This is a genomic window from Chitinophaga sp. 05T412 (assembly GCF_056396465.1).
Map to the genome: position 1 here is coordinate 342,870 of NZ_JBFTLN010000004.1, position 57,671 is coordinate 400,540.

30 protein-coding genes (2 of these 30 cut by a window edge) are annotated in these 57,671 nt (G+C 45.4%); 24 read left to right on the plus strand and 6 right to left on the minus strand.

The features are described from left to right. The 14 genes from AC1DFM_RS11855 to AC1DFM_RS11920 form a co-directional block, all read left to right on the plus strand. A protein-coding gene (locus tag AC1DFM_RS11855) for a SusC/RagA family TonB-linked outer membrane protein (protein ID WP_477076940.1) crosses the window boundary here: on the plus strand, positions 1–1,817 show its 3' portion. It extends 1,303 nt beyond the left edge of the window; 1,817 of the gene's 3,120 nt are visible here — the last part of the coding sequence; the start codon falls outside the window, past its left edge; the stop codon is at positions 1,815–1,817. A 17-nt stretch (positions 1,818–1,834) separates the two neighbouring features. After that, positions 1,835–3,427 (plus strand): RagB/SusD family nutrient uptake outer membrane protein, encoded by a 1,593-nt coding sequence (locus AC1DFM_RS11860; RefSeq protein ID WP_477076941.1) that lies wholly within the window; start codon positions 1,835–1,837, stop codon positions 3,425–3,427. A 286-nt stretch (positions 3,428–3,713) separates the two neighbouring features. After that, positions 3,714–3,917 (plus strand): hypothetical protein, encoded by a 204-nt coding sequence (locus tag AC1DFM_RS11865; protein WP_477076942.1) that lies wholly within the window; start codon positions 3,714–3,716, stop codon positions 3,915–3,917. Between the two features lie 90 nt (positions 3,918–4,007). Further along, the gene (locus AC1DFM_RS11870; RefSeq protein WP_477076943.1) at positions 4,008–7,166 is read left to right on the plus strand and encodes a SusC/RagA family TonB-linked outer membrane protein; all 3,159 of its coding nucleotides are present in this window, start codon (positions 4,008–4,010) and stop codon (positions 7,164–7,166) included. Between the two features lie 25 nt (positions 7,167–7,191). Further along, positions 7,192–8,766 carry a RagB/SusD family nutrient uptake outer membrane protein gene (locus AC1DFM_RS11875; protein ID WP_477076944.1) on the plus strand — a complete coding sequence of 525 codons (1,575 nt, stop codon included), beginning with the start codon at positions 7,192–7,194 and terminating at the stop codon, positions 8,764–8,766. 19 nt (positions 8,767–8,785) lie between these two features. Then, positions 8,786–9,997: a glycan-binding surface protein gene (locus tag AC1DFM_RS11880; RefSeq protein WP_477076945.1), complete on the plus strand. Its 1,212-nt coding sequence runs from the start codon at positions 8,786–8,788 to the stop codon at positions 9,995–9,997. Between the two features lie 29 nt (positions 9,998–10,026). Then, positions 10,027–11,481, plus strand: coding sequence for a cellulase family glycosylhydrolase (locus tag AC1DFM_RS11885; protein WP_477076946.1), 1,455 nt, complete (start codon positions 10,027–10,029; stop codon positions 11,479–11,481). Positions 11,482–11,505: 24 nt separating this feature from the next. Further along, entirely contained in the window at positions 11,506–13,434 is a 1,929-nt protein-coding gene (locus AC1DFM_RS11890) for a glycoside hydrolase family 97 protein (RefSeq protein WP_477076947.1), read from the plus strand. A gap of 67 nt (positions 13,435–13,501) precedes the next feature. After that, a complete protein-coding gene (locus AC1DFM_RS11895) occupies positions 13,502–15,589 on the plus strand; it encodes a beta-galactosidase (protein ID WP_477076948.1) in 2,088 nt (695 codons plus the stop codon). 22 nt (positions 15,590–15,611) lie between these two features. Continuing rightward, positions 15,612–16,505 carry an alpha/beta hydrolase gene (locus tag AC1DFM_RS11900; protein WP_477076949.1) on the plus strand — a complete coding sequence of 298 codons (894 nt, stop codon included), beginning with the start codon at positions 15,612–15,614 and terminating at the stop codon, positions 16,503–16,505. An 80-nt stretch (positions 16,506–16,585) separates the two neighbouring features. Then, positions 16,586–18,121 carry a GH39 family glycosyl hydrolase gene (locus AC1DFM_RS11905; RefSeq protein WP_477076950.1) on the plus strand — a complete coding sequence of 512 codons (1,536 nt, stop codon included), beginning with the start codon at positions 16,586–16,588 and terminating at the stop codon, positions 18,119–18,121. Positions 18,122–18,247: 126 nt separating this feature from the next. Beyond that, complete coding sequence (locus AC1DFM_RS11910) at positions 18,248–20,338, plus strand: discoidin domain-containing protein (RefSeq protein WP_477076951.1); 2,091 nt, start codon at positions 18,248–18,250, stop codon at positions 20,336–20,338. Between the two features lie 48 nt (positions 20,339–20,386). Then, complete coding sequence (locus AC1DFM_RS11915) at positions 20,387–22,861, plus strand: glycoside hydrolase family 2 TIM barrel-domain containing protein (protein ID WP_477076952.1); 2,475 nt, start codon at positions 20,387–20,389, stop codon at positions 22,859–22,861. A gap of 226 nt (positions 22,862–23,087) precedes the next feature. Next, positions 23,088–24,293 carry an alginate lyase family protein gene (locus AC1DFM_RS11920; protein WP_477076953.1) on the plus strand — a complete coding sequence of 402 codons (1,206 nt, stop codon included), beginning with the start codon at positions 23,088–23,090 and terminating at the stop codon, positions 24,291–24,293. Positions 24,294–24,399: 106 nt separating this feature from the next. Here AC1DFM_RS11920 and AC1DFM_RS11925 read toward each other — a convergent pair whose 3' ends face one another. From AC1DFM_RS11925 to AC1DFM_RS11940, 4 genes are all read right to left on the minus strand, one after another. Further along, positions 24,400–26,184: a RagB/SusD family nutrient uptake outer membrane protein gene (locus AC1DFM_RS11925; RefSeq protein ID WP_477076954.1), complete on the minus strand. Its 1,785-nt coding sequence runs from the start codon at positions 26,182–26,184 to the stop codon at positions 24,400–24,402. A gap of 24 nt (positions 26,185–26,208) precedes the next feature. Beyond that, positions 26,209–29,619, minus strand: coding sequence for a TonB-dependent receptor (locus tag AC1DFM_RS11930; RefSeq protein WP_477076955.1), 3,411 nt, complete (start codon positions 29,617–29,619; stop codon positions 26,209–26,211). A 96-nt stretch (positions 29,620–29,715) separates the two neighbouring features. Beyond that, on the minus strand, positions 29,716–30,702 hold the full coding sequence (locus AC1DFM_RS11935; RefSeq protein ID WP_477076956.1) for a FecR family protein: 987 nt from the start codon (positions 30,700–30,702) through the stop codon (positions 29,716–29,718). A gap of 96 nt (positions 30,703–30,798) precedes the next feature. After that, positions 30,799–31,359 carry an RNA polymerase sigma-70 factor gene (locus tag AC1DFM_RS11940; protein ID WP_477076957.1) on the minus strand — a complete coding sequence of 187 codons (561 nt, stop codon included), beginning with the start codon at positions 31,357–31,359 and terminating at the stop codon, positions 30,799–30,801. 339 nt (positions 31,360–31,698) lie between these two features. Between AC1DFM_RS11940 and AC1DFM_RS11945 the strand changes: the two genes are divergently transcribed. The 8 genes from AC1DFM_RS11945 to AC1DFM_RS11980 all read left to right on the plus strand — a co-directional run bounded on the left by AC1DFM_RS11945 (position 31,699) and on the right by AC1DFM_RS11980 (position 48,889). Then, positions 31,699–33,681: a family 43 glycosylhydrolase gene (locus AC1DFM_RS11945; protein ID WP_477076958.1), complete on the plus strand. Its 1,983-nt coding sequence runs from the start codon at positions 31,699–31,701 to the stop codon at positions 33,679–33,681. Positions 33,682–33,761: 80 nt separating this feature from the next. Beyond that, the gene (locus AC1DFM_RS11950) at positions 33,762–35,681 is read left to right on the plus strand and encodes an alpha/beta hydrolase-fold protein (RefSeq protein ID WP_477076959.1); all 1,920 of its coding nucleotides are present in this window, start codon (positions 33,762–33,764) and stop codon (positions 35,679–35,681) included. Between the two features lie 406 nt (positions 35,682–36,087). Beyond that, the gene (locus AC1DFM_RS11955; RefSeq protein ID WP_477076960.1) at positions 36,088–39,180 is read left to right on the plus strand and encodes a SusC/RagA family TonB-linked outer membrane protein; all 3,093 of its coding nucleotides are present in this window, start codon (positions 36,088–36,090) and stop codon (positions 39,178–39,180) included. An 11-nt stretch (positions 39,181–39,191) separates the two neighbouring features. Further along, positions 39,192–41,069, plus strand: coding sequence for a RagB/SusD family nutrient uptake outer membrane protein (locus AC1DFM_RS11960; RefSeq protein ID WP_477076961.1), 1,878 nt, complete (start codon positions 39,192–39,194; stop codon positions 41,067–41,069). Between the two features lie 56 nt (positions 41,070–41,125). Then, complete coding sequence (locus tag AC1DFM_RS11965) at positions 41,126–43,936, plus strand: SusC/RagA family TonB-linked outer membrane protein (protein ID WP_477076962.1); 2,811 nt, start codon at positions 41,126–41,128, stop codon at positions 43,934–43,936. A gap of 30 nt (positions 43,937–43,966) precedes the next feature. Beyond that, entirely contained in the window at positions 43,967–45,736 is a 1,770-nt protein-coding gene (locus AC1DFM_RS11970) for a RagB/SusD family nutrient uptake outer membrane protein (RefSeq protein ID WP_477076963.1), read from the plus strand. Between the two features lie 27 nt (positions 45,737–45,763). Beyond that, positions 45,764–46,714 carry a DUF5627 domain-containing protein gene (locus AC1DFM_RS11975; RefSeq protein ID WP_477076964.1) on the plus strand — a complete coding sequence of 317 codons (951 nt, stop codon included), beginning with the start codon at positions 45,764–45,766 and terminating at the stop codon, positions 46,712–46,714. A 27-nt stretch (positions 46,715–46,741) separates the two neighbouring features. Continuing rightward, positions 46,742–48,889 carry an endo-1,4-beta-xylanase gene (locus tag AC1DFM_RS11980; protein ID WP_477076965.1) on the plus strand — a complete coding sequence of 716 codons (2,148 nt, stop codon included), beginning with the start codon at positions 46,742–46,744 and terminating at the stop codon, positions 48,887–48,889. A 57-nt stretch (positions 48,890–48,946) separates the two neighbouring features. Here the strand turns inward: AC1DFM_RS11980 and AC1DFM_RS11985 are convergent, their stop codons facing one another. Then, complete coding sequence (locus tag AC1DFM_RS11985) at positions 48,947–53,068, minus strand: hybrid sensor histidine kinase/response regulator transcription factor (protein ID WP_477076966.1); 4,122 nt, start codon at positions 53,066–53,068, stop codon at positions 48,947–48,949. A gap of 293 nt (positions 53,069–53,361) precedes the next feature. Here AC1DFM_RS11985 and AC1DFM_RS11990 point away from each other — a divergent pair, with 293 nt between their 5' ends. After that, positions 53,362–56,268: a family 43 glycosylhydrolase gene (locus AC1DFM_RS11990; protein WP_477076967.1), complete on the plus strand. Its 2,907-nt coding sequence runs from the start codon at positions 53,362–53,364 to the stop codon at positions 56,266–56,268. Positions 56,269–56,299: 31 nt separating this feature from the next. Next, entirely contained in the window at positions 56,300–57,400 is a 1,101-nt protein-coding gene (locus AC1DFM_RS11995) for an endo-1,4-beta-xylanase (protein ID WP_477076968.1), read from the plus strand. Positions 57,401–57,631: 231 nt separating this feature from the next. Here AC1DFM_RS11995 and AC1DFM_RS12000 read toward each other — a convergent pair whose 3' ends face one another. Further along, positions 57,632–57,671 carry the end of a hypothetical protein gene (locus AC1DFM_RS12000; RefSeq protein WP_477076969.1) on the minus strand. 464 nt of this gene lie beyond the right edge of the window, so 40 of the gene's 504 nt are visible here — the last part of the coding sequence; its start codon lies off the right edge, out of view; its stop codon occupies positions 57,632–57,634.

A 57,671-nucleotide genomic window follows, 5' to 3' on the forward strand; every position in this document is an offset into this window, starting at 1 on the left:
TGGATTATACCACGAGGAACCGGAACAGTAGCCAGGGATTATTTGGAGATGTGTACATACAGGTAGAACCCATTAAAGGGCTAAAGTTCCGGTCAAGCCTCGGTTTAAATTATTATTCAAACCAAAGCCACGGCTATACGCCGGTGTATCACCTGTCTATCTATTCATTTAACGATACAGCCAAGGTGACGCAGTCTATGGGCAATGGACGCACGATTCAGTTCGACAATTTACTCAGTTATGATTTCAATGTGCACACAGATCATCATTTCAGTGTAATGGCGGGTAGTTCTTCACTGAAACAACAAACAGTAGCCATGAACGGGAGCAACTGGGATCTGCGTATTGCTGACATGTCGCATGCTTACTTATCTGTTGCCCAGAATGTGAACAGGGGTGCACCTTACATGAGCGTTGGTGGAGGCCCCACGGAAAGCGCTTTGATGTCTTACTTCGGAAGGCTTCAATATGATTTCCAGGAAAAGTATTTATTGAATCTGACTTTCAGAGCGGATGGGTCATCGAAATTTGCGCCGGATAAGCGTTGGGGATATTTCCCTTCTGTGTCTGCCGGATGGGTAGTTTCCAGAGAGAACTTTATGCAGGGGTTGCATTGGCTTGATTTCCTCAAGGTACGTGGTAGCTGGGGACAAGTAGGTAACCAGAATGTAGATGCTTACCAGTTTTTATCTCCCATCAGTTTTGCCAATGCCGCTTATATATTCGGACCTGTTGAAGGGGCAAACACACAGGGAGCTTATCCAAGCCGTATTGCCAATCCCAATGTAAAATGGGAAACCTCGGAACAGACCAATATAGGCTTTGACGCGAACGTGTTGCAGCACTTGAGCGTGACTTTTGACTACTATGTTAAAAAAACAAAAGACTGGTTAATCAGAGTTCCCATCCTGGCTACTGGTGGAGCTGATGCACCGCTGATTAATGGTGGCGATGTGAAAAATTCAGGCGTTGAACTGGCGTTGAACTACCGTAATACTATCGGTAAAAATTTCAGTTATTCCATTGGCGTAAACGGTGCGTATAACAGAAACAGGATAGGAAATATACCTACAAACGATCACATCATCCATGGTAGTACGAATTCGCTGTATGCCAATGCAGGCGAGTTTTACCGTGCAGCAAACGGAGAGCCCGTTGGCTATTTCTGGGGATACAAAACGGCAGGTATTTTCCAGACAGAAGATGAAGTACAGGCTTATAAAGGTAAAGCAGGGGCGCCTATTCAGCCCAATGCAAAGCCAGGCGATGTTCGCTATGTTGACTTAAACGGAGACGGTGTTATTGATGCTACTGACAAAACAAAGATTGGAGATCCCAATCCGGATTTTACATTTGGTTTTAATATAAGCCTTGCCTGGAAAGGTTTTGATTTCATGGTACAAGCATCTGGTGTATCAGGTAATCAAATTGTACAGTCATGGAGAAGTCCGGGTGGTTTTGCCAATTACTCCACAGAAATACTGGATCGCTGGCATGGTGCAGGCACCTCTAATAGAATTCCCAGAGTAACGGAAGACGGTGTCAACTGGGCACAATTCTCCGACCTGTATGTTTACGACGGCAAATTTCTTCGCATCAGCAATATTACGTTAGGCTATGATTTTGCCAGCCTGGCGAAGAAAAGTTACCTGGGAAAAGTGAGAGTATATGCGTCTGTACAAAATGCTTTCGTCCTTACCAAATATAAAGGGATGGACCCTGAAGTGGGCTACAATGAAGGCTTTTCATCCGGTGTGGACGTAGGTTATTATCCCCGGCCCAGAACTTTTATGGTAGGCGCAAACATCCGTTTTTAATTTAAAATGAATTGGCGATGAAAAACTTAAAATCTTATATACTGTTTACCGCTTTGTTGTCAATGATGGCTTGTAAAAAAAGCTTTCTGGATACAGAAGATGTAACCTCCGCTACAGAACAAAATTTTTACAAAACACCCAATGATGCCTGGAAGGCGCAGGTAGGCGTTTATGATGGACTACAGCGTGTGTGGTCCGGGGGGATCGCTTTTCCTGTTGCCTCCACTGTCATGTCGGATGAGGCATTTGGTGGTACCGGCAATGCGGATGGTTTCGGCTATCAGATGATGGATGAATTTGACAAGCTTCGTTCCCCTTCTGATCAGGATATGTTTGGAGATTCATGGAGTCTTTATTATAAAGCTATTTATCGTGCCAATATGCTGTTGACGCATCTGGACGGGATAAATTGGGGTGGAAGCGCCGGTTTGCGTAACACCTATGAAGCGGAGACGAGGTTTATACGTGCTTACTGTTACTTTGATATGGTAAGATTATGGGGTAATGTTCCATTGATTACCAAGCCTACTACTGACAATGTGCCACAGGCAAATCCTGATGATGTGTATAAACTGATTACAGAAGATTTAAAATTTGCTGCCGCAAATCTGGCTACTACCAGTTATGGTGCGCAAGACCCTGCCACTCACGGCCGGGTCACCAAATGGGCTGCTGAGGCGTTGCTGGGTCGTGTATTTCTGTACTACACTGGCTATTACAACAAGCCAGATCTGGTAGGAGAAGTATCAAAAGCACAGGCGCTGGCTTATCTCCAGGATGTTATCAATAATGGTGGTTTTGGTTTGGTGGAGAAATTTGCCAACCTATGGCCTGCTGCCTCACTGAATAACTATGTAGGAGAAGATAATAAAGAAACCGTTTTTGCCATCAAGTATACTTATACCAGTACCTGGGACGGAAATGTAGATGGTAATACCTGGATGGTATTATATGGTATTCGTATTCAAAGTATTTATCCTTATGGAATGGGCTGGGGCGGTGCTACCGTGAATCCTAAACTCTGGAATGCGTTTGCGCCTAATGATACCCGCAGAAGTGCTTCTATCATCTCTATAAAAGATGAAAAACTTGATTTTCAGAATGTAAAAGACCAGCGGGAATATACCGGCTACACTATTAAAAAGTATACGCCTATGGCAGATGAGGCAGGAAAAAGTCTGGCGGAGAAAATGGGCGGAGCAAGTTTTATGATCAGCCAATACCAGGATTATGTGTCTATCCGCTATGCAGATGTATTGTTAATGGCCGCTGAATTAGGTGCCGCCGGTGCCCAAAATTACTTTGATGATGTGCGCAAAAGAGCATTGGGTGCTGCTTTTGTACAGATTCCGGTAAGCCAGGCCAATATCATGAATGAAAGAAGATTGGAATTTGCGGCAGAAGGAATCCGTTACTGGGATTTATTACGTCAGGGAATCAACGTAGCTGCAGCTGCCATAGCGGAATCATCGACCGTTCAAAATGGAGGTGTAAATACCACCAAAACCATTCTGGCATCCAAGGTAATAGAAACAAAAGGCCTGGTACAAATACCGAATACACAAATTACGTTGTCTAACAACGTGCTGAAACAGAACGCAGGCTGGTAAGCAGCCCGCGTTCCCCTTTCCCTTAAATCATCCATTCTAAATATATAATCAGGAAAGTCGGGTGGAATGAAGTTGCGGCTGTTGGATGAATGCAATCATGGTGTTCCCGGCTTTCCGGATTTTAGCAACCGGTTACTATTTCTATAGTGCAATAACCGGAGAAAGAAGAAATTATCAATAGAGAAAATGATAGGCTAATTGTAACATTTGAGGCCCATGATTGAATCAATCGGGCCCCCGCAATGATCCGTCATCGCTATACCTTTACAACATTTAATCCACGTATATGAAACTACAATTGACGTCACTCCACATGGCGGCTAATACTTCATTCAGGAAGCTATTGGCAGGCTATGTTGCCCATCGGGCAGCAGCGGGCCCTCCTTTTACCGTTATGAACCTTTTACCTTTTCATTTCCCCCGAACCGTTAAACGGGAAGTCGTCAGACCGTATGAAATAAAGCCGCTTCCTCAAAGCAGGGCGCTTTAACAGGCCGCTACCTGTCATGTATACACTGACCTTATGAAATGTCATCTCCGTCTGTAGGGGATATCATCTATTCCAGTAAAAAAAATCAACATGAAGTCAACCAAAATGATTCGCTTGCGAATACTACCGCTATTGGGTATCCTTTTGGGATTCCTTTCCAGCACCCCACTTTATGCACAAACAATGAAGATAACCGGTAAGGTTGTCAATAAAAACAATTCCTCACCTATCCCTGGTGCTACTGTTACCATAAAAAATACCAGCCGTTTCGTTATTTCAGATGAAGCCGGGAAGTTTACCATCGATGCTGCTACCGGAAATACATTGGTCATTTCCATCATAGGCTATCAAAAAAGAGAAGTTGTAATTAACAAAAGCACTTCCATTGAAGTGGCATTAACCGAAAATATTTCGCAACTGGGAGATGTGGTTGTGATTGGCTATGGCAAAGTAAGACGCCCTGATGTTACCGGCGCCATATCTTCTGTTTCCGGTGATGAAATCCGTAAAACACAACCTGTCACTTTTGATCAGGCACTGCAGGGAAAAGTGCCGGGCCTGGTAGCCCAGCAAATTTCAGGTCAGCCTGGCGGAGCTGTATCTGTACAGATCCGGGGCTTGTCGTCTTTTGGCGGAAGTTCACCGATGTATGTCATTGATGGGATTATTATCGGCGGTACCGCCACTTTAGGCACCGGTGTGAACCCGCTGGCCGGTATTAATCCTTCTGAAATTGAATCAATTGATGTATTGAAAGATGCATCTGCAACGGCCATCTATGGTTCCCAGGCAACGAACGGGGTGGTGGTCATCACCACGAAGCGGGGACAGGTGGCGCCGCCCAGCATTACCTACGATATGTACACCGGTTATCAGCAAATACCAAAGCGGTTACCCCTGATGAATTTAAGGGAATATGCTGCATTTATAAATGAGAGGAACACAGGACTGGGCTGGGGATTTGATACCCGTCCGGAATTTGTGAATCCCAAATACCTGGGCAATGGTACCAACTGGCAGAAGGAGCTTTTCAGAAATGCCCCCATGTCGAACCATACGCTTACCGTTAGTGGCGGCGATGTCAGAACACAATACCTGTTGTCTGGTTCTTATTTCAACCAGGAAGGTATCGCCCTGGGGTCCAATTTCCGCAGGATATCTTTAAGATTGAATCTGGACAATAAAACAACGGACTGGCTGAAAATAGGTACCAGTCTACAGTTGGTAAATATCAAAGAGAATGTAAATGCTACCGGCTCCAATGTTATTAATACCGCATTAAGCCAAACGCCAGATATAGCGGTGAAAAATGACGATGGCAGCTGGGGCGGTGCTTATAATCCCAACGGTTGGGTGAATAGTACGGTAAACCCCTATGCCATTGCCCTTATTAATAAAGATGAGGCCAAGAGAAACCAGCTTTTTGGCAACTTATATGCAGAAATAGCTTTTACCAGAGACCTCACCCTGAGAAACGAAGTAACAGGAAGCTTTTCCATGGCTACAGAAGATAGGTTTAATCCTTCCTATACCTTTGGTCTGGTAAAAAATAATACCAACAGTGGATCGTATAGTTTTTCCCAAAACTCCTATACTACGCTTAGGAATTTTCTGACCTATTCCCATTTGTTTAAAAACAGGTACAATGTAAATGTGTTATTAGGACATGAAGCGCAATTGGGTACGAATGAAAATTCCTATGCCGCAAGAAATAATTTCCCTTCTAATAATGTGCAGGTCATCAGCAGTGGAGATCCTACTACTGCTACCAATTCCGGAAGCAAAGGTCAAAATGCCCAGGAATCGTATTTCGGCCGCATCAACTTTGGCCTCAATGACAAATACCTTTTTACCGCCAATGTCCGGGGGGATGGCTCGTCAAAGTTTGCTGCGGATAACCGCTGGGTGACTACCTGGTCGGGTGCTTTTGCCTGGAAGTTGAATAATGAAGATTTTTTAAAGCAGGTGAAGGATGTGAATGAGTTAAAGCTGCGTTTGGGTTATGGTTTAACGAATAATCAAAACATCCGGGACTATGCCTATACCTCTACACTCGCTACTGTAGCTACCGGGCTGACAGGGATTGCACAGCTGACGCAAAATGTAGGTAATCCGTATGTGCAGTGGGAAAAAACAAAATACGCGAATATAGGTCTGGATGGTACACTGTTCAGCTGGAGAATAAATTTCTCAGTAGACTTTTACAATCGTAAAACAGATGGATTGATATTGCAGATTCCTTTGCCTTTATATTCCGGTACTTCTATTGGCTATTCACCCGGTTCACTGGATGCCCCATACGTGAATGTAGGAACTGTTAACAACAAGGGCTTCGATTTCAGAATCAGTTCTACCAACATTAAAAGGAAAAACTTCACCTGGAAAACAGATGTCACCGTTTCCCGCAATATTAATGAGGTACTAAAACTGAATACCGACGGTGCTTCGCTGAACAGACAATATAGCAAAACTGTGGTGGGCAGATCTATTGGAGAGTTTTACGGATACGTGATTGATGGTGGTGTATTTGCCACACAAGAAGATTTCAAAACCCACGCTTTGCCAACTAAAAATGGCGTGCCGTTACCAGTAGGCGCTTCCGGTGGAAGCATCTGGTACGGTGACCTGAAGTTCAAAGATTTTAATGGTGATCACGTGATTGATGAACGTGATCAAACATTTTTGGGATCACCTATACCGAAGTACCAGCTTGGATTCAATAATACTTTTTCTTATAAAAACTTTGACCTGAATATATTTTTTGCTGCCAACGTTGGTAACAAAGTATATAACCAAATGCGTATAAACGGGGAATATCCGGGTACGAGCTATGGATACCTCAGGGCACTACTGGATTATGCGAAACTTACTTTAATTGATCCAAAGGGAAGCGCCACTGATATTAATAATATCAGGGTGACTAATCCGGATACGAGGATTGTGGGTATCAGAAATGATAACACCAATGATAATAACCGGAACTCTGATAAGTTCGTTGAAGATGGATCTTTTTTGAGATGTAAAAATATCTCTTTAGGATATACACTCCCTGAAAGCCTGATATCAAAAGCCAACATTAAGTACCTGAGAGTGTACTTCAATGTTTCCAATGCTTTCATCATTACCAACTACAAAGGCATGGACCCGGAAATCGGTTCATGGGACCCATTGACCGCCGGCGTAGATGGTGGTTATTATCCGCAGCCACGGGTATTTACCATTGGTGCTAACATTAAACTGACTAAATAAATATTCATCTGTTAATATAAAAGTTATGAGATCAATATTGGATAAAATAATTGCGTTCCTGTTAATAGTCATAGCGATGACAGGATGCTCCAAAAGCTTTTTGGATCGTCCGCCATTGTCACAAATAAGTGCCGATAATTTTTATCAGAATACCAGTGACCTGAGGCTGGCAACCGCTGCATTGTATGCCGGCACACCCTGGGCAGACTGGAATTATAACTGTTATTTACCTGTTGGAGATGTGTTGAGCGGAAATATGGCCGTAGGTTACTGGGGAGATGCGGTGCAGTTGAATACGTTTACCGTTACCGGTATGAATGGCATTATGATTGCCAACTGGAAGGCGATGTATACAGTCATTGCACATTGTAATGTGACTATTAAAGCCATCCAGGAAAAAGCCCCTAACACCATTACGGATAAAGATAAGAATGCCGCTATTGCAGAAGCCCGGTTTATACGTGGATTCGCCTATTATAATCTGGCGGTGCAATGGGGCGCTGTTCCTGTTATTGAGGATAACAGCAAGCTGATTATTTCTCCGCTGATTAACCGTGTAAAAACGGAAGACGTATACAAGTTCGCGATCAACGACCTGACATTTGCCGCCGGACATCTTCCTACTGCAGATGCTGCAGGAAGAGTGACTACCTGGTCTGCACAAGGTATGCTGGCAAAAGTGTATTTAACAGCAGCCGGTTTGAATCAGAAAGGCAGCAGAAATCAGCAGTTGCTCGATAGCGCCGCAAAATATGCCGGCAATGTGTGCAAGAATAGCGGGCTGGCATTGGCCACTAACTATGCGGATCTTTTTAAAACCCAGTTTAATGACAACCCCGAATCATTATTTGCATTACAATGGGCGCCGGGTGGTGGCTGGCTGGAAGGTAACATGTTACAGATTTATTCCTCCGGCGGTACGGAAATATCAGCTAATGGTTCAGCGGGTTGGTTTGCTATCGGGCCAACTGTTGATATGTACAAGTTATATGCTACCAGCGATTCCGTAAGGCGTAAAGCTACTTTTATGATCAACGGTGACTACTATCCCGAATTGAATGCGGCAGGCGGAGGATTTAAGTTTACCGGAAACACTGGATTGAAAAAACATATTATCGGTACCAACAAGGATAATAGCGCGCCTACCATGAACTTAACCTCTTCTACAGAGCACAATGCTTTGTTAAGGCTGGCGGATGTTTATTTGCTGTATGCAGAAGCCCTGTTGGGTAACAATGCTTCCACGAGCAACGGTGATGCGCTTTTGTATTTTAACAAAGTGCGTACGAGAGCAGGAATGCTGCCTGCGCCGAAAATAGATGCTGACAGCGTACGGATTGAAAGAAGAATTGAACTGGCGGCAGAGGGGCAATACTGGACAGATCTCGTGCGGTTATCTTATTATAACCCGAAAAAAGCCATTGACCTGTTGGGAGGTGAAACACGCGTGAATTTTACGCTGCCAGACGGTGTTTTAACACCTGCAGCTCCCTGGGGAGTGATTACTCCACCCACTATTCAAAGCTTTACTTTCCCCATCCCTTCTTCAGAGGTGACTGCCAATCCGAAACTACTGGAACCACCGGTATCATATTTCTAACAACTAAAATGATTATACCGTGAATAAAGTAACCTTCCATCAATCATATAAGAGTTTACCGTTTTTAGCGCTTGCCGTGTTGTTTGCCTTTGTGCAATCTGCCTGTAAGAAAGATACCACAGGCGCAGCGCCGGAAATAACAAGTGTCAGGAATTACGCGGCCTCTCCGGCCGATACCCTGGTGCAAACTATCACTACCGGTCAATGGGTAGTGTTGATTGGGCGCCATTTAAAAGATGCCGTACAGATATCTTTCAATGGGGTACCGGCTTCCGTCAGCAGCATCATGTATTCTGATACCAGTGCAGCGGTGCTGGTACCGGCAATAATACCGTTTCCTTCTATACCTGCGGAAACCCTGAATACCATTCACTACGTTACCCGGCAGGGAGCCACTACATTTACATTCGGCATTGTGGCGCCACCACCTTCTATCACCAACATCTCCAACGAGAATGCCATCGAAGGTGACTCCGTTTACATCTCCGGGCTGAATTTATTTTTTATAAAAAATATCACCTTCGCCGGTGCTGCCATTACTCATTTTGCGGAAGTCAATGAGGGCACATCTGTAGGGTTTGTATTGCCAAAGGTAACCCAAAGCGGGCCTCTAGTGGTGACCACTAAATCAGGTGTTGCTACTACTCCTTATAACGTAAATGATGTTAAAACGGGTATGCTCTGCAATTTTGATGACATCGATTCACTTAGTTGGGGGCCCAGCGTTGACAACAGCAGCACGGCATTCCCAGGCAACAGAGGTTACTATGCCGTTATGAAATGCGGCATATTGCCGGCTGGCGATGGTAGCTGGTGGGACGGGGCGCGCAGCATCAATATCAGAAAAGTTCAATGGCTTCCTGCCGACAGCATAAACGTACCAGTTACTGATTATGCCGTGAAATTTGAAATCAATGTACCCACGGCATGGAGCGGTGTTTCTTTGTATGTAGTAAGAGGGGACTCATATGACTATATGGCCCGATATGAGCCATGGCAGGGCACTGCCGTTTCGCCTTTTACCACAAAGGGTTGGCGTACCGTAACGATTCCTTTATCCCTGTTCAGAACTAATGAGGGTAAAGGTACAGCTGCGGCTGACCTTACCACTTTGTTGGGCGGAACGGATAAGCAGGCAATAAATATCCGCACTAAAAATTTCTCCGGTTCTCCGTCAGCCAGCGGTTTACAGGCTGCCATTGATAATATCAGGGTGGTGAAAATTAAATAATGTCAATCACTTTAACCAAATATATGAATATGAAAATCAGCAGGTGGTATGCAACTTTTGGACTGGTCATGTTTGCAGTAGCGTTTGCATACTGCAGTAAAAAGAGTACCGTTACACCTACGTTGTCGGTGTCTTCATCCGCCATTACTTTTCAGCCGGAGGGAGGTGTGGAGGATATAGCTGTTACCAGTAATGTGGACTGGACCATCAGTAATTCCGCTTCCGGCTGGCTGCAGGTAAGCCAGACAACTGGCAAGAGTGGGAATGTGACCGTTCATATCACCACAACTGTCAATGCTACCGGAGCAGGCAGGTCCACCGTGTTGGAAGTGAACGCGGGAAACAGCCAGGTACGCCGGGTGAATATCCAGCAAGCCAGCAGCTTATATCCCAGCTACAATATTTCACCGGCACCGGCGGATGCCAGCGGCATGGGAAGCAATGCTGTACAACTGGCGGCCAAATTCAAGCTCGGTTGGAATATTGGAAATACGTTAGAAGCTATTGGCGGAGAAACCGCGTGGGGAAATCCGTTGATCACGGAAAGCTATATCAAGGCTATCAAGCAGCAGGGATTTAACGCCATACGGCTGCCTTGCGCCTGGAATCAGTTCTCCGACAAAGCTACTGCTAAGATCCAGGATGACTGGCTGAACCGCGTAAAACAAGTGATACAGTACTGCGTGGATAACGATATGTATGTTTTACTCAATATTCACTGGGACGGCGGCTGGCTGGAGAATAATATCAGCAAGGTAAAACAGGATTCTGTCAATGCAAAACAAAAAGCATTCTGGGAACAAATAGCCACCCGGATGCGTGATTTTGATGAACACCTGATGTTTGCCAGTGCCAACGAACCTGCTGTGGAGAATGCAGAACAGATGGCTGTTCTCGCCGGCTATCATCAAACTTTCGTCAATGCAGTCCGGTCTACCGGAGGCCGCAACAGCTACCGGGCATTGGTGGTGCAGGGACCATCAACGAATATTGAAAAAAGTAATGAGATGATGAATACGCTTCCTACGGATATCGTGAAAGACCGTTTGATGGTGGAGGTGCATTATTACTCTCCTCCCCAGTTCTGTATTCTGATGGATGGGGATGCATCCTGGGGTAAAATGGTTTATTACTGGGGCGCTGGCCACCATTCTACCATTGAGCCAGAACGAAATGCTACCTGGGGTGAAGAAAGCGATGTAGATAAATCCTTCGCTCTCATGAAAACGAAATTTACAGACAAGCAGATCCCCGTATTATTGGGAGAATACGGCACCTACCGACGTGGCAACAGCAGGTATGTGCCCAAAGATCTGGCTACCCATAATGATGCAGTGGATTATTGGCTGACCTATGTTACCAAACAGGCAATTGCCAACGGCGTAAAACCCTTTTATTGGGATACTGGTGGCGCATTGGACAGACGTAATAATACAGTGCTTGATCAACGCACGATGAATGCTCTCAGAGCGGGTGGTAATTAACTATTAAGTACAAACATGATGAATATGAAATTTTCGATTGGCGTTTTTTCCTTTTTTTCTTTTTGCGCATTGTCATCGTTGGCTCAAAAGGTAACGGTGCAATCGCCGGATCAGCGGATCAGTGTTGCTTTATTTTCTACTCAGGATAACAAGGAGGGAGGATGGTATCTCAAAGCATCTTACAATAATCAGGGAAAGATGGTGGAAGTGATTCCTCGTATTGATATTGGGCTGGTGCGTAACGACCAGGAATTTTCAAAGGAACTAAAGTTTCTTAACGCAGGTAAATCCAGGTTAATTCACGAGCAGTATACTGCATTACATGGTAAGAGATCAGTTTGTACCAACGACGGAAATGAAGTAATCATCTCTTTCGAGAACCCTTCCAAAGCAAAAATGAATGTTGTTGTGAGAGCATACAACGATGGTATTGTTTTCCGTTATGCGTTTCCCGAAAAGCAAGGGACGTTTGTGGTAAAGGATGAACTGACTGCTTACGCCATTCCAAAAGAAACAAGCCGGTGGATGGAAAAATGGAATACGCCGAATGAAGAATTTTATACTTACATGAGTGATAGCAGCATTCAAAAACAGCAATGGTGTTATCCGGCGCTTTTTAAGTTAAAAGATAATGCAGGTTGGTTCCTGTTACATGAAGCCGATGTAACAGGAACCTATTGTGGTACGAAACTCAGTAACACAAAGGATGAATCCACTTACAAGTTGACATTTCCGGATCAGAGAGATGGAAAAGGACAGGGTGCATCACAACCTACCATTACGTTGCCCTGGGAATCTCCCTGGCGCGTAATCATGGCTGGTTCACTTGCGGATGTTGTGGCATCTACATTGACAGATGATGTTGCCGCTCCTTCTGTTGTAAAGCATACCGACTGGATTAAACCAGGAGTTGCTTCCTGGAATTATTGGTCCCATAATCATGGTACCATGGATTATAAAGTTGTTTGTGAGTTTGCCGACCTGGCAGCGGAAATGAACTGGCCCTATACCTTGCTCGACTGGGAATGGGATGCCATGGGTAATGGAGGAAACCTGGAGGATGCCATTCAATACATTCATTCAAAAGGTGTGAAACCGTTGATGTGGTACAATTCGGGTGGCCCTCATACGGATGTTGGCGCGACACCCCGCGATAGGATGCTAACACATGAAAAAAGAGTGGAGGAATTTACAAAATTGAAGAAGTTGGGTGTTAAAGGTATAAAAGTTGATTTTTTTGAGAGCGAGAAGCAGGATATGATCAAATATTATCTCGATATCCTGAAAGATGCCGCTGAATTTGAAATAATGGTTTATTTCCACGGTTGCCTGGTACCGAGGGGGTGGACAAGAACCTATCCGAATCTGATGACGCATGAAGCCGTACGTGGAGCAGAATGGTATAACTATGACCCTAATTCAACCCTGGCTATGCCATCACATAATGCCATTCTACCTTTTACCCGCAATGTGGTAGGCCCCATGGATTACACACCTGTTACCTTTACTAACTCTCAATTTCCACATATTACGTCCTATGGCCATGAACTGGCACTGAGTGTGGTGTTTGAATCCGGCATTCAACACCTGGCCGACCGTCCGGAGGGCTATCATCAGTTGCCCGATGCGGCCAAAACATTTTTACAGGAAGTGCCTGCGGCTTGGGATGATACCCGGTTACTGGCTGGTTATCCCGGTAAAGAGGTAGTGATGGCACGTCGTAAAAATAATGCCTGGTTTATTGGCGGCATTAATGCCGAAATGTCTGAGAAGAAGGAGAAGATAAATTTCAGCTTTCTGCCGGAAGGGATGAAATATAAGCTGACACTAATAAGCGATGGCAAGCACGATAAAGCATTTACAACCCGGTATCTGGTAGTCGATAAATCCAGTTCTGTAGAAGTCGAAATGCTTCGCCGCGGTGGATTTGTCGCAGTAATGAAGCCAATATGAGTCGCTGCCATTTTCGTCATACGCAGAAATGAGGTGACTGAGATTTAATAATGAAAATAATGGTTAGATGAATAAAAGTATGATAGTTGTGCTGATGGCAACTTTAATGGTAGGGTTAAGTGCAAGGTCGCAGCAGACCAGTCCCTTTTTTCCGGCAAAGAACCTGATCACTACGGGCATCTATTATTATCCCGAACATTGGGATGAAAGCCAGTGGGATAGGGATATAAAGAAGATCGCCGACATGGGATACGAGTTTGTACATGTGGCAGAATTTGCCTGGTTCAGGTTGGAACCCGAAGAAGGGAAATTTGATTTTGCCTGGCTGGATAAAGTGATCCTTCTCTGCGAAAAATATCACCTGAAAGTGCTGATGTGTACACCATCGGCCACCATGCCGGCCTGGATGCGGGATAAATATCCTGAAACTTATTTAATGTATGGCAATTACATTCGCGGCGAACATGGCACACGAGGCCTTGGCTCCAATGCGAATGAAAAGTATAGATTTTTTGTAGAAAGAGCGGTAACGGAATTGGCGAAGCACTACGGACAGAATAAGACCGTGGTGGGCTGGCAGCTGGATAATGAGCCGGATGCCAAAACTGATTATAGTCCTTCTGCACAGGCAGGATTCCGGAAATGGCTGCAACGCAGGTATAAAACTATTGAGGCGCTGAATACCGCCTGGGGAACGGCTTTCTGGAGCCAGCGTTACAACGGGTTTAGCCAGATTGTGATACCCAATATCACATTGGTAAACTGGTGGGGAAATAACCCACATGCCTTGCTGGATCTGAAGAGATATTCTGCAGATGAACAGGCCGATTTTCTCGATTTTCAGGCGGCTGTTTTAAGAAAATATATTACCCCGAATCAGTATGTCACTACCAACTATACAGCCGTTTCTCCGTTGGCCAATCCACGGCTGACCAGGAAAATGGACTTCGCCACCTATACTGCTTACCCCAATGGCGGCGCTGGCAACATGGGGAGTTTGGGTTTCAGACTAGGAGATAGCAGGACGGTTTTGTTTGCGTCTGAATATTATAAATCAGTAGGAGGAGTGACCGGTGTAATGGAAATGCAACCAGGCCCCACCAATTGGGCAGGGCAAGCCTCCCTGCTGTTACCTGGCGCTGTCAGAATGTGGTTGTATCACAGTTTTGCAGCCGGTGGCCAGCTTGCGTGTTCTTACCGTTTTCGTCAGATTTTGTATGGGTCAGAACAGTATCATGCTGCAGTTATTAAAACGGATGGCGTAACGCCTTCGCAAGGAGGCATAGAATATATACAGTTTAACAGAGAGATACGGGAACTACGTCAACACTATCAACCAGGCGCGCAGTTACCACAAAAGTTAACGGCACGGAAAACCGCCGTTGTATGGAATCTGGAGAACTATTGGACCATCGATCGGCAGAAGCAAAATGTACGTTGGGATTCCTGGAACTATCCGGTGAAGTTTTTGGAAATGGCGAAGTCTCTTGGCGCTCCTGTAGATGTGGTGGATGAAAAAACAGATTTGTCAGCTTACAAGGTAGTCATTATTCCCGCCTATGAAATGGCTGACCCGGAATTAATTAAAAAATGGACGCATTATGTGGAGCAGGGAGGGCATTTAATTATCACCTGCCGTACCGCCACTATGGACCGCAATGGACATTTTTGGGAGGGAGAAACAGCGGCCCCGCTATCTGACTTAATTGGTGCTCACATTACCACAACAGATATGATTCCGCCAAATAGTAAAGGTGATATGCTGGCTGGTCAAAATCATTACTCCTGGAATATCTGGGCAGATTTATTGAAGCCTGATGATAACACCACAGTGTTGGCCAACTACAATGATCAATTCTATAAAGGCACTGCAGCTGTTGTAAAAAGAAATATCGGTAAAGGCGCGGTAACATACATTGGCGCGGTGACCGACGATATGAAGCTGGAAAAGGAAATACTGAAGAATAACTATCAGGAAGCCGGCGCCGACGTCGAAAATTATCCACCGGGCATATATGTTTATTGGCGCGATGGATTTTATGTAGCGGTGAATTATTCTTCTGACAGGTATGACATGAGTTTACCTTCCGCCGCTAAAATTTTGGTGGGAGAAAAAGTACTGGAACCTGCAGGCGTATTGGTTTGGAAGGAATAGAATAACGCTTAAAAAAAGTAAAATGAATAACAGGTATTTATTTATTTCGATAGTATTTATCGTAGCCAGCCATATCTCCCTGGCACAAACAAATAATGTAACAGATACCATTCCCACATTTCCCGACCCGCCAGTTGGGTACAATGCACAGGATAATAAGATAGCTCACGGCAAATTAACAGCTGTCCGGTACGACTCAAAAACGCTGGGAAAGCAGCGGGAAATGAACGTATATACGCCTCCGGGATATTCCGCTGACAAGAAATATCCGGTGTTGTATCTGATACATGGTTTAGGAGCAGACTATCGCCAATGGACGGAATGGTGCCAGGCAGACAATATTGCAGATAACCTGATAGCAGCGGGTAAGATGCAGCCCATCATAATAGTGTTCCCCAACGGTGATGCTAAACTGACGGTAACAGATACGGCAACCGCCAGTCGTTCCGGCAGAGCAGATGGTTTTGAAGGCTACCGGAAACCATTTGAAGAGGATTTATTGAAAGATATTATTCCTTACATCGATGCACATTATTCCACGATTAACGACAATGAACATCGTGCGATAGCGGGTTTGTCAATGGGCGGAGGACAATCGTTGAATATAGGGTTACATCACCTGGAGACGTTCGCCTACGTCGGTGGATTTTCCTCGGCGCCTAATACGAATAAGTTTGGTGGTATGTATTCCGACGTCAAATTCATTCCGGATGTTCAGGCTGCCCGGGACAAAATGAAATTGCTATGGATAGGATGCGGGACTAAAGATGGTCTTTTCGGAATTAGTGAAAAGGCACATTTATATCTTAATGAAATAAGTGTGCCCCACATCTGGAATGTAGATACAAACGGGCATGACAACAACGAGTGGGATCGCAATCTGTACTTGTTTTCCCGGAAAATTTTTAAGCAGTAGTAAGAAAGGTAAATATATCAGCAGATGAAAAAGAATATCATTCTTTTGATGCTCGTGTTTTTGCCGTTGCAAAAACATTGGTGGCACAAAGGATAAATGAGAAGAAAGCCGTTGCGCCCGAACGCGTAATCAATATCGACTTTAATAAAGCAGCCGGCAAGCTCAACACTATGTTTAATGAGTGTGTGGGCGCCGGCCGTGCCAATGAAGGACTTAGGGCAGATTGGCAACGGCAGCTGGTATATGTAAGAAAAGAATGTGGATTCAGATATATCCGTATGCATGGTCTTTTAACAGATGATATGGCGGTATATACAGAAGATAGTAAAGGAAATCCGGTGTACAACTATATGTACATCGATGTGTTGTTTGACTTTTTACAAAGTATTGGCATGAAACCCTTTGTTGAACTTGGTTTCATGCCATCCGCATTGGCCAGTGGTGCTAAAACCATTTTCTGGTGGCGTGGTAATGTGACGCCTCCTAAAGATTATGGAAAATGGGCGGCATTGGTGAAGGATCTCACCCGGCATTTTACAGAGCGGTATGGTGCTGAAGAAGTAAAAACCTGGTATTTCGAAGTGTGGAACGAACCTAACCTGGATGGTTTTTGGGCAGGTACGCAGCAAGATTATTTCAAATTATATACTTATAGTGCGAAGGCGATCAAAAGTATAAATGCCGCTTATCGCGTAGGGGGGCCGGGAACCGCCGGCGCTGCCTGGGAGCCTGAAATGATAGCCTATTGCGATAAGCATCAGGTACCAATAGACTTTATAAGTACACATGCCTATGGTGTTAAGCAGGGCTATCTGGATGAGTTTGGCCGCTCTGGTACGGTGCTCGATAAAAATCCCATGAGTATCAGCGGTGATGTGCTCGAATCGCGTAAGGAAATTGCCACTTCAAAGATGCCTCATCTGGAACTTCATTACACAGAATGGAGCGCCTCTTATACGCCGGCAGATCCTATTCACGATAGTTACCACGAAGCCGCATTTGTGTTGCAAAAACTAAAACAGGTAGGCAATGCTGCCAACTCTATGTCATACTGGGTATTTACCGATATTTTCGAAGAGCCCGGTCCCCGTTTTACACCATTTCACGGAGGCTTTGGAATGCTGAATACACAGGGTATCAACAAACCCGTATTCTACGCTTATCAGTTTTTAAACAGGCTGGGAAATATTGAATTGGTAAACAGGGATGCTACTTCCTGGGTATGCAAGGATTCAACAGGAAATATCGGTATCCTCGCCTGGGATTTTACAAATACACATCCGGGCGACTCTGTACACAACCAGCAATATTATATCCGTGATCTTCCTGCCAAATCGAAAGGGAAATTAAAGGTCAATATAGCAAACGTACCTGAAGGTAACTACGCACTGGATGTATATAAAGTAGGCTACCATAGCAATGATGCCTATTCCACCTATTTATCGGTAGGCAAGCCGGCACAACTGACCAGACAGGAAGTTGAACAAATAAAGAAGCAAAATGATGGTTCGCCCATAGCCCGGGAAATGGTGACTGTAAAAGCCGGTGTTCCTTTTACAAAAGAGCTGGAGATCCGTGAAAACGATGTTTTCTTTTTAAATATCATCAAGCTGTAATGATATAGCTCAATGGGCAGAAAGCAGCAGTTATAACCAGCAATGGACCATGGGAAGGGTTACCCTGATGCGGCAAACAATGGTCGCAGATACCTTGTCATCTTAGATCCCAATAATATTAACACTATGACCATTAGTAGGATGAGACATTTACTGTGTGGAATTACTTTTTTCCTGTGTGCAACCAGTATTAACTATGCCCAGGTAAAGGCACCGGAACCTTTCGGACCGGTGCCAACGGAAAATCAAATGAGATGGCAGGAGATGAAGTATTATGCTTTTGTCCATTTTTCCCTAAATACCTATACAGACCAGTCGTGGGGATTTGGCAATGAAGATATCGGACTATTTAATCCGTCGAAGCTGGATTGCCGTCAATGGGCCCGTATATGCAAAGAAGCAGGTATGAAAGGTATTATACTTACCGTAAAGCATCACTGTGGTTTTTGCCTCTGGCCTTCTAAATACACGGAATACTCCGTAAAAAATGCGCCCTGGAAAAATGGCCACGGAGATGTAGTGCGTGAATTGGCCGATGCCTGTAAGGAATACGGCTTAAAGCTGGGCATCTATTTATCGCCCTGGGATAGAAACAGTCCGGATTATGGAAAGCCGGAATATATCACTTATTTCAGAAATCAGCTGACGGAACTCCTCACTAACTATGGGCCGATTTTCGAAGTGTGGTTTGATGGTGCCAATGGCGGTTCAGGCTATTATGGTGGGGCTAATGAAACACGTACCATTGACCGCACCACCTACTACGACTGGCAGAATACGTATCAGCTGATCCGCAAACTTCAGCCTGACTGCGTAATATGGAATGATGGTGGCGATAGGGCAGATCTGCGCTGGGTAGGTACCGAAGGGGGAGTAGTGGGGGAAACAAACTGGAGTTTGCTAAATGCCAAAGGTGAGGTAGAATGGAATATGTTGCATCATGGCCTTGAAAACGGCGACTCCTGGGTGCCGGCAGAAGTTAATACGTCTATCCGGCCAGAATGGTTCTATCATCCACATGAAGATAGCCAGGTAAAAACAGTTCCACAATTAATGGACACCTATTATAATTCCGAAGGACGTAATGGTACATTACTACTTAATTTCCCAATCATGCCTAATGGGTTGATTCATCCAAATGATGAAACGGCCGCACTTGGACTTGCCAGGGCTGTAAAAGAAGCTTTTTCCGTAAATCTAGCTGCCAACAGGAAGGCAGCAGCTTCCAATGTTCGCGGAAATGCCAGCGCATTTGGAGCCGGGATGGCTGTTGACAATAGTAGTAGTACCTACTGGGCTACTGATGACGATGTAACTACCGCGTCGCTGACGATAGATCTTGGTAAGCCCACCACCTTCAATCGTTTCCTGGTGCAGGAATATATCCGGTTAGGACAACGCGTGAAAGCCTTCACTGTGGAGGCCCTGGTGGATGGAACCTGGAAACAGGTGGCAAAAGCAACAACAATCGGTTATAAGCGAATACTGCGCTTCCCGGCTATAAAGGCAACGCAGGTACGCTTTACTATCACCGACTCGAAAAGCTGCCCTGTAATTGCTGATATCGGTATTTATAATGCTCCGCAAATGCTTGCCACTCCTGTTATTACCAGAAATCAGTCGGGTGAAATAACAATCACTCCGGCAGATGCGGAGTCGGTTATTTACTACACACAGGACGGTGGGCAACCTACTTCCAAATCAAAGAAATACACCGGACCCATTCCGTCAACAGGGAAGCTGGAGATAGCTGCTATTGCCTTCGAATCAGCTACGGGAAAAAGTAGTCCTGTGTGCCGGGAGAAGTTTGATATTTCCCGGAAAGACTGGAAAATCATGGGGCTAAACGATGAAAAAGCTTACCTGATCCTCGATGGGAATCCATCTACCACATGGCATCAGGGCAAAGGTCAGAAAATGCCTGTTGATCTGCTAATCGATCTGGGAAGTGTGCACCAGCTCTGTGGTTTCAAATATCTGCCGGATCAGGGCAGTACCAGTGGTACAGTGGCTAAATACCAGTTTTTCATTTCAGCGGATAATACAGAATGGAAACTGGCAGATGAAGGAGAATTTCAAAATATCAGAAACAATCCGGTATGGCAAACGAAAAGCTTTACGCCGGTAAAAGCACGCTATGTGAAGCTTCGCGCCCTGAGTGAGCTAAACGGCCATCATGATGCAGGATATGCAGAAGTGGATGTGATCACCAGGTAATGAACCGGAGATTTTTTGGAAGATAAAAATTTATAAGCATTTTATTTTATGAAAAAGATAGCAAGGGTAGTAGTGACATTGACGGTAGCATTTATTTATCAGTCCTCATGTTATGCCCGGACTGTTATGCCGGAAACATTTCTGCAGAAGAACGCCGGCATGCCGTTAACAAAAAATGACACTCGCAGCGGTATTGAAAGGAAACAATTATTTGATGACGGCTGGAAGTTTTTTTTAGGCGACATGCCTGATGCCAAAGCAACATCCTTCAACGATATGGACTGGCGAAACCTGGATTTGCCGCACGACTGGAGTATTGAAGGTGCAATAACCCCTAAAAATCCTACAGGTGGTCCTGGTGGATATTTCCCTACAGGCATTGGATGGTATCGAAAAACCTTCTCCGTTCCGGGCGAATGGAAAGGCAGGCAGTTGTCGATTTATTTCGAAGGTGTTTATATGAATGCCGAAGTTTTTATTAATGGAAAATCGCTTGGTATCCGTCCATACGGTTATTCTTCGTTTAGTTATGATTTGTCGCCTTACCTGGAATATGGTGGAGAAAATGTTATTTCAGTAAGGGTAGATAATGCACAGCAAATAAATACCCGTTGGTACAGTGGATCAGGGATTTATCGACACGTTTGGATGTTGACGACTGATCCCATACATGTAGCACAATGGGGTGTGGCTATTTCAACTACTGGCGTTTCTGCTCAAAAGGCTACCGTTCAGATAAAAACGCTGATAAAAAATGAAACCGCCATTAGCCAAAGCATTACCCTGAAGACATCTCTTCTGAATAAAAATGCTAAAAATGTGGGTAATGATCAGATGCAAGTATCGCTGCCAGCGAATAGCGAAAAGGAGATTGTCCGTGTTATAACGGTATCCAATCCTTTGCTTTGGTCGCCGGAAACCCCCAATTTATACCAGGCACAAATACAGATTTCGAAAGATAAAAAAGTAGTGGATGATACTCAGTCTGCTTTTGGTATCCGATCCATAAAATTCACGCCTGAAAACGGTTTTCAGCTCAACGGAAAAACAATAAAAATAAACGGTGGGTGTGTACATCATGATAACGGTTGCCTGGGAGCCGCTGCTTTTGACCGCGCGGAGGAGCGTAAGGTGGAACTGTTGAAGGCGGCTGGTTTTAACGCTGTAAGAACTTCCCATAATCCGCCTTCTGAAGCGTTCTTAAAAGCCTGTGATGAATTAGGCCTGTTGGTGATGGATGAGGCTTTCGACTGCTGGAAAATAGGCAAGAATAAAAATGATTATGCCCGGTATTTTGATCAGTGGTGGAGCCGTGATTTGGAAGCACTGGTGAAGCGCGACTTAAATCACCCTTCTATTATTATGTGGAGTATTGGAAACGAGATACCGGAGAGGGGCGATCCGGAAGCCGTGAAAACTGCCAAAATGCTGGTAGAGGATATCCGGAAGATAGATGTTTCCCGTCCTGTTACCTCTGCTGTTGTGGAGAAGAACAACGGATGGGAGATATTTGATTCGCTGATGGCTGTACATGACGTAGCGGGTTATAATTATCATTTATATAATGCGCCTGCTGATCATCAGAGAGTGCCGTCGCGAATAATTGTTCAAACAGAATCTTATCCGCGGGATGCATTTAAAAATTGGGAACTGGTACACGACAACAATTATGTGTTGGGAGACTTCGTGTGGACAGCAATGGATTATCTGGGAGAATCGGGAATTGGTCGATGGTATTATTCAGGAGAGGTACCAGGGGAGCACTGGGAACATGATCTTTTCCCCTGGCATGCGGCTTATTGTGGTGATATAGACCTGCTTGGATGGAGAAAACCTATTTCTCATTACAGGAGTATGCTGTATAATAAAGGAGCGCAACTCTACCTGGCCGTTCGGGAACCGGCGCCTGCCCCCATGGAAATCAAAGAAACGTGGTGGTCGGTATGGCCTACCTGGGAAAGCTGGACATGGCCTGGGTTTGAAGGGAAAGATGTTCAGGTGGAAGTTTATTCAAAATATCCCAGGGTACGGCTTTACCTCAATAACAAACTTATAGGCGAGAAAGCGACTGCCCGTGAACAACAGTTTAAAGCAACATTTACAGTTCCTTACACGCATGGGATACTGAAAGCGGTAGGAGTAGAAGATGATAAAGAAGTGGAGTCCAAATGGCTGCAAACCGCTGGTGTTGCGGCAAAAATAAAGTTGACCGCTGATCGCAAAGCAATATCGGCAAATGGGCAAGACCTGACTTACATTACCGTGGAGATAACAGATGCAGATGGCGTATTTCAGCCCAACGCGGTAAACCGCCTGCATTTCAGCATTGAGGGACCTGGGGTTATCGCGGGAATAGATAATGCGGATATTAAGGATACAGACCTCTATGTGGGCGATACACGTAAGGTATGGCATGGACGTGCGTTAGTGGTTATCAGAAGTAGGCAAAAAGCCGGCGATATTCAGCTGAAGGTAGCTTCACCCGGTTTATCAGAAAATGCAGTAAGTATACAAGCACGGTAGCACTACCAATTTAAGGGTGTATCTGGCTGATCCGTCGGCCAGATACACCCAGATGGTTATTTCTCCTTTGCACACCATCAGGTATGGAGAAGGAGAGCGCTTTGTGATGTTAGTGTTATGTATTCATCTCACAAAAATATTTTCAGGCAACCTGCGTTTATAGTTTTCCGTATATATTTATGATTGTCATTTTAACATTTATTTAATTGAGAAACGGGTGAGATTAATGAATTTAAGTACCATTGGAGGAATACTGTTATTTTTCGCGGTAACATCCTGTAAAAAAGAACTGGCTGATGCCAGGGAGAAATTAGCACTCAACAATCATGACACTGTTTTTGTGCATCCCGGATTACTGCATCAACAATCTGATTTCGACCGGATGAAAAGCAAAGTGGAAGCACATGCGGAGCCCTGGCTATCTGGCTGGAACCAGTTAATTAACAATTCGCACAGCGCGCTTAGCTGGCAGCCCAACCCGGCAGATACCATTTATCGCGGCAGCGATGGCATTCATCATGAAAACTATGGCCAGCTGTATAATGATGTTGCGGCGGCTTATGCTACCGCATTGAGATGGAAGATCTCGGGCGATAAACAATATGCCGACAAGTCGATACAAATCATGAACGCATGGTCCGCCAGACTAAAACGCATCGGCGGTAACAACGACGCGAACCTGGCAGCAGGATTATATGGATACCAGTTCGCCAATGCCGCAGAAATAATGAGAACTTACAAAGGTTGGGCGCCCGCGGATTTCTCCAGATTCCAGAAAATGATGTTGCAGGTCTTTTATCCCATGAATCACGCTTTCCTGACAAGAAAGGAAAAATGTATGAGCCACTTTTACGCCAACTGGGACTTGTGCGTGATGAACTCCATTCTGGCTACCGGCGTACTTTGTGATGACCGCGACATTTATAATGAAGCGATCCATTATTTTAAATATGGAGCCGGAAATGGCGCTATCACCAATGCTGTTTATTTTATTCATCCGGATGGTCTGGGGCAATGGCAGGAAAGTGGGCGTGACCAGGGACACACCGTACTGGGTATTGGCCTGATGGGTACATTTTGTGAAATGGCCTGGAATCAGGGTGATGACATATATGGTTATGATAATAACCGGTTTTTAAAAGGAGCAGAGTACGTAGCCGCGTATAATCTTGGCGATTCAGTTTCCTTTAAGCCTTATGCCAATTGTGTGGGCGTGGTACAAAATGTTATCAGCAGTGGTAGCCGGGGAAATATACGCCCCGTTTGGGAACTGGTGTATAACCATTATGTCAACCGTAAAGGATTGCCAGCTCCAAATTGTGCCAGGTTTGCTCAGAAAGTACGCCCCGAGGGTGGGGGAGGAAATTACGGGCCCAATAGTGGTGGCTACGATCAGCTGGGCTATGGTACGTTAACCTGCACATTGAAGTAAGCGCCAAAGCTGTAAGAAGTAAGCCCCTGCTCATTTTGCGCAGCGGATTAAGCAGCAAAACAAGTTGCAGGATATTCCTGCAACTTGTTGAAATAGATTGCTTCCATCAATATCCGGGATTCTGTACAATCTTCGGATTCCGGTCTATCGCGTCCTGTGGTACCGGATTCAGGTACATTTTCCGGGTGAACACATGTGGGTGGTTCAGCGGTACAATTTCGTATTTCCACACGCCTGAATTGTTATCAGGTACGGTATTCGAAATCTTCATGGCATGTTTATCTACATTCATTACCGTATTCGCGGTTTTCCAACGGATAATATCATAGAAACGTTTGTTTTCAAAGCAGAGTTCCACTCTTCTTTCCTGGTAGATGGCGGCGCGCATTTCCGCCTGGGATAGTCCCGGTGCAAGATTGGGAAGGTTGGCTCTTTTGCGGATTTGATTGATGGCATTGTATACAGTAGCATCGGGGCCTACGGCTTCGTTTTGCGCTTCTGCGTATCCCAGCAATACTTCTGCATAGCGGTAATAAATAAAGTTGGCGCCACTCACCGCGCCGCCACCGGGGCGTACCAGTGGGTTGAGCCGCTTTTTAAAATAGTAGGCGGTATTACTTACGTCATCTGTTCCAAAATCAATCTGATTTTTGGAGGGATGTACTTTGTCGATGCGGGTATATATCGTGTCGCCTTTATCCATCCAGTCCATTTTATAAGGTGCGCCGTCGTATACGATCCAGTCGTAGAAGCGTTTCTCGCGGCCTACATAGGGATGCTGCGGATCATAGCCTGAAGCGGGGTCCGTGATGGGTTTTCCATTGGCCATGTAAAACTGGTCTACCAGTTCCTGTGTGGGGCAGTAGTTCCCCCAGGTATAGTACACGCCGTTGATCCACACAGGGCCGCCATATTGTTCAAAAGAAGATCCCATGATGTTGGCAACTACCTGGCGGTCCCATACCACTTCTGCATTATATTTATTTCCTTCGTACCAGATGGCGGATGGGTCAGGAAACAGGTCATATGTTTTGCCGTTGCCATAAAGGTCAATGAACTGTTTGAAGGTAGTGGCGGCTTTTACCCAGCGTTGGGCGTCGTAGTTATTGTAACCGGCCACTTTATTGGGATCATTGCCTGCGGCGGGTTGTGCATCATTGAACGCAGGACTGGCGGCATATAATTCCACCCATCCTTTTAAGGCCAGTGCAGCGCCGAGTGTAGCCCGGCCGGCGTTTGCGTCGCCCTTGCCGTATTTAGGTGACAGGTAGTTGCCTTTAACAATAGAGTCCAGTTGTGTGGTGATAAAATCAACGGTTGCCGCAAAGGTGCTTCTGGGTGCATATACGGTGGCGCTGTCCATCGTATGCCGGTCAGCAGGAGTGGTAATAATTGGAAGCCCGCCGATGTGCATCCATAGCTCACTGTAAAAGAAGGCGCGGATGAACCGGGCTTCATCCAGCCGTTTGTTCAACCATTCCGGTGAGAAGTTGGCGGCATTTTTACGCACCTCTGTAATGAAGGTATTGCATTTGCGGATGTTGGTGAAGGTAGCTGTCCAGTTGGTGAGATCTCCGGAACCGGTAATGCCTCCCCATATAGTATAATCGTTGGAAGAAGCCACCACAATGCCTTGTTTCCAGTTATAGGAAGTATAGTAGAAGCCGGCATCGTTGTCGTCAGTGAAGTTATCCAGGTTTTCCGGCTGATTCCAGTAGTTGGGTAATGCGCTGTAGATATCATTGAGGAAAAGGTCGGCGTTCCCTTCTGTGCTCCATTGTAGGGCGTCTGTAAGTTTTGACTTATTCGTATTTTCCAGGAATTCTTTTTTGCAGGACAGGATACCAAGCAGCAGTATCGTAACCGGCACGAATATGATATATCGTTTCATGATGGCTTGTTTAACAGGATGAATCTAAAAGGTGACATTTAATCCAAACACAAATACCTTCTGGTTAGGATAGGCTGTTTCAAGATCGGTGTAGCCTACTTCCGGGTCCATGAATTTCATTTTGCTGAACGTGAGTAGATTTTGTCCGGAGAAATAACAACGGAGTCGTTGCATTTTCATCGCTTTGGAAATCCTTGCTGGAAGCGTATATCCCAGTACGGCAGTTTTTAGACGCAGATAACCTGTTTTCATGATCCAGAAATCAGAACCCTGGGTGTTGTTGGCGTAGGGCGACTGGTTCGCGCGGGGATATTTTGCATCAGGGGTGTTGGGTGTCCAGTGGTTGTTATAGTATTCATACGCTGAATTACTATTGTTGTTGTTGAAGGGTACCGTTTGAAAGCCACGGATGTTCAGGCCGGACAATGCAGATCCCTGGAAGAACAGGCTAAGGTCAAATCCTTTCCAGGATGCGCTGGGTGTAAAGCCGTAGGTAATGAATGGATAAACCGGGTTGCCAATCACTGTTTCGTCATAGGCGTCAATTTTTCCATCCGGCTTTCCATCAGGGCCGCTGATGTCTGCATAGCGGATATCCCCGGGATGAAGTACACCAAACTGGGTAACATTGTAGCCATCATCGCTGTTGATAATGCCATCATGATTTTTATCATCTGCCTGGGAAAACAGGCCCAGTGTATGATAGCCGAATTGCGTGCCGAAAGGTCTGCCTGTTCTGCTACGATTAGGATTGTCGCGGGTAGCAGCGGTTTCAAATATCTGCACCATTTTGTTCTTCGCATAGCTGAAGTTACCAGTCAGATTTAGTTGCAGGCCATTGGAAAAACGATAGTTGGTACCTGCCGTCACTTCAATACCATGGTTGACCATGATGCCTTCGTTTTCGTCGGAAAGTCCCAGCCCATATTCCACTGGCACCGTCACTGCGGGAGGTAATAGCATGCCCGTCCTTCTTTCGTTAAAATAGTCTACTTCCAGTGTGAGTAAACCTTTCCAGAAGGAGGCGTCCAGTCCTACGTCTGTTTTGGTAGATATTTCCCAGGTAATATTGGGATTGGCTTCCCGGGTGATGTTGGAGCCTTGTACCATGTTGCCGTTTCCAAAGGCATAGGCGTTACCATATAAATTATAGCCATTGAGGTACTGGAATGCCGACCCTGCCAGGTTACCTGATTTTCCCCAGGAGCCCCGCAGTTTAAGGTAGTTGAGTACGGAAAGATGATCTGCCATAAAGTTTTCTTCGGAGATAACCCATCCTGCAGAGAAGGCGGGAAAATAACCCCAGCGTTTGCCGGGAGCGAAGTAGTAGTGGCCATCATAGCGACCGGCTGCTTCCAGCAGATATTTATGATCATAGATGTAGCCCAGGCGGTATACAAATCCAAGCTGACTGCCGGTAATGGTAGAACCGTTGTTGTCAAAATCATTTTTATTGGAGCTACCCATGCCCAGCTCATCGATGTTGACTGCAAAATTGTTGCGCCGGGCGGAGAAGCCGGTGGAATCATTCTTGCGGGCTTCCGCTACCAGCAGGCCGGTGATGTCATGTTTTCCAAAGGTATTGTGATAATTGAGGAATCCCTGGTAGGTAAAGTACTGGTTTTTTGCATATTCCTGGTTAAGCCAGGTGTATGCTGCTGCATTACCTTCTGAGGTGGATATCTGTTTCGTATAGGTGTAAGGGGTAGTGGCCGTATTCTGAGAATAGAAGTAAAACGGAGTATGCCATCCTTTCACCATTGCGTCATTGGGGTCATAGCTGAAGGTTCCTTTAATGCTAAGTCCTTTAATGAACGGGAGTTGCTGTTCCACAGAAAGTGTGGTGAGCAGGGAAGTGGCATTGCGGTGGGAGTATCCCGCATTCAGAATTCCTACCGGTGAGTTGCCTGCAAACTCTCCCCAGAGACCATTACTATAATAGAGATTGGTAGTTGGGATCAGTTTGTACGCGCTACGGAACAGCTGTCCGGGCGTGGTGGCGGCATCTACACTGTTGGTGTTTTCGATGGCGCCAATCAGCGACAGCGACACGGTAGTGGAAGGAGTGGCGCTTACTTCCATATTAACGTTATAATCATAACGTTTGTAATTCACCGGTGCAAACATACCATCCTGGTTAAGGAAACCCAGACCGGCATAGTATCGCACTACTTTAGTGCCCCCACTTAATTGCAGGTTATAATTTTGCATGGGCGCCTGCATACGCATCAGGTCTTTCGTATTGCTGATAGGGTACTTGTCGGGATCTTTGGCGTTCTGGCTCGCATAATTATTAATGAAATCTTCGGCGAACGGCTGTTGGGTGCCACCTGGATTTTCATTCATATAGGCTTCGTTTCGCAGACGCATGTAGTCTTGCGCATTCAGCATTTTAGGATAATAGGTAGGGGTTTGCCATCCGTAATAGGCATTGAGTGAAAGCGAAGGGATGCCTGTTTGTCCACGTTTAGTGGTGATGAGGATTACTCCGTTGGCGCCTCCAAGTCCATAAGGTGCCACAGCGGCAGCATCTTTCAATACAGTAACAGAGGCAATGGAGCTGGGCGAAATTTCGTTGATATTATTGCGGATGATACCGTCTACCACAATAAGTGGTGAGTTGTTACCGGTAGTAGCAATACCTCTGATATGAATATCCGGATTATCTCTTCCCGGTTGTCCGCCATTAGGCCGCATACTGATACCGGAAACATTTCCTGCCAGCGAGTTGGAGATATTGGTAACGGGTGATTTTGCCAGTTCCTTTCCCTGTACCGCAGCTACAGAGGCTGTTGAAGAGGTTTTCTTCTGTGTGCCGTAACCCACTACTACCACTTCATTCAGGCCGCTGGCACTTTCTTTCAGGATGATATTGAGGGGTTCAGCGGTACTCACAGTTTCCGTTTGTTCGTAGCCTACATAGGTGAATACCAGTGTAACGCCCGTGGTGGCCTGGAGTTCGAAATGACCTTTTTCATTGGTCACCGTACCTATATTGGTACCTTTTATTTTCACGGATACACCAAGGAGTGGCTCCCCGCGCTCATTTTTTACGGTGCCGCTTATCCTGGCGGCGCTTACTGGTTCGGAGGCAATGACAATAACATTGTTTTCCATTGACGCGTAACGCAGGGTGGTACCGGTAAATGTTTGCGCCAACACCTGTTCTACGGTGGCATTGTCGGCATGGATGGATACCGGTGGTTTTTCCGGCAGGATGTCATCGTTGTAAATAAGCCGGCAGTGGCTTTTCTGTTGAATGGTTTTCAGCACCGTTTTAATGCTGACTTTTTCCAGCGAGATGCTGATCTTTTCCTGAGTGGTGGCGGTGGCATAGGCGGGGATGATGCCGGTAAACAACAAAGTTAGAATGAGTAGACCTGACAGCCCGCTATGCAGACTTTTACTAAAAGTCCGTACGAACATTATTTTCATAACATGGAATGTAAGAGGGTGAACGAATGGTAAAGTAAATGGCGTGGTAGTTTTTTTATGTCATGGCATTTATTTTAGAAGATGAAGAATACGGTATCAGTTACTAATGTGCACTTCTTTCCCGTTGACCAGGAAATGAAAAGGCCTTGATATTTGTAGCATTTTCAGCGTTTCGTCTATTGATTCTGTATCTATGATGCCGGAAAACCGCAGTTGCCGCAGGTTAGGCGATTCGAAATGAAAAGTGACACCGTACCACCGGCTCATTTTAACGGCCAGCTCGTCAAATGTTTCATTGTCAAATACCAGTTTATTATTTAACCAGGATATTTCGGAGAGCTGGCCACTGCTGTCTTTTTCCAGGTGTTTGGGTTGCAATACGGCTGTTTGGGTGATTACTGGTATGGTTAATTTTTCTTCCGGTTGCAGCACAACAGTTGCTCCCCGGAACGATACCGCAATTTTCCCACGTACCAGTGTGGTGTATACGGCACTGTCGCCCGTGTAGGCTTTCACGTTAAAAGCAGTGCCGAGTACATGGATGTTTATTTTTCCTGCGTGAATAATAAAGGGAATGCCTTCTTTTTTTGCGATATCAAAAAAGGCTTCGCCGGTGAGCGTGATTTCACGATACTGTTTACCAAAATTGTTTCCATCGTAATGAATTTGTGTGTTGGAATTAAGCCATACTATGGAGCCATCCGGAAGCATGGTCCTTGATTTCCCGCCGGGCGCAGCGCTGAATTGCTGCAATACAGGAGCATTTGGGTGTATCTGTTGCCATCCTATCCAGGTGATCGTCAATACAGCTGCCGCGGCTGCTACTGCGATCAGTCTGCGCAATGGTGAATGATAGCGATGTTCATGGAGTTGCGGTTTCACGGTGTCCCATATACGTTCTTTACTGTGTTGAGCAATGGCTATTTCCTGTATGGGTGTCTGCCAAATGGTGGCAGCAAGGTCCCGCGAGGCAGCGGCGGATGGATTGTCCTTCAGGAGCGCTTCCAATTCAAGCAGCTCTGCGGACGAGATTTCGCCACTCAGCTGTTTGCCAAATAAAATCCATTTACGGTCGTTGCTCATAATATGTTTGAAAATGGTGAAACAAAGGCTTCAGGGGTATAAGACAACACGAAGGAGAGAATACCCCTAAGAGAATTGGAATTTTTTTTAAGAATATTATTGATGACCGGGTAACGACGTAATAAGAAAGGCTTTCATTTTGGTTAGTTTTTTCAGGGCGATGCCTACCTGATTTTCAACAGTTTTTATGGAGATATTCAACAGCATGGCTACTTCCCTGTATTTGAGCCCATCTTCTTTCACTAGTTTAAAAATGAGGCGGCACTGCGGTGGTAGTTCATGGATCGCCTTATTAATATGCTGCATCATTTCATTGCTGATGAATTGTACTTCAGGGTTTATTTCATATTCCAGTAAAGATGCTTCATCCAGCTGCAGCGTTTTTTTATGGGCATATTTGCGGAGGTAGTTAAGCGCAATGTTGCGGGTGGCCGCATAGAGATACCATTTCAGGTTATGGGCGTGATATAGAGCTTCCTTCTTTTTCCATACGGCAATAAACACATCTGCTACTATTTCTTCCGCCATCTCCCTATTATGAACAATGGCCAGGGCTAACTGTAGCAATGGCGTGCAGAAGCAATTGTATAATTCATTAAATGCTGCTGTGTCACCACCATATATCCTTTTTTGTAATTCCGGAATATCGTTGTGCATGTAGTAAAAATACCCAAATTAAGTAAAGTGGCATACGTTTAAAATTAAGTGTCTTTTGTACAATAATGGCATGTCAAACGATTAAATGCTGATAAATATTGATTTTGGTCATAATGAACTGAATATTACTGCTATTGCTAATGTTTGTCAGATATATAATTGTCAATTTAACAGTTATTTATTTTTTTTAAAAAGATTGGGTGGATATTGTTATTTAATAAGTAATGATTTTTGTGCTTTAAACTTTCCGGTAAAACATTTTTACTCATCATTTCAACATTTGTGGTAGTTCCCAGTGGGGACGGGTGATTATCTTGTCTGCACAAAAAAAACTGCCAGATGTTTTTAAGATCAATAGCCTTTGTCTTTGTATGTTTAAGCCTGACGATACAAAGTGGATCAGCCCAACAAAGTGGCCCGGTATGGCAAGCCAATCCACAACCAGCCACTGAACCAGCTGCGGTACATTTTTATTCCACGGTAAGTACGTATGTAAATCCGGTTTTACCCGGTGATCATCCCGATCCAACCTTGTTGAAGGTGGGGAATGATTTCTATCACTGTGGCTCTTCTTTTCATTTTAATCCATATCTCCCTATTTATCACTCTACAGACCTGGTACATTGGAAAGTGATGAGCCGTGTACTATTGCCCAATCATAGTGGTATGGTAACCGATCGCCCCGGCAATGGCGTATGGCAGGGTGCCATCACTTATTTTTATGGCGCTTACCGGATCTATTTCTCTTCCGGAGGACAATGGTTTTCAACAGCATCATCACCCGCCGGACCCTGGTCGGCGCCAGTACGGGTAAAGGAGAATGCACAAACGGGACCGCTTGGTTACGATAATTCCATTTTTGTAGATGATGATGGCAAGCCTTACATGGTCATTAAAAATGGACAAAAAGTAAACCGGCTACAGGCGCTGGGAGAAGACGGACAACTCACAGATAGTGTGATCAATCTGGACTGGATCAATGCTAATCTCCAGTACAGCTGGGCCGAAGGCCCGGTAATGTGTAAACGAAATGGGTACTATTATTATTTCCCCGCCGGTGATGTATCCGGTGGGCAGTATGTGCTGCGGACTACCGCACTGACAGCTGATTCCTCCAAATGGGAACGATTGGGCGATTTTTTTAAACCGATTACCGATGTCAATAATACCTTTCCGCGGCCTAATCATATTTCGGCGCCGGTACAACTGGCAGATGGCTCCTGGTGGACAATCGGTCAGAGTTATGAAAAGCGTGGCAATAACGACTGGTCCGGTATGGGGAGGCAAACATCGCTTTACCGGGTAGTATGGGAGGGCGACCGCCCCTGGGGAGAAGCCCCGGTGAGCGGGCCTGTAGTAAAACCAGCACTGGATAATAATAATACGCCGTGGCGGAGTGTACGTACAGATCGTTTTGATACCGATAGCCTGGGACCCTGGTGGCATTTCTTAACACAACCTGCTGCTGCCGGGTATTCCCTGACGCAACGCAAAGGGTGGCTCCGTTTATCTCCTGATAGCGGGAGAGCCCACCTGTTGCAAAAAGAAACAGACCATTATTATACCGCCGTTACCCGCGTAAATGTGGAGAATGGCGCCAGGAACGCGCATGGGGGCATATATCTTACCAACGGAAAGCAAAGTGTATTTGCCCGTCTTTACTATCATCCTGGTAATAATGCGCGTATTGTATTTCAATTAGATACTGCGGTAAGAGAAATACCTTATCGTAAAGGGAAAGAGGTTTGGCTTAAACTGGAGAGGTTTGAACACCAGTTAACCGGTTTCTTTAGTACAGACGGCAACAACTGGCAACAGGTGGGCCCGCCCATCAACGCGGTAGCTATTGACAAAGCACAACCTGACTTCAACAGCTGGGTAGGCACCAGTATCGGCTTGTTTGCAGAAGGAGGTCCGGTGGATTTCCGTTTTTTTGTTTGTAAAGATGGATTCTCTTCACTACCTGCAGTGGGAAGTAGCAATTATTATGGCATCAGCAAAACAAAACAAGGCATCACCAATACCTCCATACAGGGGGGATGGTTGATGATATCGGGAGTAGATTTTGGAACTGCCGGAGAAGCAAAAAGGGTTGAACTGGTGGGACAAGCTACCCATGGGGGCCAATTGGAATTGCTCACAGATGATCTGAAGAAAGGTGTGAAAATAGCTGTGGTACAGGTGAAGCCAGGTGGCCAGCAGCTCCACACAGGCAGGTTGCAGCAGGTATCAGGTCAGCATGATCTTTTTGTCCGGTTCCCGGTAGGGCCCTCCGGAGATATCTCCATTCAAAGTATTCGTGTCTTAAAAACAGATAAATAGCCCTCTTCTTTTCTCAGGTTATACCTGGTATTATATTAATTGTTAAATTGACATTTATAATTTCAGAAAAATTCCGCGATATGAAAAAAACGATCTTTAATCTTTCCTTTTTTCTATTATTTACCTTGCCTGCTTTTACGCAAAATGTTATTGAACACGCACCGCCAGGTTTTGATACGCCGCGGGAAGCGATACCACACGGCAGCATTGATACCATCAGCTATCATTCCACCACGGTGGGGAACCTGCGTAAAGCGCTGATTTATACGCCACCCGGATTTTCCCGCAAGCAAAAATACCCCGTGCTCTATCTGCTTCATGGCATCGGTGGCGATGAAAAAGAATGGCTGAATGGCGGTACGCCCCAGGTAATCCTGGACAACCTCTACGCCGAAGGAAAAATTGAACCGATGATTGTGGTGATGCCGAATGGTCGTGCTATGAAAGACGACAGAGCCTCCGGCAACGTTATGGCACCGGATAAGGTACAGGCATTTGCTACGTTTGAAAAAGACTTGTTACATGATCTCATTCCGTTTATACAAAAGAAATATCCGGTGTACACCGACAAGCAGCATCGGGCCATTGCCGGGTTGTCGATGGGAGGTGGGCAATCATTGAATTTTGGCCTCGGTAACCTGGACAAGTTTGCCTGGATAGGTGGTTTCTCGTCTGCTCCCAACACAAAACTACCAGAGCAGCTGGTGCCCGATCCGGCTGCCGCAAAGCAGCAAATAAAGCTACTCTGGATCTCCTGCGGCGCCAGCGATGGATTAATTACTTTCAGTAAACGCACACACGAATACCTGCAGAAAAATAACGTACCACATATCTATTATATTGAACCTGGTGTGCACGACTTTAAAGTGTGGAAGAATGGATTGTATATGTTTTCCCAATTGATCTTTAAACCCGTAGATATTACCACATTTTCAAAATACCCGGTGGCAGGCATCTCTGCAGCCACCAACGTGCGCAACGCAAAGTATCCGGAGATATCGGCCGATCACCGCGTGACCTTCCGCGTTAAAGCACCGGAAGCACAAAAGGTGCAGGTAGACCTGGGGCGCAAATATGATATGGTGAAAGACACCGGTGGTTTATGGAGCATAACAACGGATTCCATTAATGAAGGATTTCATTATTACTCCCTGCTGATTGATGGCGTGGCCGTTGCAGATCCCGCCAGCGAAACTTTTTACGGCATGGGCAGAATGGCCAGCGGTATTGAAATACCCTTTACCGGGGATAACTATTACGCCTTAAAAGATGTGCCGCATGGAGACATCCGGATCAGGAAATATTTTTCAAAAGTGACAGGCTCCTGGCGGCAGTTGTATATCTATACTCCGCCGGGTTATGATACCAATGCAAATGGAAAATATCCGGTACTCTATATTTTACACGGTGGTGGGGAAGACGAATCCGGCTGGGCCACACAAGGCAAAACTGATTTGATCATGGATAACCTGATTGCTTCCGGAAAAGCAGCACCCATGCTGATTGTAATGCCAGACGCTAATGTAGGCGGCGCTCCTTTCGATGAATCCGTATTGAAAACATTTGAGTCGGAGTTGAAGGACGTGATTATTCCACTGGTAGAAAGAAATTTCCATGTTGACGCCAACGCCCGGAAAAGGGCATTAGCGGGTTTATCGATGGGGGGCATTCATACGCTGTATACCGGTATTAAAAATACGGAGCTGTTTTCGGCTCTGGGCGTATTCAGCTCGGGTTGGATGCAGCCCAGGCAGAATAATACTGCGGGAGCCCAGTACGATTTTATGAAAGCGAATGCCGACCTGATTAATAGCCACCTGAATGTGCTGTGGATTGCAATGGGTGGAAAAGAAGATATTGCTTATAAAAATTGCCAATTAATGTTGGCTAAGCTGGATGAACTAAAAATCAAATATACTTATAGCGAGTATCCGGGCGGTCATACCTGGCCGGTATGGAGAAATAATTTGTTCAATTTTGCGCAACAGTTATTTAAATAATAAGGGTGATTAAAAAGGGTGGATAGTGTATTTATACATTATTACCATCCTTTTGGAGATTCGTACCATTGAAATATACCTTCCTATTGTAGATTCGACTATCGTTTTTTATTTCAATCTCTTTAATAGATTAACACGTTATGAATGCTTAAATGCTAAATGATCACTTATGAAATTTTAAAGCATCCGGGTCACCACGTCCCGCTACAACCAATTTCAATTTTATCACACAACCATGTAGTATCCAATCGTACACTGTAGGGGATACTATCTTTTACCGTATTGTAATTATTCCAGCCGATGGCTTTGTATGAGCTGTCAGCATCCCTTATTGCCCTAACATTAAAATGTTTTGAATTCCATGTTTAAAATGATTTTTCCGCAAATGTCATGGAAATGGCTTGCTGTGACAGCACTAATGCTGTCGGGTATACTTGCCGGTTCTCCGCTACTGGCCCAGGATACACGTGTGGTCCAGGGAGTGGTGCTGGATGAAAAGAAGATGCCCATCCCCGGTACCACCGTGCAGATAAAGGAAACCCGCATCAGTACCAGTACTGATAACGACGGTAAGTTTCAGCTGCACGTTCCTGCCGATAAACACGTCCTTATTTTTAGCTATATCGGCAAGGTCTCGCAGGAAGTAAATGTCCGGCAACAATCCAATATTGCCGTCACCCTGAAAAGTAATGTGGTAGGACTGGAAGATGTGGTAATCGTAGGATATGGCCGGCAGAAGAAAACAAGCGTAGTTGCTGCGGTGTCGCAAACCACCGGTAAAATTCTGGAACGTGCCGGAGGCGTATCCAATATTGGCGCTGCGCTCACTGGAAATGTACCGGGGTTGATTACTGCTCAAAGCACAGGCCTGCCTGGTGAAGAAGATCCTCAGCTGTTGATCCGTGGACTTAGTACCTGGAATAATAGCAACCCATTGATATTGGTAGATGGGGTAGAACGTCCTATGTCTAGTGTAGATATCAGCTCTGTGGAAACGGTAACCGTGTTAAAAGATGCTTCGGCAACAGCCGTATTCGGTTCACGAGGCGCCAATGGCGTTATCCTCATCACTACCAAAAGAGGAAAATTGGGCAAAGCATCTATTCGTGCTACGGTAAACACCATCGTGAAAGCCCCTTCCAAATTGCCCGGCAAAGCAGATTCTTATGATGCATTACGTACGGTGAATGAGGCGATCGAATACGAATTGGCATTAAAACCGGAAAGCTGGAATAACTATTATCCCCAGGCTATTTTAGATAAATACCGCCATCCGGCTAACCTGGAAGAAGCAGAGCGTTACCCAAATGTTGACTGGTCAAAAGCGTTATTTAAGAATTATGCGATGTCGCAAAATGCCAACGTAAATATCAGCGGAGGAACACATTTTGTTAAATACTTCACCAGTGTAGACTTCCTGCATGAAGGCGATCTTTTCAAAATTTATGATAATAAACGCGGTTATAAACCCGGTTTCGGCTTTAACAGACTAAATGCCCGGTCTAACCTGGATTTTCAATTAACACCTTCCACGCTCTTTAAAGTAAACCTCGCCGGATCATATGGCGTACGGAAAAGCCCATGGGGATTTTCGGGTAATCAGTATGGCTCCTGGATTGATGCTTATACCACTGCGCCAGATGTATTTCTGCCAGTATATGCCGATGGCTCCTGGGGATACTATGCACCTAATGAAGGACGGGCAGAAAACTCTGCGAGAAGCCTTGCTGTGGGTGGTATCCAGTATCAGACCACTACCCGTATCACCACCGACTTTACCGTTGAACAAAACCTGGATATGCTTGTCAAAGGCCTGAAGTTTAATGGTACCCTTTCCATGGACAATACCTTCGTGGAAAGTAACAGAGGGGTTAATGATCTTTACAATGATGTACAGCGTAAATGGATTGATCCTGCCACAGGAAATGTGTTTTATAAAAGTGCTTTTGACGGCGTGACGAATTTCGATTTCCAGGAAGGGATCAAGTGGTCGCCGGTAGGAGGAGCCGTGACAGATAATCAGCGTCGCTTATTCTATCAGCTGCAACTGAATTATGCTAAAACGATTGCAGATAAACATGCCGTAACCGCCATGGGATTGCTGAACCGGAATGTTACTGCCTATGGCAGCATGATTCCCTCGTACCGGGAAGATTGGGTATTTCGTACCACTTACACCTACAACGATAAATATACATTCGAGTATAATGGCGCTTACAATGGCTCCGAGAAATTTGCCCCTGCCTACCGGTTTGCATTCTTCTCTTCCGGTGGCGTAAACTGGATTGCCTCCAATGAGAAATTCATGAAAAATATCCGGTTCCTGGATCTGCTGAAGTTCCGTGCTTCCTATGGGCAAACAGGTTTCGACGACGTGGCCGGCCGCTTCTTATACCTGACGGAATGGGCATACGGCGGGCAGGCGCGATTGGGTACTACCGGTGTAGACGCAGAACAAAGTCCCTACAACTGGTATCGGGAAGCTACCGTAGGTAATCCAAATGTGCAATGGGAACAGGCGGAAAAAATTAACGTGGGTACTGATTTTGAGTTGTTCAAAGGATTCATCAAGGGTAAGGCAGACTTCTTCCAGGATAAACGTTCTAAAATATTGCTGGCGAACCGGTCTTCCGTACCTTCTTATTACGGCACCACACCGCCAGTGGCTAACCTTGGCCGGGTAACTTCTCAGGGTTACGAACTGGAACTTCATTTCAGTTATCCGGCATCCAGGCAAACCAGGGTTTGGGCCGACCTGAACATGACCCATACAAAAAATAAAGTCATAGAAGCAGATAACCCCGCCTTACTGCCGGCCTACCAAAAATCGGAAGGTATGCAAATTGGTCAGGCTTATTCTTATGTAAGCCAGGGATATTACAACACCTGGGATGAGCTATACGGCAGCACCATGCACAATACCAACGATAATCAGAAATTACCCGGCAATTATTATCTCGTGGATTATAACGGCGATGGCGTAATTGATGCGCGGGATAATATTCCGTATGGACATAGCGGATGGCCTACTAATACCTATAACGCCACATTGGGTGTAGACTGGAAAGGACTAAGTGCTTTTGTACAATTCTATGGCGCCAATAATGTGACCCGTCAGGTAGTTTTTAATAGTTTGTCGTCTCAGGGACATACGGTTTATAATGAAGGTAGTTACTGGTCAAAAAACAACACTGGTGCGGATGTGCCAATGCCCCGCTGGTTGTCAACGCCAGCAGACTATTACCGGGGTACGCAGTATATGTTTGATGGCTCCTATCTGCGCTTAAAGAACGCTGAAATTGCCTATACCTTCAATACCGGATTTATAAAACGGGTAGGGCTGGAATCGTTGCGGGTATATCTCAACGGTAACAACCTGGCCGCCTGGAGCAAGATGCCGGACGACCGCGAATCAAATTTCGCCGGCACCGGCTGGGCATCGCAGGGAGCTTATCCTACTGTAAAGCGTTACAATCTCGGCGCCAATCTTACCTTCTAAACACGCACGTTATGAATAAATATATAAAGCCATTGCTGGCCGCTGCCGGAATAGCCGCTGTTCTTGGCCTGGCATCCTGTAAGAAATTCCTTGATAAGGAGCCGCAATCTATTGTATCAGCAGATAATGCCTTTAAGACCTTTATCGGTTTTCAGGGTTATACGGAAGAACTCTATCACTGTATACCGGATTTTACCAACGCCTACTGGACAAATTCCTGGAACTGGGGAGAAGATGAAATTCAATCTACTGCCCGTGATTTCCACTTCATCGTTAAAATAGATAATGGTGATTTCTGGGGCTGGCAATCGCAGTTCGATGGTTGGCAGGCAGGGTGGATGGACCGGAACAACACCAGCACCAATGACGACCGGTTTGCAAAATCACTGTGGAAACTGGGTTGGTACGGCATTCGTAAAGCCAATATGGGCCTCGAAAACCTCAATAAACTCACCGATGCCACACAAGAAGAAAAAGACCTGATTAAAGGTCAGTTACTGTTTTTCAGGGGATGGTTCCATTTTATGTTTATCCAGTATTTCGGCGGCCTGCCTTATATTGATAAAGTACTTCCCGGCGATCAGAAATTAGCGCTACCTCGCCTTAAATACAGCGAATGCGCAGATAAAGCAGCTGCCGATTTCAGCGAAGCGGCAAAACTATTGCCGGTGAACTGGGATAATACTACTGCCGGAAAAAGGACGTTGGGAAAAAATCAGCTACGCATTAATAAGATCATGGCGCTGGGCTATCTCGGCAAAAACTACCTATGGGCAGGAAGTCCGTTGATGAATTACGTATCCGGTGGCAGTAAAACCTATAACACTACCTATTGCCAGAAGGCGGCAGAAGCCTTTGGAGAACTACTGCAGCGCTGTGAATCCGGCGATGCTCCTTATAGCCTCGTAGATTTTTCAAAGTACTATACTAACTTTTACAGCGCTGGTCAGAACTGGTTAATGCCTGGTAGCACCGAAGCCATTTTTCGCGGCCCTTACTATAGTGCACATGGTTCTACCTATGGTACTGCAAAACAATATGGTCCCGCATTACTGACAGAAGAAGCCATCACTTTTGTACCAACTGCCAACTATGTAGATTACTACGGTATGGCAAATGGCTTGCCCATTAAAGATATCACGCAGGCAGACCCGGAATCAGGATACGATCCGGCCTACCCGTTCAAAGGTAGAGACCCGCGTTTTTATAATGATATTGTTTTCGATGGCGTGAAATGCGTGCAAGGCGCCACCACAGATGAAAAGAACCGTTATGCAAATTTGTATACCGGTGGTAGTTATCGTGATATTAGCAGTGGTAGCCGTTCCGGTTACTTACTCTACAAGTTTATTCCGATGACCGCCAATAGATTTGATAACGGCTGGAGCTATGATAAGGCGCTGAATATACACCTGCCTTATATGCGCCTGGCAGATGTGTATCTGATGTATGCAGAAGCTGCTGCGGAAGGTTACGGAACGCCGGTGGGCAAATCCGCTAACTATACCAAAACAGCATTAGATGCTATCAACGTGATCCGTGACCGCGCGGGTGCGGGACATGTTGCCGCACGTTTTACCGGCGCACTGGATGATTTCATGAGTGAAGTACGACGCGAAAGAGCCGTGGAACTATCTTTTGAAGGTCATCGCTTTAATGACTTAAGAAGATGGATGTTACTGATACATAGCCCATATACCCTGAAGAAATCTGTTGAATTTGACCGGTCGCCATCATTCAGTACAACTGATCCCAAAAATAATAAAGTACTCAACTTAAGGGAGTCAGTCATTCTCGAACGCAGGTATTCTGAGAAACATTATTGGTTCCCGCTGAAAAATTCGGATGCTAATATGTACCTGGAATTCCCACAAAATCCCGGATGGTAAACACGTACAATTCCTACATGTATCGTTTACGCTAATTTCAAAAATTCATGAATCAGATGAAAGCATTAATAGCCGCAATCGCGCTGACAGGCCTCCTGCCAGCGGTACAGGCACAAGATACTTCGGGCACTGCGATATCAAATGTACCTGAGAATAATACAGCGCAGGTGGCGTTCCGGAAGCTAAACAAAAAAGATGTATTGGGTGGCATTGCTGTGGTCGACGTATCTACACAAATGACACAAAACTATATGAACTATAGCCTCGAAAATATGGAGAGCTGGGCCAGTGGATTTAATGGCAATAGTATGTGGGGAATGGGTAGTTATCTGCTGGTGGTAGACGGCGTTCCCCGCGATGCTACCAATGTATTACCCACCGAAATAGAACAAATCTCTTTTCTCAAAGGGGTAAATGCTGTGGCATTATACGGCAGCAGGGCAGCAAAAGGCGTGGTGTATATTACTACCAAAAGAGGAAAAGCCGGGAATCAACGGATAGATGTAAGAGCGAATGGCGGTATCAACGTGCCCAAAGCATATCCCGCCTATCTGGGATCTGCGGAGTATATGACGCTCTATAATGAAGCGCGCCGCAATGATGGACTCACTGAACTATATAGCCCTGAAACTATTTATCAGTATGCCTCCGGTAAAAATAAATACAGGTATCCCAATGTAGATTATTATGCAGATGAATACCTTAAAAAGTTCTTCAGCCGCTACGATGTAACGGCCGAGATTTCCGGTGGAAATAATAAGGCGCGTTATTATACCAATATTGGCTATCAGGCTTCCGGATCATTACTCAATTTTGGAGAGGCCCGCCAAAATGGAAAATCGGATCGCCTCAATCTGCGTGGTAACGTTGACGTTAACCTGAGCGATTATATTTCCTGTAATGTAGATGCCAGCGCTATTTTTTATACCGGGAGAGGAGTTAATACTGATTACTGGGCAAGTGCTGCCAACTTACGTCCTTATCGTTTTGCACCACTTATTCCTTTAGACAGAATTGAGGCAGATGATGAAGCATCCAATGTGCTGGTGAAAAACAGTAATCATATTATTGACGGGAAGTATTTACTGGGGGGCACGCAACTGGATCAAACCAATCCTTTTGCCGCTATCTATGCCGGGGGCAACAACCGCTATATAAGCCGGCAATTCCAGTTTAATACCGGTGTAAATGCAGATCTCCGGAATTTGTTGAAAGGGCTTTCTTTTCGCGCTACGTTTGCAGTAGATTATAACACCTCCTATAATCTGGCCTTCAATAATAGCTATGCCGTATACGCGCCTACGTGGAATAACTATTCCGGACAGGACTTAATCAGCAGCCTTACCCAATATGGGCAGGATGCTACTTCGGGGGTACAGAACGTAAGTAATAGCTGGTATCGTCAAACTATTGCTGCCACGGGTCAATTCAATTACCTCAACACTATCCGTGATAAGCATCATCTTTCTGCTGTTTTATTGGTGAATGGTTTCCAGCAATCAGAATCGGCGGTATATCATCGTACCAGCAATGCTAACCTGGGGTTGCAGCTGGGCTATGATTTCAGCAATACTTACTATATAGATTTCAGCAGCGCCGTGGTGCATAGCGCCAAACTGCCGGAAGGAAACAGAACTGCTTTTTCTCCAACAGTGTCGCTGGGATGGCGGCTTAGCAATGCTCCTTTCCTGCGCGGAGTAGCTGCGATCGATGACCTCCGTTTGACAGCGTCTGCAGGGATATTGCATACCGACCTGGATATTGCCTCGTATTATTTGTACCAGGGGGTGTATACCACACAGGGAAGCTGGTTTGGCTGGAAAGATGGTACCGGTGTACCAGCAACAGAGTCGCGCCGGGGAGCTAATCCTGATATGCGTTTCCCTAAAAGAGAAGAAATCAGTATCGGTCTCGATGGCACGTTCTTTCATCAGTTAATAAAACTGGAAGGCAATTTCTTTGTCAATAAAATGACCGGTAATATTATCCAGCCAGATGTGCTGTATCCGTCTTACTTCACCACCGGATTCCCGGTATCGTCTTTTATTCCTTATATCAATTATAACGATGATAAACGCGTTGGGGTTGACTTTAACCTCAGTTTCCGGAACAAGGTGCGTGAAGTGAGTTATACCATAGGACTGGTCGGCAGCTATTATAAAACGATGGCTACCAAACGCGCTGAATTGTATGCGGACAACTATCAATATCGTCAGGGTAAACCGCTGGATGCCATATGGGGATTACAAAATCAGGGATTTTTCCGGGATGCCGATGACATTAAAAATTCTCCCACCCAGGCTTTTGGTCAGGTAAAGCCAGGAGATATCAAGTATAAAGATCAGAATGGAGATGGAGTTATTGATGCCCGCGATGAAGTATATCTGGGCCGTGGTGGTTGGTTTGGTTCTCCGCTGACATTAGGGATTAACCTAAGTGCCAAATGGAAAAACTTTTCCTTTTTTGCATTGGGCGTAGGACGATTTGGCGCCTATGGCATGAAGAATAATTCCTGGTTTTGGGTAGATGGAGAAGACAAATATTCTGCCGTGGTAAGAGATCGCTGGACACCTGAAACCGCGCAAACCGCTAAATATCCACGCCTGACTACATTTTCCAGTGATAACAATTTCCGCAATTCGGATTTTTGGTTGTATAAAACCAATCGTATAGATCTGGCGAAAGTACAGATCTCGTACGATATGAGCGGATTGCTGGGTAGAAAAAAAGTACTGAAAGAAATGGGGGTATATGTCAGCGGATTTAATTTACTAACGGTATCGGCTGAACGGAAAACAATGGAAATGAATGTGGGCATCGCTCCGCAAACGCGCTTATATAACCTTGGTATAAAAGGATTGTTTTGATCTCTTTTTGCATAATTAAGTTCCCGTTTTATGAAAAAAAATATTCTTGTTTTACTGGCTTGCCTTTCGCTATTGGCCGGTTGTAAAGATCTGCTGGTGCCGGAAATTGAAAATAACCGGGACCTGAATACCAATAAATATCCACCCAATGATGCCGCGCTGCCATTTGGCATATTACTCAATGGCTATAACCGGATACCCACTAATTCCTGGTCCTTTAATGATGTGGCCACCGACGATGCGGTGACCAATGATCAGAGTAGTGGCTTCCTCAAAATGGCGAATGGACAATGGACAGCCAACAATAATCCGTTGAGTCAATGGACCAATGCCTATGCGGCCATTCAATATCTTAACATCATATTGCGTGATGTAGATACCGTGCAATGGGTATCCGATGCTGCAGTAAGTAAATTATTTGCCATGCGGATAAAAGGGGAGGCTGCCGGCTTGCGTGCGCTTTTCTATTATCATTTGTTACAGGTGCATGGAGGCCTGTCGGAAAGTGGTGCTATACTGGGCGTGCCCATTATTACCACCGTGCAGGGATCGAATGGGGATTTCAATAAACCCAGGGCCACCTTTGAAGCTTGTATGAAGCAAATTTATAGTGATCTGTCAACAGCAGATGACATGCTTCCACTGGACTACGAAAATATCGCCAGTGCGGGGCTCATTCCTGCCAAATATGGCAGTATTACCCAGGAGCAATATAACCGCGCTTTTGGCGCCGCTTTCCGTGGATTTCTCACAGGCCGTATTGCAAAAGCCATTCGTTCAAAGGCTGCTCTGCTGGCCGCCAGCCCGGCTTTTGGTACTGGCAATACCACCACCTGGGCGGATGCGGCCGACTATGCCGGAGAAGTGCTGTCACTGAAGGGGGGCGTAAATGCCCTGGCGGCCAATGGCCTGACCTGGTATGCCAATGGCGCTGAAATTGCCGGACTGGCCGACGGTGCCAACCCCGCTGAAATACTCTGGAGGAACAACTACGGTGATAACCGCGATCTGGAGCAAGCCAACTATCCCCCCGGGCTGTTTGGCAACGGCCGCATTAATCCCACGCAAAACCTGGTAGACGCTTTCCCCATGGCTAACGGTATGCCTATTGGGAGCGCAGGCAGCGGCTATGATGCCACTAATCCCTATGCCAACAGAGATCCCCGTCTGCGCCTGTTTATTTTAGTGAATGGCGGTACCGCAGGGCCAAATAATACGGTGATCAATACCACTGCAGATGGTGGTACCAATGATGGCCTCAATATAGTAGGTACCTCTACCAGAACCGGTTACTATCTGCGTAAACTGCTGCGACAGGATGTAAACCTGAATCCTACTTCTGCCAACAACCAGCGTCATTATAAACCACATATCCGGTATACAGAAATATTTCTCAACTACGCGGAAGCCGCAAATGAAGCCTGGGGCCCCCTGGGAGCTGGCAAGTATGGATTTTCCGCCTATGATGTAATCAAAGCGATTCGCAAACGGGCAGGCGTAGGTACAACTAATGGTGACGCCTGGTTGGAACAAGCGAAAGGGAGTAAGGAACAGATGAGGGATCTTATCAGAAATGAACGGAGAATAGAATTATGCTTTGAAGGATTTCGCTTCTGGGACCTGCGTCGTTGGAAAGTTAATCTAAACGAAGTGGCCAGAGGAGTGAGCATAAAAAATAATGTTCCTGCAGTGATGAATGTGGAGAACCGTGAGTTCCAGCCATTCATGACATATGGGCCTATTCCTTATGGTGAAATACTGAAGTTTAGCGCTTTAGAGCAAAACAAAGGCTGGCGTTAACAGCATTCATTTTAAAAAAAAGAGAACATGAAGAAGTTTATAATGCCCATGATGTTGCTGCTGCTGGCAGCGTGTAATAAAAACGTAACATTTCCGGATTATCCCTATCAAACGGTGTATTTCGCCTATCAATATCCTGTGCGTACTATCACTTTCGGAGAAGATATCTTCAGTACTGAGCTGGATAATCAGCGCAAATGTAAAATCATGGCTACCACGGGCGGTGTTTATTACAGTAAAAAGAACCTCAATATCGGCATCTCAGTAGATAATTCCCTGTTGGGAAACGGTTTACTGTTTGGTGTTGGTAAAGAGGAGATTTTGCCCATGCCTGCTAATTATTATTCACTGGCAGACAATAAGATCGTGATCCCCGAAGGGAGCCTGACCGGCGGCGTGGAAGTACAATTAACCGACGCTTTTTTTAATGACCCTAAAACGATCAAAAACACCTACGTGATTCCGTTGCGTATCACCAACAAATCAGTCGCAGATTCTATCCTGAGTGGAAAGGATTTTATCCTCTACGCTATTAAGTACGTGAACGAGTGGCATGGAAACTACCTGCGCAGAGGAAAAGATGTAGTGTCAGGCAGTGTTAATCAAACCGTGGTGCGGCATATGGAGTACGTGGAGAAAGATGAAGTAAATAAGTTAAATACAAAGTCTTTGAAAGAATTGGTATTCCCGGTAGTATATAAAGATAAAGATGGTAACAACATCAACTGTACACTGCTGCTCACATTTAAGGACGGCGAAAAATGTACTATTTCTTCCGCTACTGAGAATATCACCGTTACGGGCGATGGACAGTTTGTAAAAAGAGGGGAGAAGAACAGCTGGGGAAGCAAAGACAGGGATGCACTTTATCTCCAATACCAGGTGACACTGCCTGGTATGCAGGTGTCTACAACAGACACATTGGTGATGCGGGACCGCTCTGTTACAATGGAAACATTTACACCGGTGAGCAAATAATTTTTATCCAACATTAAAGTAATTGGTATGACTCAGCTTCATAAAATAGCTACCCGCTTACTGGCATTGGTGGTGATCACTTCCTGCAATAAATATCAGCCACTGGAATTTAATGTAGATAAGCCAGCAAGCGTTGCCATGCAGGAAGACATCGATGCTTATCCGGCACTGAAAAGCTACATCAACCGTGCTACACAGCCGGGATTTAAATGGGGAGTGGCGCTCGGTTTGCAGGAATACCTGGACAAAGGCATAAAGTACCGGCTGGCCAACCGGAATTTCGATGAAATTGTTTTAGGGTATGAAATGAAACATGGCGCAGTAGTGCAGGCCGATGGAAGCCTGGACCTGACGAAAGTAAAATCACTGTTTCAAACGGCAGGAGAAGCCGGCATGCAGGTGTATGGCCATACACTGATGTGGCACGCCAATCAGAACGCCAGCTACCTGAAAGGACTCATCTCGCCTTTACTGGTCACCTCACCGGCATATCCCAATGATTTAAATACCGCCGGACTAAAAGACAACAGTTTTTCGAACTGGACCAAACTCAATGCAGGCAACGGTATTTCAGTAGTTACCGGTACAGGCATGGGAACGGGTAATAATGCCGTGGAGCTAAAAGCCAACGGAACGGCCACGGACTTACAACTCGTTACACCAGGAATCGCCATCAACAAAACACATAAGTATGAAGTAGTCATGTATATCCGGTCAGAAGGGGCCGGAGAAGGAAGCATCTCTTTTGAAGGTTTAAATAACAATAAACCGGTAATAGATTGGACAAAATCCGGAACGCCCACCGCTACCTTCACGACGGGGATTTCGTGGAAGGAAATCCGTTTTACCATCAATGATTTTGCAGACAATAATATTAAGCTGCATTTTGATCTGAAGAATAAAGCGGGGGTAACATATGATATCGACATCAACAATTTGTATGTATACGATACCCAGGGAACGCCACTGGTAAACAACCTGGTGGCCAACGGCAATTTTGAATCCGGCGGCGGCTGGGGTGGATGGGGCGGCAGCTCTACCCGCGGTGTAACGGCTGATGGTATGGGGGTAGGAAACAAAGGCAAAGCGTTTTATGTTACCAATCCCACTAAAGCGTCTAACTACTGGGATGTACAAACCAGCTATGATTTTGCCGCGCCACTGGAAAATGGTGCTACCTACGAATTGAGTTTTTGGGTGAAAGGTACCGCCGCAGGAATTATTCGCCCGGAATTGCAAAGCGCCAACTATTCATCTAACGGCTTCGGACAAGTGCCGGTAACCACAGACTGGACACTGGTATCGATTTCCACTACAGCTACTGCAAGCGATAGATCCCGGCTCATCTTTAGCTATGGCGAATTTGCCGGTACGGTGTATATTGATGATGTGGTGCTGAAGAATGCCAAAGCCACCGGCGGAAGTACTACAGTAGTAGAAAAAACAGCTGCGGAAAAAAAATATATCCTCACAGACGCCCTCGATAAATGGATGAGCGGCATGGTAGGCGCCGGTAAAACGGTGGTAAAAGCCTGGGACGTAGTCAATGAACCCATGGACGACGGTAAACCTTATGAGTTAAAAACAGGGGTAGGCAAAACGAATATGGCATCGGATGAGTTTTACTGGCAGGACTACCTGGGTAAGGACTATGCAGTAATGGCATTCAAAATGGCCCGTCAGTATGGTAATGCTACAGATATTCATTTTATTAATGACTACAACCTGGAGTTTAGTCTGGATAAATGCCGTGGCCTGATTGCTTATGTCAATTACATTGAAAGCCAGGGAGCCAAAGTAGACGGTATTGGTACGCAGATGCATATTGATATTAACGCGAGCAAAGATAAAATTGCAGAGATGTTTAAGCTGCTGGCAGCTACCGGGAAAATGATAAAGGTATCAGAACTGGATTTGGGTGTTGGCGTGAAAACAACCGCCGCTACCCTTGAACAGTACAAAGCCCAGGCAGATATGTACAAGTACGTAATTGATAAATACTTTGAACTCATTCCCGCGAAGCAACGCTATGGGATTACGATCTGGAGCCCGCTGGATAGCCCGGTGGGTGCTGGATGGCGGGCAGGTGAACCAGTGGGGCTATGGACCGAAGGGTATGTGCGCAAGCTTGCTTACGCTGCAGTAGCTAAGGCACTTGAAGCCAATGCGAAATAATAGAAGCAACCATCAGCCCCCTTACATACGGTAAGGGGGCTTTTTTGTGGGTAGTCATCACTCAAGGGCTTTATCTTTTTGCAGCCTTGCTATAAATTCTGAAGGCAGCATATTATATTTTATCTTGAATGATTTGGCGAAATAATTAGGGGTGGAAAATCCCACGTGATAGGCGATTTCCGCAATGGTCAGGTCACTTCTTTTCATTAGCATGGTGGCTTTCTCCAGCCGGTAAGACCGGATGTATTCTACGGGCGTTTGGCCGGTTAGTTCCAATAACTTATTGTAGAGGGAGCTCCGGCTCATCCCTACTTCTTTGCTCAGGCTTTCGACCGAAAGTTGTGAGTCTGTCAGGTTTTCTTCCAAATGGTTGACAATCCGTGCCAATAATTTTTCTTCCGTTGATACCTTTTCTATTTCAGGAGAAAGCAGTTTTATTTGTTTGGTATAAGTGTTTTTCAGGGTAGAGTTAAGATGCAGGTGATTCCTGATCTTCGCGTGAAGTATTTCGAAATTAAAGGGTTTGGTGATATAGTCGTTGGCGCCGGTTGCCAGGCCTGTAATCTGTTGTTCCTCATTGGTGAGTGCTGTGAGCAATATCACGGGTATATGACAGGTTCTTTTATCTGATTTTAATTTCTGCAGTAAACTAATGCCATCCATTTCCGGCATGGTAATATCGCTGACAATCAAATGCGGATGTAGCAATAATGCTTTCTGCCAGCCTTCTTTTCCGTTGGTAGCTTCTATTACTTTGTAGCTCCTGCTAAGATTATCTTTAAGATAAAACCGGAAGTCGTCATTATCTTCCACCAGCAGTAAGGTAGACATGTCGGGATGGTCCTGTAATGCTTTGAGGGGTGGTGTATTAGCCATTTCCGGCTCCTGTGGCCTCGTTGCAGGAACAGACAGCAGTGGAGCACCGGGCGGCCTTTCCGGCACCGGACTTTGCATAGGTGCTTTTAAGGGAAGTTGCAGCAGGAAAACTGCCCCCTGCCCGGATTCACTTTCTACTTCAATAGTACCACCATGTATTTTTACAAATTCTTTCGTAATAGACAATCCAATGCCAGTTCCCTGGTTTAATATAGCAGAAGCGGTATCTGTCTGGAAGAAGTGCTCAAATATTTTTTCTTTTTTGTCTTTAGGAATGCCAACGCCGGTATCTTTTACGATTATTTGAACCCATTGCTGAAGATCCTCCTCCTTGTTTTTTAACAGCTGCAGCTCCACGATAACGGAGCCTTTTTCCGGTGTAAACTTGAAGGCATTGGAAAGCAAATTGAAAAGAATACGTTCTATTTTATCATGGTCAAATAGCGCAGGCAATGTTACCGGGCCATTGATAAAGATAAATTCAATGTTTTTCCGTTCGGCAAAGTCGCGGAAGGAATCTGTTATTTCTTTAATAAAAGCTACGAGATCGCCTGTTGCGAGCTGTAGTTTTAGTTCATGTTCTTCCATTTTTCTGAAGTCGAGTAACTGGTTGACCAGGTTGAGCAGCCGCCGGGAGTTTCTTTTGATCATGTTGAGTTTGTCCAGGTGGGCGCTGATTTTTTCTTCCGTAATGAGTTGTTCTACGGGACCCATGATCAGCGAAATAGGTGTTCTGAAATCATGACTCAGGTTAGTAAGAAATTTAATTTTGAGCCGGTCTATATCCTGTGATCTTTTTACTTCCAGTCGCTCTTGTTCCAGCAGGAATTTTTTTCTGATTCGCTTAATCCCGAGATACCGGCTGTATAGCAGCAATCCGCAAATAAGACAGATGTAGAAGAGGTAGGCGTAGATGGTGCGCCAGAAAGGAGGCCGGACATAAATCTTTATCCTGGTGTCCTGATTACTCCAAATGCCATCGCTGTTGCCGGCTTTCACATGAAAGGTGTATTCTCCGGGATCAAGATTCGTATAGGCGGCGCTGTTAACCGTTCCGGCGCAGTTCCAGTCCTTATCAAATCCCTCCAGTTTGTAGGCATAATAGTTTTCCGTAGGAAGCGTATAGTTGAGTGCGACAAAGCTGATAACGAAATTTTGTTTGTAAGTCAGATGGATATTATCGGCTACAGAAATATGCGCTTTGAGCGGCCCATCTTCATCTGGCAATATTGATTTATTGGATACTTTTAAATCGGTTAATAATACGGCTGGCGCATGTTTATTCACCGTTAAATCAGAGGGGGTAAAGTAGTTAATGCCTTCCAGTCCGCCGAACATCAGATCCCCGTCAGATAAACGTATGCCGGAGTTGTGAACGAAGTTGTTATTTTGCACTCCATTGTAGCGGTTATAGTTCCTGAATTGTTTTGAGGCTTCATTGAAACTGCTGATGCCCATATTGGTACTCAGCCAGATAATACCATTTTTGTCTTCGAGCATCTGGTAGATGGTCGCATTCTGCAACCCATCCTTTTCAGAGAAATTGATGAACCGTTGTTGTGTTTTGTCAAAAAGACTTAATCCACCAAAGGTGCCTATCCACATACGGCCTTTACTGTCGCGCAGCAGTGTTTGTACTTTATCACTCGGCAAGAGGCTGTTACTCTGCGTATAGATGTCCCATTGCCCGGTATCCGGGTGATAAACACCTACGCCGCCGCCATGGGAGCCAATCCACATATTGCCCGCTGCATCTTCTTCAAGGGCTCTGATGTACCCGTTAAACGGCAGTTTTTTTTCATAAGGAAGTGTAGGATTGGGTTGAGGAGTATATCTGGTCACCACCTGCTCATTTTTGAGCACATCCAGGCCAGCTCCGTTAGTACCTACCCAAACATTGCCTTTGCTATCTTCTTTTATACAAAAAATATCATTGGCCCCGAGATGATTGGTACCTATACCTTTTGCAAGATATTTATAGTTGCCGGTAGCGCTATTCCAGATCAGTAATCCCAACGCATAGGTGCCAATGTATAATTTTTTGTCGTGCGTATAGTGAAGCGCCATAATCGACACTTTATTACCGTTTACCGGCAGTGGAATATCGATGGGATGAACTTTGCCGGTTTTACGGGAGAAGTCAAACATACCGCCGCCATCCGTGGCAACGAAAACTTTCCCTTCGCTGTTTTCCGCAAAGGCCGTGACAATAGACGACTGACGGCTGTTTTCATGGAAGGCTGTACCCGGCTTAAAATTAAAAAGATGTAGATTTTTGTCGTACTTATTAACTCCCCCTCTGAAAGTACCCAGCCAATAGATCCCCTGCTCATCGTTATAAATACATTTGATTGATTTGTTGGTAAGACTATAAGTGTTTTCGTCGGAAGGGAGATAATGATCGGCAGTATTGGTACGGGTATTTAACAGCACTAATCCTTCTTCCGTGCCAATCCACAGTTGATGGTCTTTGTCCGGTTTGATGCAGTTAATTAATTTATTGTTCAGGAGTGAAATAGCAGGATAGGGAGAGATGCTGATGCCATCGGGTTGCAGCATATACAAACCTGTGGCCGTGCCTATCCAGATTTGCCCGTCGCTGTCGCCGTTAATAGCCCTGATTTCATTGTCCTGGGCAATGGCTCCGGCTTTATGATTAGTGATCAGTTTTACTGCACCCGTGGAGGGAACATAGCAATATAAACCACGACTGGTGCCGATCCAGATTTGTTGCTTACGGTCTACGAAAATGCAGCGTGGACTTACCTTTGCTCCCTGGCCATCTTCTCCCGCCACCAGGTTGATTTTGGAAATATGATGGGTGCCGGGAGCCAGCTTGAATAAATGTTCGTATTGTGCCATCCATATATTGCCGGAGGTATCGCTGGAAATATCCAGTATCACCGCATTGGGAGGCAATTGTGGCGCATCTGCGTGGAGAGGGAAATGAACAAAGGCGTCTTTTTTCCGGTCGTACAAACTAAGTCCACCACCACTGGTGCCAATCCAGAGGTGACCGGTGTTGTCTTCATGCAGCGTCAGCACCTCATTAGCTCTCAGGGAGGAAGCATCACCCTGGCGATGCCGGTAAACCGTGAAATGGGTACCATCAAATTTATTTAAACCATCATCAGTCGCAAACCACATCAGCCCGTAATGGTCTTTCGTAATGGCATTTACTCCGTTAGAGACTAATCCATCTTTCGAGGTGAGGGAGGTGAAGTTGAGATGACCGGTTTGTGTCCAACCGGTTTTAGTCAGGTATAGCAAACAGCACAGGAAGGTGAAGGTATGTTTAAGCATATTGGGCGATCATTAAAAAACAAGATGTTGGTTGCGTGGTATAAACGTGGTTCTTTGATTCCCAATTTAAGTATTGTAATGAAATTTATGATCAACATGATACTAAATTGTCCTAACAGACTGTTTTTGAGCTATAATTATTGTCTAAAAGACATTTTTTCTATCAATTTCAACAAATGAACTACATGGAAAGTAGTGCGCGACGTATTTTTGTTTCCGGACAGGAGGGGATGCTGTTATTTTCTTCAAAAAAATGATCCATAAAAATCAAGATGACTGAATAAATTTTAAAAATGTATAAGAAATTCCTCGTTATAGCACTCCTGTCCATCTTTAGTGTGTCCATTCATGCGCAGCAGTCGGACAATGAAGATGGTACCTATACTAATCCCATCATCTGGGCCGACTTTCCGGATAATGACGTGATCCGCGTTGGGGATACCTATTACATGGTAGCCACCTCCATGTATTTTTTTCCCGGTGTACCATTGTTGCAGTCGAAAGACCTGGTGAACTGGACTTATGCTGCCAACGTAGTGCAGCAGTTTAAACAACATCCCTTTTATGATTTAAAAGGGGGAAACAGATATGGAAAAGGGCAGTGGGCCAGCAGTCTTCGTTATCATCAGGGAAAGTTCTATATCCTTTTCCTGACGCTGGATGAAGGCGGCTTTTTATGTACCGCCCCGAATGCAACAGGCCCCTGGAAAATACAAAAATTGAAAAGACCCTACTATGACGCCGGGTTGTTTTTTGATGACGATGGCCGCATCTATATTGCTCATGGATATTCTAAATTATCTGTGACAGAAGTGGATGCTGAGCTGGCCCCCATCAGCAGGGACAGCGTTGTATTCGACAAAGTACAAAGGCCGGGCCTGGAAGGATCACATGTTTATAAGAAAGATGGGTACTATTACATTTATGCCACCTATGGCGGTGGTGATGGCTATCAGGTGTGTCTGCGGTCAAAGAATATCTACGGCCCTTATACCGAAAAGGTGGTGCTGAAAGATGATATGAACCTCTATGGTAAAGGTGTTCATCAGGGAGCATTAGTGGAAACGCCTTTGGGGGAATGGTGGAGCATTATTTTTCAGGACAGGGTAGGAGTAGGCCGGGTGCCTACTTTGCAACCAGTGCAGTGGGTAGATGGTTGGCCGGTAGTAGGGGAAGATGGAAGAGCGGTGGTAACGCATATGAAGCCCCGCACTGATGCCGTTGCTCCGGTAAAGGTACTTCCCACCGCTGATGAGTTTAATGGCGATCAGCTGGGCATGCAATGGGCCTGGAATCATAATCCTGATGATAGCGCGTGGTCCTTAAGCAAGCGAAAGGGATACCTGCGGCTTACCACTTCCGGCATTGCCACTGATCTGCTCCATGCACGCAACTCGCTCACACAAAGAATATTCGGCCCATTTTCAGATGCTACTGCTGCATTTGATATTAGCGGTATGAAAGCTGGTGATGTGGCCGGACTGGCCGTTTTACAACTGCCCTATGCCTTTATCGGTGTCCGTGTGGCGAATGCTGCAAAGTTTATTGTCATGGAACACGGCGGCATCCGGATCGACAGTGTTGCCATTGGGAAAGAGCCCCGCGTTTTCTTAAAGGCTTCCGTTAATACCGTAAAGAATCAGGCGCATTACTACTATAGCTTCGATAATAAAACATTTATCCCCCTGGGTGATACACTGGACATGCAGTTTGACCTGAAAATGTTTACTGGCAACCGGTTTACCCTGTTTAATTATGCCACTACTCAAACCGGTGGTTATGTGGATATTGACTGGTTCCATATGGATGCCAGGAAAGGGCCGCCTAATCGCTTCAACGCTTCGTCGCAAATTAGCGCGGCCATGTATGACGACATTTACGGTGCACGGGTAGTTCCCGGACATGATGGCCGAGAGCCAGGACAGCAGGACGTAAGTCATTCGGCGCCCGGTGCATGGCTCCGGTTTAACCAGGTGGGCTTTGAAAAGGGATATAAATATCTGTTGCTACGGGTGGCTCCCCGGGGAGGACATATCAACGTATATCTGGATAAAGATTCGTTACATCCTTATGCTACAGTAGTAGTGCCGGAACAATCATCGCAACAGTACCTGACGCTGAGTGTACCCGTGACGCCAGTTACCGGCAGGCACCGGCTGACATTTACATTTACCGGCGAAGCATTGTCTGGCAGCAGTTTTAACTGGTTTACTTTCGCTGATGATAACCAGCAGGTGTATACATCACCGCCATTGATATCACATCTCTATACCGCTGATCCGTCGGCGCATCTTTTTAATGGGAAAATATACATTTACCCTTCCCACGACACGGCTACCAACACAAAAGAAAGCGATAATGGAGATCATTTCCAGATGGCAGATTATCACATCTTTTCTATGGATACTATCGGTGGTAAAGTAACGGACCATGGAGTTGCGCTGAAGGTGCAGGATGTACCATGGGCAGCGAAACAATTGTGGGCGCCGGATGCGGCGTTTTCAAAAGGAACCTATTATTTATACTTCCCCGCAAAAGATAAGCAGGGAGTATTCAGGATAGGGGTGGCTTCTTCCGCACAGCCAACTGGCCCGTTTGTGGCAGAAAAGGAGCCCATCACCGGCAGCTATAGTATCGATCCCTGTGTATTCAGGGACGACGATGGTGCTTTTTATTTGTACTTTGGCGGCATCTGGGGAGGACAATTACAAAATTGGGATAACAACCGCTATGATGCTACCGCAAAGCTGCGTGAAAAGAATGAAGTAGCCATTCTCCCCCGGATGGCAAAGCTTTCCGGAGATATGAAAAACCTGGAGCAGGCTCCCGTCACAATAAAAATCATAGATAGCAACGGCCATTTGTATAATGAGCAGGACAACGACAAACGTTTTTTTGAAGCGGCCTGGATGCACAAGTACAACGGAAAATATTACTTCTCTTACTCAACCGGCGATACGCACAATATCGTTTATGCCATCGGTGATAGCCCATACGGTCCCTTCACTTATCAGGGTATTATCCTGAAGCCGGTAGAAGGCTGGACCAACCATCATTCCATTATTCAGGTCGGGGAGAAATGGTATTTGTTTTACCACGACACCCAATTGTCCGGTAAAACGCATTTGAGAAACATAAAGGTGATGGAGTTAAAATATAACAGGGATGGTACTATTCAAACATTGAGTGCATTCAGATAAGTAATTCCATAAACAAAGAATCAAGCTACATATGAAATATATCAGCCACGTTGTTGTTGTTTTGCTGGCGGCCGTCATCAGCCTTTCCTGTGCAATTTATCGCATTCCCCCTGCTCATTTACCGGCAGCTCCCGGACTAAAGGATTATTACAAGGATTATTTTCCTATAGGCGTTGCCGTTTCACCACGTGCGTTGCACACAGATGAAGCGGGATTGGTGCTCCGGCAGTTTAATAGTATTACCCCGGAGAACGCCATGAAGATGGGTGTTATTCATCCTGAGGAACAGCAGTATAACTGGAGCGATGCAGACTCCATAGCGGCTTTTGCCCGCAGAAATGGGATGAAGTTGAGAGGGCATACCTTAGTGTGGCATAACCAGGCGCCTAAATGGATGTTTAAAGATGCCGCCGGGCAACCTGTATCTAAAGAAGTATTGTTGCAGCGTTTGAAAGAGCATATTACTACAGTAGTAAAAAGATATAAAGGGATCGTATACGCCTGGGATGTAGCCAATGAAGTGATCAGTGACCGTAAAGATGAATTTTACCGGAATTCTTTGTGGTACCAGATCTGCGGAGAGGAGTACATAGAAAAAGCGTTTCAGTGGGCACATGAAGCGGACCCCGATGCGTTGTTGTTTTACAATGATTATAATGAGATTAATGCCGTGAAGCGGGAAAAAATTATCCGCATGCTCAATGGGCTAATCAATAAAGGAGTGCCGGTGCATGGGGTGGGTTTACAGGCGCATTGGGCGGTAAACGAACCATCAGCAACACAATTGGATAGCACCCTGCAGGATTTTGTAAAACTGGGTCTTAAAATACAAATTACCGAATTTGATGTGTCTGTTTACCCCAAAGAACATGAGATGAGAGCCCGGGAAGCGGGGGATAGTGCCATGACCTTCACTGCCGTAAGGGAGCAACAACAACTGGAGCAGTTTAGCCGTTGTTTTGCTGCTTTCCGCAAGTATCATGCGGCTTTAACAGGTGTAACGTTCTGGAATATCTCTGACCGGTATAGCTGGCTGGATAATTTTCCTGTGCGTGGGAGAAAGGATTACCCACTGTTGTTCGATAAGGCGTTGGAGCCCAAGAAAGCATTTTGGGCAGTGGTTAAATTTTAAGCGATACAGAAGTCCCATTGGTAGTTGAGATGTATGGAGGTAGACATAGCCTTTTTGTGGGCTGTTTTTTTGTATCGATTTTGTGCCGTTATTCGGCTGCTGTAGTAGCCGATTATTTGAAAAGGAGGCCCTGTATATCAATCCTGATACAATGCAAGGACACGCTTATTCAATAAAAGTTGCAACACAATGCGGGTGAATTTGATTATTATCGATGTTCAATGATCCTCATCAATGATTCACATGCGCCAGAAAAACAATCATATAACTG

What these genes read in the sequence shown, in the direction of transcription:
- AC1DFM_RS11860 (WP_477076941.1), top strand. Translation starts at nt 1,835, where the DNA reads ATGAAAAACTTAAAATCTTATATACTGTTTACCGCTTTGTTGTCAATG.
- AC1DFM_RS11865 (WP_477076942.1), top strand. Translation starts at nt 3,714, where the DNA reads ATGAAACTACAATTGACGTCACTCCACATGGCGGCTAATACTTCATTC.
- AC1DFM_RS11870 (WP_477076943.1), top strand. Translation starts at nt 4,008, where the DNA reads ATGAAGTCAACCAAAATGATTCGCTTGCGAATACTACCGCTATTGGGT.
- AC1DFM_RS11875 (WP_477076944.1), top strand. Translation starts at nt 7,192, where the DNA reads ATGAGATCAATATTGGATAAAATAATTGCGTTCCTGTTAATAGTCATA.
- AC1DFM_RS11885 (WP_477076946.1), top strand. Translation starts at nt 10,027, where the DNA reads ATGAAAATCAGCAGGTGGTATGCAACTTTTGGACTGGTCATGTTTGCA.
- AC1DFM_RS11890 (WP_477076947.1), top strand. Translation starts at nt 11,506, where the DNA reads ATGAAATTTTCGATTGGCGTTTTTTCCTTTTTTTCTTTTTGCGCATTG.
- AC1DFM_RS11895 (WP_477076948.1), top strand. Translation starts at nt 13,502, where the DNA reads ATGAATAAAAGTATGATAGTTGTGCTGATGGCAACTTTAATGGTAGGG.
- AC1DFM_RS11900 (WP_477076949.1), top strand. Translation starts at nt 15,612, where the DNA reads ATGAATAACAGGTATTTATTTATTTCGATAGTATTTATCGTAGCCAGC.
- AC1DFM_RS11910 (WP_477076951.1), top strand. Translation starts at nt 18,248, where the DNA reads ATGACCATTAGTAGGATGAGACATTTACTGTGTGGAATTACTTTTTTC.
- AC1DFM_RS11915 (WP_477076952.1), top strand. Translation starts at nt 20,387, where the DNA reads ATGAAAAAGATAGCAAGGGTAGTAGTGACATTGACGGTAGCATTTATT.
- AC1DFM_RS11920 (WP_477076953.1), top strand. Translation starts at nt 23,088, where the DNA reads ATGAATTTAAGTACCATTGGAGGAATACTGTTATTTTTCGCGGTAACA.
- AC1DFM_RS11925 (WP_477076954.1), bottom strand. Translation starts at nt 26,184, where the DNA reads ATGAAACGATATATCATATTCGTGCCGGTTACGATACTGCTGCTTGGT.
- AC1DFM_RS11930 (WP_477076955.1), bottom strand. Translation starts at nt 29,619, where the DNA reads ATGAAAATAATGTTCGTACGGACTTTTAGTAAAAGTCTGCATAGCGGG.
- AC1DFM_RS11935 (WP_477076956.1), bottom strand. Translation starts at nt 30,702, where the DNA reads ATGAGCAACGACCGTAAATGGATTTTATTTGGCAAACAGCTGAGTGGC.
- AC1DFM_RS11940 (WP_477076957.1), bottom strand. Translation starts at nt 31,359, where the DNA reads ATGCACAACGATATTCCGGAATTACAAAAAAGGATATATGGTGGTGAC.
- AC1DFM_RS11945 (WP_477076958.1), top strand. Translation starts at nt 31,699, where the DNA reads ATGTTTTTAAGATCAATAGCCTTTGTCTTTGTATGTTTAAGCCTGACG.
- AC1DFM_RS11950 (WP_477076959.1), top strand. Translation starts at nt 33,762, where the DNA reads ATGAAAAAAACGATCTTTAATCTTTCCTTTTTTCTATTATTTACCTTG.
- AC1DFM_RS11960 (WP_477076961.1), top strand. Translation starts at nt 39,192, where the DNA reads ATGAATAAATATATAAAGCCATTGCTGGCCGCTGCCGGAATAGCCGCT.
- AC1DFM_RS11965 (WP_477076962.1), top strand. Translation starts at nt 41,126, where the DNA reads ATGAAAGCATTAATAGCCGCAATCGCGCTGACAGGCCTCCTGCCAGCG.
- AC1DFM_RS11970 (WP_477076963.1), top strand. Translation starts at nt 43,967, where the DNA reads ATGAAAAAAAATATTCTTGTTTTACTGGCTTGCCTTTCGCTATTGGCC.
- AC1DFM_RS11975 (WP_477076964.1), top strand. Translation starts at nt 45,764, where the DNA reads ATGAAGAAGTTTATAATGCCCATGATGTTGCTGCTGCTGGCAGCGTGT.
- AC1DFM_RS11980 (WP_477076965.1), top strand. Translation starts at nt 46,742, where the DNA reads ATGACTCAGCTTCATAAAATAGCTACCCGCTTACTGGCATTGGTGGTG.
- AC1DFM_RS11985 (WP_477076966.1), bottom strand. Translation starts at nt 53,068, where the DNA reads ATGCTTAAACATACCTTCACCTTCCTGTGCTGTTTGCTATACCTGACT.
- AC1DFM_RS11990 (WP_477076967.1), top strand. Translation starts at nt 53,362, where the DNA reads ATGTATAAGAAATTCCTCGTTATAGCACTCCTGTCCATCTTTAGTGTG.
- AC1DFM_RS11995 (WP_477076968.1), top strand. Translation starts at nt 56,300, where the DNA reads ATGAAATATATCAGCCACGTTGTTGTTGTTTTGCTGGCGGCCGTCATC.